51 protein-coding genes and 1 pseudogene are annotated in these 53,186 nt (G+C 69.9%); 17 read left to right on the top strand and 35 right to left on the bottom strand.

Features of this window, described 5'->3' with window-relative positions; translation table 11 throughout:
* Nucleotides 1–60: 60 nt before the first annotated feature.
* The 14 genes from metK to pyrR form a co-directional block, all read right to left on the bottom strand.
* Nucleotides 61–1,275 carry a methionine adenosyltransferase gene (gene metK, locus ACFV4K_RS09785; protein WP_379273563.1) on the bottom strand — a complete coding sequence of 405 codons (1,215 nt, stop codon included), beginning with the start codon at nucleotides 1,273–1,275 and terminating at the stop codon, nucleotides 61–63.
* Between the two features lie 198 nt (nucleotides 1,276–1,473).
* Nucleotides 1,474–2,694: a bifunctional phosphopantothenoylcysteine decarboxylase/phosphopantothenate--cysteine ligase CoaBC gene (gene coaBC, locus ACFV4K_RS09780; RefSeq protein WP_379273562.1), complete on the bottom strand. Its 1,221-nt coding sequence runs from the start codon at nucleotides 2,692–2,694 to the stop codon at nucleotides 1,474–1,476.
* Between the two features lie 7 nt (nucleotides 2,695–2,701).
* Nucleotides 2,702–2,980 carry a DNA-directed RNA polymerase subunit omega gene (gene rpoZ / locus ACFV4K_RS09775; protein WP_213556271.1) on the bottom strand — a complete coding sequence of 93 codons (279 nt, stop codon included), beginning with the start codon at nucleotides 2,978–2,980 and terminating at the stop codon, nucleotides 2,702–2,704.
* Between the two features lie 45 nt (nucleotides 2,981–3,025).
* On the bottom strand, nucleotides 3,026–3,610 hold the full coding sequence (gene gmk, locus ACFV4K_RS09770; protein WP_357083302.1) for a guanylate kinase: 585 nt from the start codon (nucleotides 3,608–3,610) through the stop codon (nucleotides 3,026–3,028).
* Nucleotides 3,611–3,617: 7 nt separating this feature from the next.
* On the bottom strand, nucleotides 3,618–3,941 hold the full coding sequence (mihF, locus tag ACFV4K_RS09765) for an integration host factor, actinobacterial type (RefSeq protein WP_033086940.1): 324 nt from the start codon (nucleotides 3,939–3,941) through the stop codon (nucleotides 3,618–3,620).
* Nucleotides 3,942–4,542: 601 nt separating this feature from the next.
* Nucleotides 4,543–4,971, bottom strand: a complete 429-nt coding sequence (locus ACFV4K_RS09760) for a VOC family protein (protein WP_379273560.1) — start codon at nucleotides 4,969–4,971, stop codon at nucleotides 4,543–4,545.
* A 33-nt stretch (nucleotides 4,972–5,004) separates the two neighbouring features.
* Nucleotides 5,005–5,853 (bottom strand): patatin-like phospholipase family protein, encoded by an 849-nt coding sequence (locus ACFV4K_RS09755; RefSeq protein ID WP_379273558.1) that lies wholly within the window; start codon nucleotides 5,851–5,853, stop codon nucleotides 5,005–5,007.
* A gap of 103 nt (nucleotides 5,854–5,956) precedes the next feature.
* The gene (pyrF, locus tag ACFV4K_RS09750) at nucleotides 5,957–6,781 is read right to left on the bottom strand and encodes an orotidine-5'-phosphate decarboxylase (protein WP_379273557.1); all 825 of its coding nucleotides are present in this window, start codon (nucleotides 6,779–6,781) and stop codon (nucleotides 5,957–5,959) included.
* Nucleotides 6,778–10,083, bottom strand: a complete 3,306-nt coding sequence (gene carB, locus ACFV4K_RS09745) for a carbamoyl-phosphate synthase large subunit (protein ID WP_379273555.1) — start codon at nucleotides 10,081–10,083, stop codon at nucleotides 6,778–6,780. The genes pyrF and carB overlap by 4 nt, the downstream gene beginning before the upstream one ends.
* Nucleotides 10,083–11,201 (bottom strand): glutamine-hydrolyzing carbamoyl-phosphate synthase small subunit, encoded by a 1,119-nt coding sequence (gene carA / locus ACFV4K_RS09740; protein ID WP_357083317.1) that lies wholly within the window; start codon nucleotides 11,199–11,201, stop codon nucleotides 10,083–10,085. Before carA ends, carB begins: the two co-directional genes overlap by 1 nt.
* A complete protein-coding gene (locus ACFV4K_RS09735) occupies nucleotides 11,198–11,695 on the bottom strand; it encodes a transporter (protein ID WP_357286134.1) in 498 nt (165 codons plus the stop codon). The genes carA and ACFV4K_RS09735 overlap by 4 nt, the downstream gene beginning before the upstream one ends.
* Nucleotides 11,696–11,817: 122 nt before the next feature.
* Nucleotides 11,818–13,110: a dihydroorotase gene (locus ACFV4K_RS09730; RefSeq protein ID WP_379273553.1), complete on the bottom strand. Its 1,293-nt coding sequence runs from the start codon at nucleotides 13,108–13,110 to the stop codon at nucleotides 11,818–11,820.
* 67 nt (nucleotides 13,111–13,177) lie between these two features.
* Complete coding sequence (locus ACFV4K_RS09725; protein ID WP_379273551.1) at nucleotides 13,178–14,143, bottom strand: aspartate carbamoyltransferase catalytic subunit; 966 nt, start codon at nucleotides 14,141–14,143, stop codon at nucleotides 13,178–13,180.
* The gene (gene pyrR, locus ACFV4K_RS09720) at nucleotides 14,140–14,778 is read right to left on the bottom strand and encodes a bifunctional pyr operon transcriptional regulator/uracil phosphoribosyltransferase PyrR (protein WP_357083329.1); all 639 of its coding nucleotides are present in this window, start codon (nucleotides 14,776–14,778) and stop codon (nucleotides 14,140–14,142) included. Before pyrR ends, ACFV4K_RS09725 begins: the two co-directional genes overlap by 4 nt.
* Before the next feature lie 297 nt (nucleotides 14,779–15,075).
* On the opposite strand from pyrR, the gene ACFV4K_RS09715 reads away from it, so the two are divergent.
* Nucleotides 15,076–15,966, top strand: coding sequence for an alpha/beta fold hydrolase (locus ACFV4K_RS09715; protein ID WP_379273549.1), 891 nt, complete (start codon nucleotides 15,076–15,078; stop codon nucleotides 15,964–15,966).
* A gap of 9 nt (nucleotides 15,967–15,975) precedes the next feature.
* On the opposite strand, the gene ACFV4K_RS09710 is transcribed toward ACFV4K_RS09715, so the two are convergent.
* Nucleotides 15,976–16,569, bottom strand: a complete 594-nt coding sequence (locus ACFV4K_RS09710; RefSeq protein WP_379273548.1) for a TetR/AcrR family transcriptional regulator — start codon at nucleotides 16,567–16,569, stop codon at nucleotides 15,976–15,978.
* Between the two features lie 30 nt (nucleotides 16,570–16,599).
* On the opposite strand from ACFV4K_RS09710, the gene ACFV4K_RS09705 reads away from it, so the two are divergent.
* The 3 genes from ACFV4K_RS09705 to ACFV4K_RS09695 all read left to right on the top strand — a co-directional run bounded on the left by ACFV4K_RS09705 (nucleotide 16,600) and on the right by ACFV4K_RS09695 (nucleotide 18,530).
* Nucleotides 16,600–17,559, top strand: coding sequence for an alpha/beta fold hydrolase (locus tag ACFV4K_RS09705; RefSeq protein ID WP_379273546.1), 960 nt, complete (start codon nucleotides 16,600–16,602; stop codon nucleotides 17,557–17,559).
* 69 nt (nucleotides 17,560–17,628) lie between these two features.
* Complete coding sequence (locus ACFV4K_RS09700) at nucleotides 17,629–18,255, top strand: alpha-ketoglutarate-dependent dioxygenase AlkB (RefSeq protein ID WP_379273544.1); 627 nt, start codon at nucleotides 17,629–17,631, stop codon at nucleotides 18,253–18,255.
* On the top strand, nucleotides 18,252–18,530 hold the full coding sequence (locus ACFV4K_RS09695) for an aldo/keto reductase (RefSeq protein ID WP_379273542.1): 279 nt from the start codon (nucleotides 18,252–18,254) through the stop codon (nucleotides 18,528–18,530). Before ACFV4K_RS09700 ends, ACFV4K_RS09695 begins: the two co-directional genes overlap by 4 nt.
* A gap of 4 nt (nucleotides 18,531–18,534) precedes the next feature.
* Here the strand turns inward: ACFV4K_RS09695 and ACFV4K_RS09690 are convergent, their stop codons facing one another.
* From ACFV4K_RS09690 to ACFV4K_RS09670, 5 genes are all read right to left on the bottom strand, one after another.
* Nucleotides 18,535–19,767, bottom strand: coding sequence for an FAD-dependent oxidoreductase (locus ACFV4K_RS09690; protein WP_379273540.1), 1,233 nt, complete (start codon nucleotides 19,765–19,767; stop codon nucleotides 18,535–18,537).
* Nucleotides 19,768–19,845: 78 nt separating this feature from the next.
* Nucleotides 19,846–20,409, bottom strand: a complete 564-nt coding sequence (locus tag ACFV4K_RS09685) for a DUF4334 domain-containing protein (RefSeq protein ID WP_379273538.1) — start codon at nucleotides 20,407–20,409, stop codon at nucleotides 19,846–19,848.
* A gap of 144 nt (nucleotides 20,410–20,553) precedes the next feature.
* Nucleotides 20,554–21,531: a TolB family protein gene (locus ACFV4K_RS09680; protein ID WP_379273536.1), complete on the bottom strand. Its 978-nt coding sequence runs from the start codon at nucleotides 21,529–21,531 to the stop codon at nucleotides 20,554–20,556.
* The gene (locus tag ACFV4K_RS09675) at nucleotides 21,528–22,814 is read right to left on the bottom strand and encodes an MFS transporter (protein ID WP_379273535.1); all 1,287 of its coding nucleotides are present in this window, start codon (nucleotides 22,812–22,814) and stop codon (nucleotides 21,528–21,530) included. Before ACFV4K_RS09675 ends, ACFV4K_RS09680 begins: the two co-directional genes overlap by 4 nt.
* 111 nt (nucleotides 22,815–22,925) lie before the next feature.
* Nucleotides 22,926–23,771 (bottom strand): alkaline phosphatase family protein, encoded by an 846-nt coding sequence (locus tag ACFV4K_RS09670; protein ID WP_379273533.1) that lies wholly within the window; start codon nucleotides 23,769–23,771, stop codon nucleotides 22,926–22,928.
* A gap of 277 nt (nucleotides 23,772–24,048) precedes the next feature.
* On the opposite strand from ACFV4K_RS09670, the gene ACFV4K_RS09665 reads away from it, so the two are divergent.
* From ACFV4K_RS09665 to ACFV4K_RS09650, 4 genes are read left to right on the top strand one after another with little or no spacing between them, the layout of a single operon-like run.
* On the top strand, nucleotides 24,049–25,068 hold the full coding sequence (locus ACFV4K_RS09665) for a hypothetical protein (protein ID WP_379273531.1): 1,020 nt from the start codon (nucleotides 24,049–24,051) through the stop codon (nucleotides 25,066–25,068).
* A gap of 5 nt (nucleotides 25,069–25,073) precedes the next feature.
* On the top strand, nucleotides 25,074–26,054 hold the full coding sequence (locus ACFV4K_RS09660; RefSeq protein ID WP_379273529.1) for a hypothetical protein: 981 nt from the start codon (nucleotides 25,074–25,076) through the stop codon (nucleotides 26,052–26,054).
* A gap of 24 nt (nucleotides 26,055–26,078) precedes the next feature.
* The gene (locus tag ACFV4K_RS09655) at nucleotides 26,079–27,332 is read left to right on the top strand and encodes an adenylosuccinate synthetase (RefSeq protein ID WP_379273528.1); all 1,254 of its coding nucleotides are present in this window, start codon (nucleotides 26,079–26,081) and stop codon (nucleotides 27,330–27,332) included.
* Nucleotides 27,333–27,342: 10 nt separating this feature from the next.
* Nucleotides 27,343–27,966, top strand: a complete 624-nt coding sequence (locus ACFV4K_RS09650) for an NUDIX hydrolase (protein ID WP_379273526.1) — start codon at nucleotides 27,343–27,345, stop codon at nucleotides 27,964–27,966.
* 21 nt (nucleotides 27,967–27,987) lie between these two features.
* On the opposite strand, the gene ACFV4K_RS09645 is transcribed toward ACFV4K_RS09650, so the two are convergent.
* Nucleotides 27,988–28,923, bottom strand: coding sequence for an NADP-dependent oxidoreductase (locus tag ACFV4K_RS09645; protein ID WP_379273525.1), 936 nt, complete (start codon nucleotides 28,921–28,923; stop codon nucleotides 27,988–27,990).
* Nucleotides 28,924–29,034: 111 nt separating this feature from the next.
* Between ACFV4K_RS09645 and ACFV4K_RS09640 the strand changes: the two genes are divergently transcribed.
* Nucleotides 29,035–29,433, top strand: coding sequence for a winged helix-turn-helix transcriptional regulator (locus tag ACFV4K_RS09640; RefSeq protein ID WP_379273523.1), 399 nt, complete (start codon nucleotides 29,035–29,037; stop codon nucleotides 29,431–29,433).
* Here the strand turns inward: ACFV4K_RS09640 and ACFV4K_RS09635 are convergent.
* Entirely contained in the window at nucleotides 29,415–29,993 is a 579-nt protein-coding gene (locus ACFV4K_RS09635; RefSeq protein ID WP_379273521.1) for a TetR/AcrR family transcriptional regulator, read from the bottom strand. The two genes, ACFV4K_RS09640 and ACFV4K_RS09635, sit on opposite strands and share 19 nt — an antisense overlap.
* 84 nt (nucleotides 29,994–30,077) lie before the next feature.
* Between ACFV4K_RS09635 and ACFV4K_RS09630 the strand changes: the two genes are divergently transcribed.
* Complete coding sequence (locus tag ACFV4K_RS09630; RefSeq protein WP_379273519.1) at nucleotides 30,078–31,049, top strand: zinc-binding alcohol dehydrogenase family protein; 972 nt, start codon at nucleotides 30,078–30,080, stop codon at nucleotides 31,047–31,049.
* Between the two features lie 25 nt (nucleotides 31,050–31,074).
* On the opposite strand, the gene ACFV4K_RS09625 is transcribed toward ACFV4K_RS09630, so the two are convergent.
* Entirely contained in the window at nucleotides 31,075–31,617 is a 543-nt protein-coding gene (locus ACFV4K_RS09625; protein WP_379273566.1) for a hypothetical protein, read from the bottom strand.
* Nucleotides 31,618–31,781: 164 nt separating this feature from the next.
* Here ACFV4K_RS09625 and ACFV4K_RS09620 point away from each other — a divergent pair, with 164 nt between their 5' ends.
* Complete coding sequence (locus ACFV4K_RS09620; protein WP_379273517.1) at nucleotides 31,782–34,679, top strand: AAA family ATPase; 2,898 nt, start codon at nucleotides 31,782–31,784, stop codon at nucleotides 34,677–34,679.
* A gap of 65 nt (nucleotides 34,680–34,744) precedes the next feature.
* Here ACFV4K_RS09620 and ACFV4K_RS09615 read toward each other — a convergent pair whose 3' ends face one another.
* The 4 genes from ACFV4K_RS09615 to ACFV4K_RS09600 are packed head-to-tail and all read right to left on the bottom strand — an operon-like array spanning nucleotide 34,745 to nucleotide 37,274.
* Nucleotides 34,745–35,002 (bottom strand): YciI family protein, encoded by a 258-nt coding sequence (locus ACFV4K_RS09615; RefSeq protein ID WP_379273516.1) that lies wholly within the window; start codon nucleotides 35,000–35,002, stop codon nucleotides 34,745–34,747.
* Nucleotides 35,003–35,021: 19 nt separating this feature from the next.
* A complete protein-coding gene (gene nusB, locus ACFV4K_RS09610; RefSeq protein ID WP_357083402.1) occupies nucleotides 35,022–35,528 on the bottom strand; it encodes a transcription antitermination factor NusB in 507 nt (168 codons plus the stop codon).
* 20 nt (nucleotides 35,529–35,548) lie between these two features.
* The gene (gene efp, locus ACFV4K_RS09605) at nucleotides 35,549–36,112 is read right to left on the bottom strand and encodes an elongation factor P (protein WP_379273514.1); all 564 of its coding nucleotides are present in this window, start codon (nucleotides 36,110–36,112) and stop codon (nucleotides 35,549–35,551) included.
* A gap of 37 nt (nucleotides 36,113–36,149) precedes the next feature.
* On the bottom strand, nucleotides 36,150–37,274 hold the full coding sequence (locus ACFV4K_RS09600; protein ID WP_379273512.1) for a M24 family metallopeptidase: 1,125 nt from the start codon (nucleotides 37,272–37,274) through the stop codon (nucleotides 36,150–36,152).
* A gap of 150 nt (nucleotides 37,275–37,424) precedes the next feature.
* Here ACFV4K_RS09600 and ACFV4K_RS09595 point away from each other — a divergent pair, with 150 nt between their 5' ends.
* From ACFV4K_RS09595 to aroB, 4 genes and pseudogenes are all read left to right on the top strand, one after another.
* Nucleotides 37,425–38,009: a prepilin peptidase gene (locus ACFV4K_RS09595; RefSeq protein ID WP_379273511.1), complete on the top strand. Its 585-nt coding sequence runs from the start codon at nucleotides 37,425–37,427 to the stop codon at nucleotides 38,007–38,009.
* A gap of 61 nt (nucleotides 38,010–38,070) precedes the next feature.
* The gene (aroC, locus tag ACFV4K_RS09590) at nucleotides 38,071–39,276 is read left to right on the top strand and encodes a chorismate synthase (RefSeq protein ID WP_379273565.1); all 1,206 of its coding nucleotides are present in this window, start codon (nucleotides 38,071–38,073) and stop codon (nucleotides 39,274–39,276) included.
* Nucleotides 39,273–39,812, top strand: a pseudogene (locus ACFV4K_RS09585) (shikimate kinase); the annotation flags it as partial. The gene aroC and the pseudogene ACFV4K_RS09585, both read left to right, overlap by 4 nt.
* A gap of 650 nt (nucleotides 39,813–40,462) precedes the next feature.
* Nucleotides 40,463–41,581 (top strand): 3-dehydroquinate synthase, encoded by a 1,119-nt coding sequence (gene aroB, locus ACFV4K_RS09580; protein ID WP_379273510.1) that lies wholly within the window; start codon nucleotides 40,463–40,465, stop codon nucleotides 41,579–41,581.
* Between the two features lie 87 nt (nucleotides 41,582–41,668).
* On the opposite strand, the gene ACFV4K_RS09575 is transcribed toward aroB, so the two are convergent.
* The 6 genes from ACFV4K_RS09575 to alaS form a co-directional block, all read right to left on the bottom strand.
* Nucleotides 41,669–41,902 (bottom strand): hypothetical protein, encoded by a 234-nt coding sequence (locus tag ACFV4K_RS09575; RefSeq protein WP_379273509.1) that lies wholly within the window; start codon nucleotides 41,900–41,902, stop codon nucleotides 41,669–41,671.
* Between the two features lie 142 nt (nucleotides 41,903–42,044).
* The gene (locus tag ACFV4K_RS09570) at nucleotides 42,045–42,515 is read right to left on the bottom strand and encodes a B-4DMT family transporter (protein WP_379273507.1); all 471 of its coding nucleotides are present in this window, start codon (nucleotides 42,513–42,515) and stop codon (nucleotides 42,045–42,047) included.
* A gap of 222 nt (nucleotides 42,516–42,737) precedes the next feature.
* Entirely contained in the window at nucleotides 42,738–43,562 is an 825-nt protein-coding gene (locus ACFV4K_RS09565; protein ID WP_379273505.1) for a shikimate dehydrogenase, read from the bottom strand.
* Complete coding sequence (gene mltG, locus ACFV4K_RS09560) at nucleotides 43,537–45,036, bottom strand: endolytic transglycosylase MltG (protein WP_379273504.1); 1,500 nt, start codon at nucleotides 45,034–45,036, stop codon at nucleotides 43,537–43,539. The genes ACFV4K_RS09565 and mltG overlap by 26 nt, the downstream gene beginning before the upstream one ends.
* Nucleotides 45,033–45,557: a Holliday junction resolvase RuvX gene (ruvX, locus tag ACFV4K_RS09555; protein ID WP_379273502.1), complete on the bottom strand. Its 525-nt coding sequence runs from the start codon at nucleotides 45,555–45,557 to the stop codon at nucleotides 45,033–45,035. Before ruvX ends, mltG begins: the two co-directional genes overlap by 4 nt.
* A 120-nt stretch (nucleotides 45,558–45,677) precedes the next feature.
* Nucleotides 45,678–48,344 carry an alanine--tRNA ligase gene (gene alaS, locus ACFV4K_RS09550; RefSeq protein ID WP_379273500.1) on the bottom strand — a complete coding sequence of 889 codons (2,667 nt, stop codon included), beginning with the start codon at nucleotides 48,342–48,344 and terminating at the stop codon, nucleotides 45,678–45,680.
* A gap of 71 nt (nucleotides 48,345–48,415) precedes the next feature.
* On the opposite strand from alaS, the gene ACFV4K_RS09545 reads away from it, so the two are divergent.
* A complete protein-coding gene (locus ACFV4K_RS09545) occupies nucleotides 48,416–49,075 on the top strand; it encodes a CatB-related O-acetyltransferase (protein WP_379273498.1) in 660 nt (219 codons plus the stop codon).
* 109 nt (nucleotides 49,076–49,184) lie between these two features.
* Here the strand turns inward: ACFV4K_RS09545 and ACFV4K_RS09540 are convergent, their stop codons facing one another.
* Nucleotides 49,185–50,543 carry a replication-associated recombination protein A gene (locus ACFV4K_RS09540; protein ID WP_379273496.1) on the bottom strand — a complete coding sequence of 453 codons (1,359 nt, stop codon included), beginning with the start codon at nucleotides 50,541–50,543 and terminating at the stop codon, nucleotides 49,185–49,187.
* A 179-nt stretch (nucleotides 50,544–50,722) separates the two neighbouring features.
* The gene (locus ACFV4K_RS09535) at nucleotides 50,723–51,892 is read right to left on the bottom strand and encodes a phosphotransferase family protein (RefSeq protein ID WP_379273495.1); all 1,170 of its coding nucleotides are present in this window, start codon (nucleotides 51,890–51,892) and stop codon (nucleotides 50,723–50,725) included.
* Between the two features lie 196 nt (nucleotides 51,893–52,088).
* Between ACFV4K_RS09535 and ACFV4K_RS09530 the strand changes: the two genes are divergently transcribed.
* The gene (locus tag ACFV4K_RS09530; protein ID WP_379273493.1) at nucleotides 52,089–53,144 is read left to right on the top strand and encodes a hypothetical protein; all 1,056 of its coding nucleotides are present in this window, start codon (nucleotides 52,089–52,091) and stop codon (nucleotides 53,142–53,144) included.
* Nucleotides 53,145–53,186: the final 42 nt, after the last annotated feature.

Here is a 53,186-nt window from a genome sequence, read left to right as displayed (position 1 = left end):
GGGCTCGGAGGGGGACTCCGCGCCCGACGCTCCCGTCGAGAACTGTTGGGTGCCGGTCAATTACAGCCCGGCGGCCGCGCGCAGCTTCTCCGCGCGGTCGGTGCGCTCCCACGGCAGATCCACATCCGTGCGGCCGAAGTGGCCGTAGGCGGCGGTCGGCGCGTAGATCGGGCGCAGCAGGTCCAGGTCGCGGATGATCGCGCCGGGACGCAGGTCGAAGACCTCACCGATGGCGTCGGAGATCTTGATCGGGTCGATCTGCTCGGTGCCGAAGGTCTCGACGAACAGGCCGACCGGGGCCGCCTTGCCGATGGCGTAGGCGACCTGGACCTCGACCCGCTCGGCCAGGCCGGCGGCGACGACGTTCTTGGCGACCCAGCGCATGGCGTACGCGGCCGAGCGGTCCACCTTCGACGGGTCCTTGCCGGAGAAGGCGCCGCCACCGTGGCGGGCCATGCCGCCATAGGTGTCGACGATGATCTTGCGGCCGGTCAGGCCCGCGTCACCCATCGGGCCACCGAGCACGAACTTGCCGGTCGGGTTGACCAGCAGACGCACGTCGGAGGTGTCGAGCGGGTTGGGCAGCTGCAGCTCGGACAGGACCGCGTCGACGACCTTCTCGCGGATGTCGGGGGCCAGCAGGTTGTCCAGGTCGATGTCGGCCGCGTGCTGGGTCGAGATGACGACGGTGTCGAGTCGCTTCGGGATGGCGCCGTCATACTCGATGGTGACCTGGGTCTTGCCGTCGGGCCGCAGGTACGGCAGCACGCCGGTCTTGCGGACCTCGGTCAGACGCCGGGACAGCTTGTGCGCCAGCGAGATCGGCAGCGGCATCAGCTCCGGGGTCTCGACAGTGGCGTACCCGAACATCAGGCCCTGGTCACCCGCGCCCTGACGGGCGATCTCGTCGTCCTCGCCGCCCACGCGGGCCTCGTGCGAGGTGTCCACACCCTGGGCGATATCGGGCGACTGCGCGCCGATCGCGACGTTCACGCCACAGGACGCGCCGTCGAAACCCTTTGCGGAGGAGTCGTATCCGATCTCCAGGACCTTCTCGCGGACGATGGTCGGGATATCGGCGTAGGCCGAGGTGGTGACCTCACCGGCCACGTGCACCTGACCGGTGGTCACCAGGGTCTCCACCGCGACCCGGCTGCGCGGATCGGCCGCGAGCAACGCGTCGAGGATGGAATCGCTGATGGCATCACAGATCTTGTCGGGATGACCTTCGGTCACCGACTCACTGGTGAATAGGCGGCTGCCAGACGTGCGCACAGTTGTTCCCTCTCCCTCAACGGGTTTCTCGTATCGGGTGGCGACAGTAGCGTCTCCGCGCCATCGCACAACCCTTTGTCTCAGGTTATTCCAATATGTTCGTCACAGGGGCGAACCACCACCGTGACGAGCACATTGCGACTCGGACACCCGCCGCGACCTGCGCGGCGAGCGTCCGAACCCTGCGGTGCCGAGGCTTCAGCGGAGCAAGGGACCGAGTGCGTCCAGCACTCGGCTAGCCAATAGGGCCTTGGACCCGTGGTCCAGGGCGATCTCGGTGCCGTCGGCGCCGAGCAACCAGCCGTCGTTGGTATCGACCTCGAAGGCCTTCCCTTCCCCGACGGCGTTCACGACCAGCAGGTCGCAGCCTTTGCGGGCCAGTTTGGCCCGGGCGTGGGTGAGCACGTCGGCGTGCTCGTCCCCGGTCTCGGCGGCGAAGCCGACGATCGCGGTGCCCGGTAGGTGCCCGTCGCGACGAGCCTGTACCAACCCGGCAAGGATATCGGGTGTCTTGGCCAGCTCGATCGAATTCGGTTCGCCCGCACCCTTTTTGATTTTGGACGCGGCGACGTTGACCGGCCGGAAGTCGGCGACCGCGGCCGCCATGATGACGGCGTCCGCGCCGAGCGCGTGCTTGTCGACGGCCACCTTCAACTGGTCGGCGGAGGTCACGTGCACCACCTCGACGGCGGCCGGGGCCTCCAGGCCGATGGTGTTGCCCGCGATCAGCGTCACCTGCGCGCCACGCTGGGCGGCCAGGCGGGCGATCGCGTAGCCCTGCTTGCCCGAACTCCGGTTGCCCAGGAAGCGGACCGGGTCGAGCGCCTCACGGGTGCCACCGGCGGAGACCACCACGCGGCGGCCCTCCAAGTCGCGCGGCAGCGCGTCGGCGCGCTCGAGCAGCAGCCGGGCCAGACCGAAGATCTCCTCCGGCTCGGGCAGCCGGCCCGGACCGGTGTCGGTGCCGGTCAGGCGGCCCGAGGCGGGTTCCATCACGGTCGCGCCGTGCGCGCGCAGCGTCGCCACATTCGCCCGGGTGGCCGGATGCTCCCACATCTCGGTGTGCATGGCCGGGGCGAACAGGACCGGACAGCGCGCGGTCAGCAGCGTCGCGGTGAGCAGGTCGTCGGCGCGGCCCTGCGCGGCGCGGGCCATGAGGTCCGCGGTGGCGGGGGCGATGACGACCAGGTCGGCCTCCTGGCCGAGGCGCACGTGCGGCACCTCGGGCACCTCGGCGAAAACACCGGTGTGCACGGGATGGCCGGACAGCGCCTCGAAGGTGGCCTTGCCGACGAATTGCAACGCCGACTCGGTGGGAATGACACGAACCTCGTGCCCGGTTTCGGTGAACCGGCGCACGAGGTTGCAGCTCTTGTAGGCGGCGATACCGCCGCCGACGCCGACGACGACTCGGGTCACCGCGGTTTTACTCCCCTTCGGAGTGCTCGAGCAGGTCGGCGTGGATCTCGCGCATGGCCACCGACAGCGGCTTCTCCTGCAGACCCGGCTCGACCAGCGGACCGACGTATTCGAGGATGCCGTCGCCGAGCTGGTTGTAGTAATCGTTGATCTGCCGCGCGCGCTTGGCCGCGTAGATGACCAGCGCGTACTTGGACGACGTCCGCTCCAGCAGTTCGTCGATCGGCGGGTTGGTGAGGCCGACCGGAGTGTCGTAGGCGGGAACGGTCTTGAGGTCCGTACTCACTAGGAAGGCTCCTGCGGGGTTGTTCGGAAGGATGGCGTTCGGGAGCTAGGACCCCGAATTTGTGCTAACGAACAACGATACCAACTGCTCGCAGGCGCTGGTGACGTGGTCGTTCACGATCACGATGTCGAACTCGTCACGCGCGGCCAATTCGGTGCGCGCGGTCTGGAGCCGACGCTCGATGACCTCGGGCGATTCGGTCCCGCGCGAGGTCAGGCGGGACACCAGCTCATCCCAGCTGGGCGGGGCCAGGAAGACCAGCAGGCCCTCCGGCATGGATTCGCGGATCGAGCGCGCGCCCTCGAGGTCGACCTCGATCAGGACGTGGTGTCCGGAGGCGAGCGCTTCCCGCACGGGTGCGGCCGGGGTGCCCGACCGCTGCAGTCCACCATGGATATCGGCCCATTCGAGCATTTCGCCGCCGTCGATCATGGCGTCGAATTTCTCGCGGGTGACGAAGTGGTAGTCCTGACCGTCGACCTCCCCGGGCCGCGGAGCCCGGGTGGTGGCCGACACACTGAATACCAATTCGGGCAGTCGTTCGCGCACGCAGCGCACGACGGTGGACTTGCCGACGGCCGAGGGGCCGACCAGTACTACCAGTCGACCCTTCCGAGTGTGTTCGACCACCCTCGGATTATTCGGCGCTGAAGTCGAACCGGGCCAGCAGCGCCTTACGCTGCCGGTCGCCCAGTCCGCGCAGGCGGCGGGTGGGAGCGATCTCGAGCTCGCTCATGATCTCGGCAGCCTTGACCTTGCCAACCTTCGGCAGGGCCTCGAGCAGGGCCGAAACCTTCATCTTGCCGAGGACTTCGTCCTTCTCGGCGTCCGCAAGGACCGTCTTCAGATCGGTGCCACCACGCTTCAAGCGCTCCTTGAGCTCCGCCCGAGCGCGGCGAGCGGCAGCCGCCTTCTCCAAAGCAGCGGCGCGCTGCTCGTCAGTCAGCTGGGGAAGGGCCACGGTTCCTCCGTCTCATCGTTCATTGCTTGATCTACCTCCGGTAACCCGGTGGTCTCAGCGACCGTACCCACGACGCTTGCCGATTGCGAACCCACCCCCCAGGTCAGCGCGTGATTCGGCGCGTGACCGGGCCGGATGCACATCGCCGCGGGCGCCGCCGCACCGGGCGCGCCCGACCGCCGCGCGGGGTCGCGAATAGCCTTGCGGCCAGGGCTTTTTCGGTTTCTCGACCGCGCGTTCGAGGGGTCGGACTGGCCTCGGATGAAACCGTGACCGAGCTGTAATCACGCGACCTGGATTTTTCTTGGATTTCTCGGCGTGTCGTTCGAATCCGTAGCGCGTGTCGCGCATCACCGGGGCCCGTTCCGAGACCTTGAAAACTCGCAAATCAGACACCCTCCGATGCAGGTCGGACCCGGTGCGACCACCTGCGACGACCCCCGAACGGCCCGTTTCCGGCCCTCACGCGGCCGCTGACGCGCGAAACCCGGCCGATACACGCGAGGACCCGCCCACCGCCCGGGCGGGCGGGAGCGGGTCGATCCGGACAAGCGTTCGATCGGGCCGCCGGATGGGTTCGCCGAGAGCGAACAGGATCGGATCAATCCTCGTACTGGCACAGCTCCACGAGCGTGCCCTCGGGAGCGCGCACGTGGCCCACGCGCATGCCCCACGCGGGCTGGTCGGCGGGCTCCCCGACGACGACCGCGCCGCGCTCGCGCAGCACGGCGATCGCCTTGTCGACATCGGCGACCCGCAAAACCACCACGGCCGTGTCGATTTCGCCGCGCGGCCGGTGCTCGGCGCCGATCGCCGCGTCCATGTAGGCGCGGGTGAACAGCGCGAGATCCTGCGTGCCGACGACGAAGCAGGCGTAGGGCCCGTCCTCGGACTCGGGCACGTCGCCCTCGACTTCGGCCTTCAGACGCAGTCCCAGCACGTCGCGATAGAACCGGAAGCTGGACGCGAAATCGTCGACCAGGATGCGGGTTTGGGCGTACGAGAGCAGGCCGAGGGCGGCGTCGGACATGAGAAATCCCACCTTTCTACCGAGCGGTCCGGTTCAGGCCAACCAGAAATCCCGCACCCCGGGCGCCGCCTGCGCGCCCTGCCGCGCCCCGGCCTCGTAGGCGGGCACCAGCGCGTCCGCGCTGAACAGGTCCCGTCCGAACGCGGCGATGGCATCGATGTCGGGGGCGATGAACATCGTTGCCGCGCCACCCAGGTCGCGGTCGGACGGGGCGTGCGGGAACAGGTGCGCCAGCGGCTCGATGACCAGCATCCGCTCGGCTCCGGCCGCCAGATCGGCGTTGATGGGCGAGCGCATGCCGCCGTCGAAGTAGTGCGCGCCGTCGATCGGAATCGGCGGGAAGACACCGGGAACCGAGGTGCTCGAGGCCAGCGCCTCGGGCAGGGTGGCCTTGCCGCCGGGGGTCCAGACCCGCAGTTCCCCGGTCTCGACGCTGATGGCGGTGATCAGCAGATCGCACTGCGGCCAGTCGCTGTGGCCGACGAACGCGCCGATGCGGGCGATGTGGGTGGCCGGATCGCCGAGATTCATCTCCAGGGCGCGAGCGCCCGCACGACGACGCGCCTCGGCCGGGTCCAGGCCGGGCGTGCTGAGCAGGCCGAGGATCTCGCCGAAGCTGTTCGGGTCGAACTTGATCGGTTCGAGTTCGGCGGTCCCGGTGGAGGGCCGCCGCAGCAGCAGGTTCAGGTCGACGTCCACGGCCAGGGCCGCGCCGACGACCGCTCCGGCGGAGGTGCCGACGATCCGGTCGGCCGAGGCCGGGTCGAATCCGGCCTCACGCAGGGCGATGACGACGCCCGCCATCCAGCTCAGGCCGACCGCACCACCTCCGCCCAGGACGAGCGCATGGCGAATTCCCTTGGGCGGCATCGCGGCAGACATGAGGCCACTGTATCCGCGGCGGGCAAGGAAACGGAGGATAACCCTCCGAAAAGACTCGCGGCACCGGATCGGACCCGGTGCCGCGAGTAACTCTGTCCCGGAATCAGCGCTGCAGGAAGGCGAATTCCTCCGACAGCTCGGCGACCTTCTCCTTCAGCGCGGCCACCGACGGACCAGCTTTGAGCACCTCACGCGAGACATTGGGCAGCACCGCGCCCAGGTCGCGCGCGGGCACCAGGGCGCGAATGGAGTCCGCTCCCCCGCCCTGCGCGCCCACACCCGGCATCAGGATGGGCCCGTTGAGGGCGCTCAGGTCCGGGGCCTCGGTCAGGGTCGCCCCGACAACCACACCGACGGAACCGAATTCGGCCCCGACATTGGCCGCGGCGGCGTCGTCGACCATGCGCTGGGCGATGCTGCGGCCGTCGGCGCCGGTGATGCGTTGCAGCTCCGCGCCTTCCGGATTGGAGGTGGCCGCCAGCACGAACACGCCGCGCCCGTTGGCCGCGGCCAGCTCCAGAGCCGGTGCGAGCGAACCGAATCCGAGATACGGCGACACGGTGAGCGCGTCGCTGCCCAGCGGGCCGTCACCGAGCCAGGCGTGCGCGTAGGCGTCCATGGTGGAGCCGATATCGCCGCGCTTGGCGTCGGCCAGCACCAGGGTGCCCGCCGCCCGCAGCGCCGCGATGGTCTCCTCCAGCACCATCATTCCGGCCGAACCGTAGGTTTCGAAGAACGCCACCTGCGGCTTGACCAGGGCGACCCGGCCCGCGAACGCCCGCACGCAGGCGTCGGCGAACTTGGCCACCCCGGCGGCGTCCTCGCTCAGGCCCCAGGCCCGCAGCAGCGGCGGATGCGGGTCGATGCCCACGCACAACGGTCCGTGCGCGCGCATCGCCTCCCGCAGCCGTAGCCCGAAGCTGGTCATCCGCGCAGCACCGCGTGCAGTTCCTGCAGGGAGCGAACGCCGATGCCGCCGCGAATGGTGGCCTCGATGCCCTGCACGGCCGCGGCCGCGCCCTGCACGGTGGTGATGCACGGGATGTTCGCGCCGACCGCGGCGGTGCGGATCTCGTAGCCGTCCACGCGCGGGCCGTTGTTGCCGTAGGGCGTGTTGAACACGATGTCGACGTCGCCGTCCTTGATCATGTCCACGATGCCGGCCTCGTCGGGCGCGTTGTCGGACTGCTTGCGCACCCGATCGCACGGAATGCCGTTACGGCGCAGCATCTCCGCGGTGCCCTCGGTGGCGAGGATGCGGAAGCCCAGGTCGTGGAGGCGCTTGACCGGGAACACCATGGCGCGCTTGTCGCGATTGGCGATGGACACGAACGCGGTGCCCTCGGTCGGCAGCGAACCGTAGGCCGCCGACTGCGACTTGGCGAAGGCGGTGCCGAAGTCGGCGTCGATGCCCATGACCTCACCGGTGGACTTCATCTCCGGCGAGAGCAGCGAGTCGATGCCGGAACCGTCCGGGCGGCGGAAGCGGTGGAACGGCAGAACCGCTTCCTTGACCGCGACCGGGGCCTCGATCGGCACGGTGCCGCCGTCGCCCGTGGCCGGGAGCAGGCCCTCCTTGCGGAGTTCGGCGATGGTGGCGCCCAGCGCGATCCGCGCCGCGGCCTTCGCCAGCGGCACCGCGGTGGCCTTGGAGACGAACGGCACGGTGCGGCTGGCGCGCGGATTGGCCTCGAGGACGTAGAGCACGTCGTCCTTGAGCGCGTACTGCACGTTCAGCAGGCCCTTGACGCCGATGCCCTTGGCGAGCGCGGCGGTGGAGCGGCGCACGGCCTCGATATCGCTGCGGCCCAGGGTGATCGGGGGCAGGGCGCACGCCGAGTCACCGGAGTGGATGCCGGCCTCCTCGATGTGCTCCATGACGCCGCCCAGGTAGACCTCGTCGCCGTCGCACAGGGCATCGACGTCGATCTCGATGGCGTCCTCCAGGAACCGGTCGACCAGCACCGGGTGGTCCGGGGTGATCTCGGTGGCGCGGGAGATGTAGTCGGCGAGGGTGGCCTCGTCGTAGACGATCTCCATGCCGCGGCCGCCCAGCACGTAGGACGGGCGCACCAGCACCGGGTAGCCGATCTCGGCCGCGATCTTCTTGGCCTGCGGGAAGGTGGTGGCGGTGCCGTACTTGGGGGCCGGAAGACCGGCCGCGACAAGCACATCGCCGAACTCGCCGCGGTCCTCGGCCAGGTCGATGGCCGCCGCCGAGGTGCCGACCACGGGCACGCCCGCGTCGGTGAGGCGCTGCGCCAGGCTCAGCGGGGTCTGCCCGCCCAGCTGGCAGATGACGCCCGCAACGGTGCCGGACTCGGTTTCGGCGTGGTACACCTCGAGTACGTCCTCGAAGGTGAGCGGCTCGAAGTAGAGGCGGTCGGCGGTGTCGTAGTCGGTCGACACCGTCTCGGGGTTGCAGTTGACCATGATGGTCTCGTAGCCCGCGGCCGACAACGTCTGCGCGGCGTGCACACACGAGTAGTCGAACTCGATGCCCTGGCCGATGCGGTTCGGACCCGAGCCCAGGATGATGACCTTCTCGCGCTCACGCTGCGGCGCGACCTCGGACTCCGCGGCGGGATCGAGCTCGTAGGCCGAGTAGTGGTACGGGGTCTTGGCCTCGAACTCGGCGGCGCAGGTGTCGACGGTCTTGAACACCGGGCGGATCTGCAGGCGGTGGCGCAGCTCGCGCACGCCGCCCTCACCGGCGAGTTCCGGTCGCAGCGCGGCGATCTGGCGATCGGAGAGGCCGTAGTGCTTGGCGGTGCGCAGCAGCGGCTCGTCCAGCACGGGGGCGTCGATGATCTCCTGACGCAGCTCCACCAGGGCGGCGACCTCGGCGACGAACCAGGGGTCGATGCCGGAGGCGGCGGCGGTGTCCTCGATGCTCGCGCCCAGGCGCAGCGCACGCTCCACCTGGTAGATGCGACCCTCGGTGGGCACCTTGAGGTCGTCGAGAATGGCCTGCACGTCGGTCCATTCACCGTCGGGCTGGGTCCAGAAGCCGGTGGCCTTGGTCTCGAGCGAGCGCAGCACCTTGCCCAGCGCCTCGGAGAAGTTGCGGCCCATGCTCATCGCCTCGCCGACCGACTTCATGGTCGTGGTCAGCGTGGTGTCGGCGCCCGGGAACTTCTCGAAGGCGAAGCGCGGAGCCTTCACGACCACGTAGTCGAGCGTGGGCTCGAAACAGGCCGGGGTCTCCTTGGTGATGTCGTTGACGATCTCGTCGAGGGTGTAGCCGATGGCCAGCTTGGCGGCGATCTTGGCGATCGGGAAGCCGGTGGCCTTGGACGCCAGCGCCGACGAGCGCGACACGCGCGGATTCATCTCGATGACGATCAGGCGGCCGTCGCGCGGGTCCACCGCGAACTGGATGTTGCAGCCGCCGGTGTCGACGCCGACCTCGCGCAGGATGGCGATGCCCAGATCGCGCATCTTCTGGTACTCGCGGTCGGTGAGGGTCATGGCCGGGGCGACGGTGACCGAGTCACCGGTGTGCACGCCCATCGGGTCCACGTTCTCGATCGAGCAGACGATGACCACATTGTCGTTGCGGTCGCGCATGAGCTCGAGCTCGAATTCCTTCCAGCCCAGGATGGATTCCTCGATGAGCACATTCGCGGTCGGCGAGGCGGCCAGGCCGCCGCCGGCGATGCGGTCGAGGTCCTCATGGTTGTAGGCCATGCCCGAGCCCAAGCCGCCCATGGTGAAGGAGGGGCGCACGACGACCGGGAAGCCGAGCTCGGCGACCGTCTCGCGGACCTCGTCCATGGTGTAGCAGACCTTGGAGCGCGCGGACTCGCCGCCGACCTTGGCGACGATGTCCTTGAACTTCTGGCGGTCCTCACCACGCTGGATGGCCTCGAAGTCAGCGCCGATCAGCTCGACGTTGTACTTCTCGAGGATGCCGTTCTCGTGCAGGGCGACAGCGCAGTTCAGCGCGGTCTGACCGCCCAGGGTCGCCAGGATCGCGTCGGGACGCTCCTTGGCGATGACCTTCTCGACGAATTCCCAGGTGATCGGCTCGACATAGGTCGAGTCGGCGAACTCCGGGTCGGTCATGATGGTCGCCGGGTTGGAGTTGACCAGCGACACGCGCAGGCCTTCGGACCGCAGGACGCGACACGCCTGGGTTCCCGAATAGTCGAACTCACAGGCCTGGCCGATGACGATCGGGCCCGAGCCGATCACCAGGATGTGCTCGAGGTCTGTACGGCGTGGCATCAGGCTCCTTCCATCAGCATGGCGAAACGGTCGAACAGGTAGGCGGCGTCGTGGGGTCCGGCCGCGGCCTCGGGGTGGTACTGCACGGAGAAGGCCTTGCCGTTCACCAGCTGAACGCCTTCGACGACACCGTCATTGGCGCAGACGTGGCTGACCTCGGCCTTGCCGAACGGGGTGTCGAAGACCTCGCCGCGCTCCCCCTCGAGGGCGAAGCCGTGGTTCTGCGCGGTGATCGAGATGCGGCCCGAATGATGTTCGATGACCGGCACATTGATGCCGCGGTGACCGAACTTCATCTTGTAGGTGTTGCGGCCCAGCGCCCGGCCCAGGATCTGGTTGCCGAAGCAGATGCCGAACAGCGGGATGCCCTCGCCCAGGACGCCCTGGGTCAGCGCGACCTGCGTGTCGGCGGTGGCCGGGTCGCCCGGACCGTTGGACAGGAACACGCCGTTGGGGTTCAGTTCCTTGATCTGGTCCAGGGTCACGTTGGAGGGGACCACGTGCACCCGCATGCCGCGCTGGGCGAACATGCGCGGGGTGTTGGACTTGATGCCCAGGTCGACCGCGACCACGGTGAAGCGGTGCTCGCCGATCGGGTCGATGGTGTACATCTCGTCGGTGGAGACCTCACCGGCCAGGTCCGCGCCCAGCATGGACTGCTGGCCGTTGACCCGCGCGACGAGCTCCTCGTAGTCGGCGAGCTGGTCGCCGGAGAAGATGCCCGCCTTCATCGAACCGCGGGTGCGCAGGTGGCGCACCACCGCGCGGGTGTCGATGCCCGCGATGCCGACCACGTTCTGGTTCTCCAGCTCGGCCTGCAGGGTGCGGTTGGCGCGCCAGTTGGAGGCGCGGCGCGCGGGGTCGCGCACGGCGTACCCGGCGACCCAGATCTTCGACGACTCGTCGTCCTCGTCGTTCCAGCCCGTGTTGCCGATCTGCGGCGCGGTGGCCACCACGATCTGGCGGTCGTAGCTGGGGTCGGTGAGGGTCTCCTGGTACCCCGTCATGGCGGTACAGAACACCGCCTCACCCAACGTCTGCCCGACGGCGCCGAAGGTCGTCCCGCGGAACACGCGGCCGTCCTCGAGCACCATCACGGCAGTATTTCCGCTGCTCATGCCTCGTCTCCCGTCTTCGTAGCTGCTGCGGTCCATGCCGGGTACACCGCTTTGTCGTCACCGCGGAAACCGGTATCCACCTCGGTCCCGGTCGGCAATGTCCAGCGAATCACCAGCACACCGTCTTCTGTCATCACTTTGCCCGCGTGCCCGCGCTCGGCGCGCACCGCGGTGATGGATTCCTGCGGAATCCAGATCGTCGCCGCGCCATCCCGCTCGAGCAGGATGCCGCGTTCGAATCGGGTCAGCTCCGCGGTGGCGCGGAAACCCAGGTCGCCCACCGTGATTCGCTGAATCCAGCTGGGGGCGAGGGTGCTGCCGAGGTAGAGCCCCGTGGTGGGCTCCAACAGCTGCGCGCCGCAGTCGGCGGGCACCGCGGGCAGGTCGCCGATCGCGCCCGCCTGCTTCTTGGCCCGGCCCGTCCACGCCCAGTACATGAGTCCCAGGCACAGCACGAACAAGGCCAGCAGAATCAGCACTTGCAGCAGTCGCATTTCGGTTCTCCGTGTCGTCTTGGGATGCGCGAGGGGGCCTGCGTGGTTACGCAAGCAAGCGCTGGGTGGTGGAGCGGCGCCTCCGGCCCCTGATCGCTCATCCCGTGGTTCCCCACCCGCCGCTATCCGGCGACGATCCTGCCGTCCCGGGCGGTGAGCCGGCCGCGCAGGAAGGTGGCGGTCACCTTCGCGGGCAGGGTCATCGCCTGGAAGGGCGTGTTGCGGGCGATCGAGGCGAGTTCGTTCGCCTCCACCGTCCATTCGGCGGCCGGGTCGATCAGCACCAGGTTGGCGGGTTCGCCGACCGCGAGCGGCCGGCCCTGATCGTCCAGGCCCACGATCCGCGCCGGGTTCTCGCTCATGACCCGCGCGACACCGCGCCAGTCGAGCAGTCCGGGGTTGACCATGGTCTCCACGATGATCGACAGCGCCGTCTCCAGGCCCAGCATGCCGGGACGCGCGGCCGCGAACTCACAGCACTTGTCCTGGTCGGCGTGCGGGGCGTGGTCGGTGGCGACACAGTCGATGACGCCGTCGGCCAGGGCCTGCCGCAGCGCGGCCACGTCGGAGGATTCGCGCAGCGGCGGGTTCACCCGGTTCACCGCGTCGTAGGTCTCCAGCCGCGAGTCGTCGAGCAGCAGGTGGTGCGGGGTCACCTCGGCGGTGATCGAAATGCCCTGGGACTTGGCCCATTTCAGCAGTTCGACGGTGCCGGCGGTGGAGGCGTGGCAGATGTGCACGCGGGCTCCGGCGTCGCGGGCCAGCAGGGCGTCGCGGGCCACGATGGACTCCTCGGCGGCGCGCGGCCAGCCAGCCAGGCCCAGGCGGGAGGCGGTCGGGCCCTCGTGGGCGACGGCGCCCTTGGTCAGGCGCGGCTCCTCCGCGTGCTGGGCGATGAGCACGCCCAGGGAGTTCGCGTATTCGAGGGCGCGGCGCATGATCAGCGGGTCGTAGACGCAGTGGCCGTCGTCGGAGAACATACGCACCGCGCCGACGCCGGCGGCCATGGTGCCCATCTCGGCGAGCTGCTTGCCCTCGAGTCCGACGGTGACCGCGCCGACCGGGTGCACATCGACCAGGCCGACCTCCTGGCCGCGCTTCCACACGTGGTCGGTGATGACCGAGGTGTCGGCGACCGGGCTGGTGTTGGCCATGGCGAACACCGCGGTGTAGCCGCCCAGAGCGGCCGCAGCGGAACCGGATTCGATGGTCTCGGTGTCCTCGCGGCCCGGCTCGCGCAGGTGGGTGTGCAGGTCGATGAAGCCGGGAAGCAGGTACTGGCCCTTGCCGTCGACGATCTCGGCGTCCGGCGCGGACAGTCCCGCGCCGATCTCGCGGATCTCGCCGTCGGCGAGCAGCACGTCGACCGCGTCGCCCTCACCGTAGAGACGGACGTTCTGGATCAGGATGCTCATGCTGTCTCCTCTCCGCGCGATCGGGGGCCCTGCGTGGTTACGCGGGCCGCCTCCGGGCCTGACCCGATCACGCGACCACCTCGTCGGTTCCGACCAGCAGGCGGAACAGCACCGCCATGCGCATATGGACTCCGTTGTTGACCTGTTGCAGCACAGCCGCTTTCGGGGAATCGGCGACGGAGAAGCCGATCTCCATGCCGCGCAGCATGGGGCCGGGGTGCAGGACCACCGCGTGGTCGTCGAGCATCTTCATGCGGCGCTCGTTGAGGCCGTAGCGGATCGAGTACTCGCGCGCCGACGGGAAGAAGCCGCCGTTCATGCGCTCGGCCTGCACGCGCAGCATCATGACCGCGTCGGCGCCGGGCAGTTCGGCGTCGAGGGAGTCCGAGACCCGCACGGGCCAGGCCTCCACGCCGATCGGCAGCAGGGTGCGCGGCGAGACCAGCACGACCTCCGCGCCCAGGGTGCTGAGCAGGAAGGCGTTCGAGCGGGCGACCCGGCTGTGCAGGATGTCGCCGACCAGCACGATGCGCTTGCCCTCCAGGTCGCCGAGGCGCTGACGCAGGGTCAGCGCGTCCAGCAGCGCCTGGGTGGGGTGCTCGTGGGTGCCGTCACCGGCATTGATGATGGCCGGGCCGGGACCGACGTAACCGCTGGCGGCCTCGTCCATCTCGGCGAACCAGCGCGCGATCTGGTGCGCCGCGCCCGAGGCGGGGTGGCGCACGATGAGGGCGTCCGCGCCGGCGGCGTGCAGCGTCAGGGCGGTGTCGCGCAGCGACTCACCCTTGGAGACCGAGGAACTCGACGCGCTGACATTGATGACATCGGCGCTCATCCACTTGCCCGCGACCTCGAAGGACACCCGGGTGCGGGTGGAGTTCTCGAAGAACACGGTCATGACGGTGCGGCCGCGCAGCGTCGGGAGCTTCTTGACCTCGCGGCCCAGCAGCGCCTGTTCGAACCGCTCGGCCTCGTCGAGCAGGCCGTTGGCGGTCTCGCGGTCCAGGTCGGTGACCGAGAGCAGGTGCTTCACTGGGCGTCACCCTCCTGGCGCAGATACACGCCGTCGCGGCCGTCGTGCTCGCGCAGCAGCACCGAGATGTCCTCGGTGCGCGCGGTCGGCACGTTCTTGCCGACGTAGTCGGCGCGGATGGGAAGTTCGCGGTGGCCGCGGTCGATGAGCACGGCGAGCTGCACCGCGCGGGGGCGGCCCAGGTCGCGCAGGCCGTCGAGCGCCGAGCGCACGGTGCGGCCGGAGAACAGCACGTCGTCGACGAGCACGACGAGGGCGTCCTCGATGCCGCCCTCGGGCACGGAGGTGCGCTCGAGCGGACGGTGCGGCTTGGAGCGCAGGTCGTCGCGGTAGAGGGTGATGTCGAGGGAGCCGATCGCGGGGCGGACGCCGGAGAATTCCTCGATCCGGCCGGCCAGGCGATGGGCCAGAGTGGTTCCGCGGGTGGGGATTCCGATCAGCACCACGCGGGCAACCTGCGGATCACCGGAGTCCAGGGCGGTCTTCTCGATGATCTGGTGCGCCATGCGGGCGATGGTCCGGCCGACGTCGGAATCGGAGAGCAGCTCGCGTCCGGTCTCGACCCGGTCCGGGTCGTGCCGCTGCGAGAACTCGGCAGCGCTCGACTTGGCCGCCCGGTCTTCGGGCACAGCCATGCCGACCTCCTTCCCCGCCTCACGGGACGGTCCGTTAAAGGATGTCTTTCGGGCAGTGACCCTACCAGCGCGCGCATGCGCCTCCGACCCCGCACCCCCCGCGCGTCCACGGTCGGCGCACCGCCGCCGCACCCGCCGCGACCTGCTGGTACCCGGGTTCGCCGGGGTCACCGGCAAGTCCGCAGCAATACGGTCGTCCGGCCAGTGTGGCCGGGTTCACGCCGTCGTATCGCTCCCCCGTCTTAGCTACCGGCCGGTTGTCATACACCGTATATCGACGTGTGCGATGCTCGGGGAGTGAGCAATGACGCTGAATTCACCGAACCCGCCCGGATCAACTTCCGCGGGTACGGCGGCATCACCATCGCCGGAGACAGCTGGGGACCCCAGGACGGCCCACTGGTGGTATTCCTGCACGGCGGCGGGCAGACCCGCGGGTCCTGGAAGGATTCCGGACTAGCGCTGGCGAAAGCCGGTATGCACGCGGTGCTCCTGGACGCGCGCGGGCACGGCGACAGCGACTGGGATCCCGACGGCAACTACCGCCGCGAGGCCATGGTCGAGGACCTGATGACCGTGCTCGAGCAGCTCGGCGAGCCCGCCTTCATCGTCGGCGCGTCCATGGGCGGTCTGACCGGACTGATGGCCACCACCCATCCGCAGCGCGAGCGCATCACCGGCCTGGTCCTCGTCGACGTGGTGCCCCGCCCCGAACGCAAGGGCGTCGAGCGCGTCATCAACTTCCTGTCCAGCAATCCCGAGGGCTTCGCCAGCCTCGAGGAGGCCGCCGACGCCGTCGCCGCCTACCTCCCCCACCGCCGCCGCCCGCGCAATCCCGAAGGGCTGCAACGCAATCTGCGCCAGCGCGCCGACGGCCGCTGGTACTGGCACTGGGATCCGGCCATGATGGGCGGCCCGCGCGACGGGCGCGGCGAGGAGATCGACGTACACACCGAGGCCCTGGAGAACGCTGCCCGGCAGTTGTCGATTCCGGTGCTGCTGGTGCGCGGCGCGCTGTCCGACGTGGTCAGCGAGGAGGGCGTCGCGGCGTTCCGCGCCCTCACCCCGCAGGCCGAGTACACCGAGATCGGCACCGCCGCCCACACCGCGGCCAGCGACGCCAATGACGAATTCACCGACGCCGTCGTCGATTTCGTCCGCGCACACATCGAGACCCCGGGGCGCTGAGACCCCGAGCTAAGGCAGCACCCGGTCGAGCAGGCGGTCGATCAATTCGACCGCCCGCTCCCGGGTGCATCCGCCCGCGAGCACGCCCTGGGTGATGCCGGTAATCCCCCCGACGATAAGTTCGGCATCCAATTCCGCCGTATGCGAGCCGGATTCATCGCCCCGCTCGCGAACCAGCTGCTCGGTGATCGTGGTGATCAGATAGCGCGGGGGCCCCATCATCTCCTCCGAGCTGACAGTGTTCCCGGTCAGATTCGCCGCATGGAAGGCCGCGAACACCAGATTGTCCTGCTGCCGCTGGTCATCGAGTGGCAGCAGGCCCTCCGCGAAGGTCCGGATGATCTCGCGCGGCGCGGCCTCGGGCCCGAGCGCCACGAATTGCGCGGTGAACCGCAGCCCGAAGTCCGCCACCACCGCGGTGTGCGTCGCGAGCATGAGGTCCCGCTTGGTGCCGAAGTAGTACTGGATCAGGCGCACCGAGATCCCGGCCTCGGCCGCCACCGCCTGGAAGGTGGCGGCATCCAGCCCACCGGTGGCAATGACAGTCCTTGCGGCGGAGGTGATTTCCCGCCGCCGCTGCTCGTGGTCGACCAAACGCGGCATCTGACCAGCTCTTTCGTGACGTCCTGAGGGGTGAAGGTTTTGATGGTACGCCCATACCATTTTTATGGTACGGTCATATCATCAACGATGATGAACGGGGAGGCACACATGGCCAAGATCGGGCGATTCAGAAACGCGCAGGCGAAGCGCGACTTCCTGCACGCCTACGACGAGGCGGCCGCGCGATGGGCGGTCCCGGCGACCGATATCGATGTCGAAACCCCTTTCGGCACAACACGAGTGCGCAAATCCGGCAGCGGCGAGGGAGCACCGATCGTGCTGCTGCCCGGCATCGGGGGCAACGGCATGGTGTGGCACCGGTTCATCGAAGATCTGTCACGGGACCACGTGGTGTACACGCCGGACGTCATGGGCTGGGCCGGTCGATGCGAACAGACCGCGCCGCTGCGCGACGCGGAGGACATCGCGAACTGGATGGTCGCGGTGCTCGACGGTCTCGGTGAGGATCGCGTGCATATCGCCGGAAATTCCTACGGCGCTTGGCTCGCGGGCGTGGTCGCGGTCTACCACTCCGATCGCCTCGCCAGTCTCACCATGTTCGAGCCCAGCGGAGCAACCTTCGCAAAGCCGAGTTGGGGACTGCTGTTCAAATTCCTGAAGGCGGGCCTGCGCCAGACCCCGGAAGGCCTGCGGAAGCTGAACAAGTGGCTGATGCCCGGATACGAGCTCGACGACAGAGAAATGGCCGTAGCCATGGCGATATTGAAGTTCCGATCGGGTGTGCCGTGGGACCGGCCGTTCACCGACGAACAACTGACCGCCATCACCGCGCCGAGCCTGATTCTCTTCGGCGCCGACACCGTCGTCAGCGACCCGGTGCACGGCACCGCCCGGGCACACGAGTTCATCCCGACCGTTGAGGTCGAGTCCTATCCGGGCATCGGCCACGATCTCCTCTGGACCAATCCGGACCAGGTGATCCCGCGCTTCCTCGGATTCGTGGAGCAGCACGATCAGGTGCGCGCCTGATCGATGCCGTGGCACGCGAAGTTCCGCGACACTCGAACGCCTGTTCGAGGTTGTGGTAACTTCGTGCGCATGTCGATGCCATGGCAGGGATCTCTCCTCGACGGGTTCGGGGAGGTCGGGCTCGGTGCGCTGACGGGGGTTCGGCGCACCGAGCTCGGGGACGGGGCGTGGGTGGATGTGCTGCCGGGGTGGTTGAGCGGGGCGGACGAGGTGTTCGAGCGGCTGGTGAGCGGGGTGCCGTGGCGGGCGGATCGGCGGGCCATGTACGACCGGATGGTGGACGTGCCTCGGCTGCTGTCGTTCTACGACGAAGCGCGCGAACTACCCGACCCCATCCTCACCGAGGCGCGAAACACGCTGAGCGCGTACTACTTCCGGGAACTCGGTGAACCGTTCACCACGGCGGGCCTGTGCTACTACCGCGACGGGGACGACAGCGTCGCCTGGCACGGGGACACCATCGGGCGCGGGGCCACCGACGACACCATGGTGGCGATCGTGTCGGTGGGTGCGGCGCGGTCGCTGCTGCTGCGCCCGCGCGGCGGCGGGGCCAGTGTGCGCTACGCGCTCGGGCACGGGGATCTCATCGTGATGGGCGGGTCCTGTCAACGCACCTGGGAGCACGCGGTGCCCAAGACGCGGCGGCCGGTGGGGCCGCGCATCAGCATTCAGTTCCGCCCACGCGGCGTCCGGTGACGAGGGTCCGGACGCCGCGCGGGAATGAATGCCCCACGACCCCGGTCGCCGGGGGCGCGCAGGCCGCGGCGGGCGGTGTCCTCGCCGAGGTCGGGGCCGCGACCGCGCAGGTATCGATCGCCTGGCTGCTGCACCGCTCCCGCACGGTGCTGCCGATCCCGGGCACCACCTCGGTCGCGCATCTCGAGGAGAATGTGGGCGCCGGGTCGGTGTCGCTGTCGGAGGATCAGTTCGCCCGGCTGTCGGCTATCGCGGAGACGGCCATGTCGGGCTGACGGATCACGCGCGGCGGGCGAAGTCCGGGACCGGTTCGGGGACGACGCCGCGGGCCACCAGGAAGACCGGGAGGCTGCGCAGGACCGGGATATGGCGGAAGATCCGCAGCGGCAAGGGTGTTCGCGGGAGGTCGGCGACAGTCAACCGGCCCGTCACCGCGGGCCGCACGACGCGGGCGTGGGCCAGGCGCTGCATGCCCTGGACGACGGCGGTCGGCAGCAGGCGGCGGCGTTGCACGTGGGCCAGGTCGGCGGTGGTGACGGTGTGCGACAGCAGTTTCGGGGCGAGGATGCGGGCGGCGGCCACGGCGTCCTGGACCGCCAGGTTGATGCCGACCCCGCCGACCGGCGACATGGCGTGGGCGGCGTCGCCGAGACAGAGCAGGCCGTCGGTGTACCAGCGGTCGAGCCGATCGAGTTTGACGTCGAGGAGTTTCACCTCGTCCCAGTCGCGGACGGCGTCGGCGCGGTCGGCCAGCCACGGCACGACTTCGGTGAGGCCGCGCATGATCTCGCCGACCGGCTTCTCGGCCCGCAGGTGGGCGTCACTGCCTTTCGCGATGAGGGTCGCGCTCTGCCAGTACTCGCCGCGATCGACCAGGACGGCCACCCGGTCGGCGCTGACCACCGGGATCAGGCCGGCGGGATCGGTGTCATGGCGCGGGATCCGGAACCACCAGGTGTCGAACGGCGTCGCCCACCGGCGCACGCCGAGACCGGCGGCCGCGCGCAGCACCGAGCCGCGGCCGTCGGCGGCCACGGTGAGGTCGGCGTGGATCTCGCCGGTCGCGCCGTCCGCGGTGCGGTAGCGGACGCCGGTCACCGTTCCGCCGGTGCGCAGCAGGTCGACGGCCTCGGTCCGCATGCGCAACCGGAAGGTCGGTTCGTTGTCGCCGACGCGGGCGAGCAGGTCGAGGAGATCCCACTGCGGCACCATGGCGATGTACTTGTGCCTGCCCGGGATGTGGTCCAGGCGCCCCAGCGGCACCATCCGCCCGCCGATCGGGGTCTGGATCGAGGTGAGTCGCCGCTGCGGCAGTTTCGCGAAATCCTCGCGCAGGCCGAGGGCGTCGATCAGGTCCAGGGTGGTGGGGTGCACGGTGTCGCCACGGAAGTCGCGCAGGAAATCGCCGTGTTTCTCCAGCACGGTGACCTCGACGCCCGCCCGGGCCAGCATCAGCCCCAGGAACATGCCCGCCGGTCCCCCACCGGCGATGAGACAGGTCGTGCGTTCCATCGGGACCTCCCGAACCGAAGACGCCGTCACCGTCGATGGTAGGGCGAGTCCGGCTCGAGCACAGCCGCTCCGCCGCGGCTAGCGGTCGCGGTACAGGACGAAGAAGTACGGTTCGTCGAGTCCGCGCATGTCCATGACACCGAGCAGGGTGTCCGCGTCGACGCGGCGGAAGACGTCGATGATCGGCAGGTGGTCGTAGATCATTGCGGCGCTGGACTTTCCGCGGAACTCGAGATTCCGCAGCCGGGCCTTCGGGGTCGCCGTCCGCAGCATCGGCCGCAGCACGCCGAGGGAGCGGCGCACCGGGGACAGGGCCGTCACCGACACCTTGCCCGCCAGGAACAGCGGCACCCGGCGCGGGTCGACCGGGAAGATCTCGCCGTCGGGCGCCCGGAACAGCAGCGGCTGGACGCTGTCGGCATTGTCGAACTGCTTTCCGTACCAGCCTGTTTCGACCAGCATGCCGTCCCACGGATGGCCGGTGCCCACTTCCGCGCCACGCCAGCGGCCGGTGGTGATCTCGTCGACGGCCACCGCCGGCAGGGTGTCGAACAGCTCCCAGGCCTGGGCCGCGGTGGCCGCGCCCGCCCTCAGGGTCTCCAGGCGCGCGGCACCGTCGGTCGCCGAGTCGGCGGTAGCCATCATGATCTCCTTGGTGAGAGTGGACGACAGGATTTCTCTCACCCTAACGGCGGCCCCGGTGGTGACCGGTAGAGCTCCAGTGACATTCTGACGACCGGATTGGCCGAATATGTCGATATCGGTTCCCGCGGGGCGGCCGGCCGTTCAGCCCAGGGCCGCCGGGGATTCGGCGTGCGGAACGAGCAGCCGTGGACTGCCCGAACCGTCGGCCGGGACCGCCCAGATATCGGCGTCGTCACCGCCGCGCGAGATCGCGTAGCCGATGGTATTCGGGTCCAGCCACGCCGCCTGGTCGTCCACGCTGCGGGTTTCGGCCAGCGGGGTGCGCACGCCCGAGGCCGGGTCCAGCACCGAGAGCCGCCAGCCCTTCGCGGGGTCGCCGTCGATCGCCGACTTGAACGCGATCCGCTTGCCGTCCGCCGACAGCGACGGGCATTCCACGTCCTGCGCGATGGTGCGGACGGTCTTCGCCGCCATATCGCCCCGCACGAGGTAGCGGCGGCCGTCGGTGGACATGGTGGCGTAGAAGGTGTTGTCGTCCGCGGCGAAGGTGATGCCCCAGAAGTTGAGATCGGCGGCGGTGTAGGGGCGGCCGTCGACCACGACCGACAGGAACTCCAGAGAATCGATCATGGCGCCGGTCGTCAGGTCGACCAGTCCGGCGCGGGTGGAGAAGCGGCCGTTGTTGTAGGAGTCGCCCGCCACGAACACCGTCCAGGCCGCCATCCGGCCGTCGCCCGACAGCCGGGTGCGATTGGGCACGCCGACCAGCGGGATCTCCCGCGTCACGGTCAGATCGGTGTCCAGGATGGCGGCCTGGAAGGTGGCCAGCGGGCCGTCGGGCCGCAGGCAGATCGCGGTCCCGGCCGCCGCGGCGACCCGCAGGCATTCGAGTTTCGACACCGAGCGCGCCGCGCCCGGATCGGCGGCGGACACCATCGCCACATGGCCCTTGCTCTCGGCCGCGGTGCTGCGGAACAAGATTCGGGGCCCGGGCGCGATGTTCAGCGCCTCGTAGGCGGTGGCGGGCTGCGCGCGCGTCCCGGTGACGACGCCGTAGCCGACGGCGACCGCGGCCAGGACGACCGCCCCGAGCAGGGCCAGCACCATGCGCCGGTTCACGCGTGCGCCTCCGCGGTCTCGGTGACGTCCTCGGCGGTCCCGGCGGCCTGGACGCCGCGCAGCAGCACGGCGATCACGACCACGGCGACCGCCACCAGGCCCGCGGCGACGCGGCTCGCGTTCTCTGGTCCCCACCAGCTCCAGGCCAGTCCGAACAGCACCGACGACACCAGGTACGACAGCGCCTGCCCGGTCTGGATCAGCGCGATCCCGGTGGTGCGCAAGGCTTTCGGCAGCACCGGACCGGCCAGCGCCATCAGCACGCCGTCGGTCGCGGCGTAGAACAGGCCGTAGAGCGCCAGCACCACCACCAGCAGCGCGGTCCCGCCGAACGGCCCGAACAGCAGCAGGTACATCAGCACCAGCGCGGTGTAGCCGCCGAGCACCACGGTCAGGCGGCCGATCCTGTCGGCGAGCATGCCCAGCGGGGTGGCCAGCACCAGATACGACAGGTTGGTACCGACCGCCAGTAGCGGAAACCAGCTGACGCTCAAGTGTTCCCGCTGCTGCAGCAGCAGGTAGACGAAGCCGTCACCGATGGTCACCAGTCCGGCCAGGCAGGCCGCGGCCACCAGCCGACGCACCGGGGCGAGCCGGATCAGCCCGCCCAGCGCGCGCGGCGACACCGCGCCCTCGGCGGGTTGCTCGTCGCGGTAGTCGCGGACGAACAGCACCAGGATCAGGACGCCGAACGCGGCGATGCAGAAGCTGGCGACGAAGACCGCGTCGTAGGCCTGCGCGGTGGCGGCGAGGATGCCGATCGCGACCAGGGGTCCGGCGAACGCGCCGATGGTGTCCATCATCCGGTGCACGCCGAACGCGCGGCCGTAGAGCCGCGGCGGGGTGGACAGCGTGATCAGGGCATCGCGGGGGGCGGTGCGCAGGCCCTTGCCGGTGCGGTCGACGGCGATGACCGCGCCGATCGCGCCGACGGCGCTGCCCGCGGCCAGCATGCCGAGTTTCGCGACCGCCGACAGGCCGTAGCCCAGGCCGGCGACGAACTTGCGGCGGCGGGTGAGGTCGGCGACGTAGCCGCCGACCAGTCGCAGCAACGCGGTCGCGCCGGTGTAGGTGCCGTCGACGACGCCGTACGCGGCGGGGCTCAGATGCAGTCCGACGACCAGGTACACCGGCAGCACGGCGGTCATCATCTCCGAGGAGATGTCGGTGACCAGGCTGACGGCGCCGAGCGCGAACACATTGCCGCTCAACAGGAAGAACGCCTTGCGGCGCGACGGTGTCGCGTCGTCGCCCCCGGAATGCGGGCGGTCGATCGTGGACATGTACATGGGAGTACTACCTCAGGGGTCGCGGGGAAGCCGCTCGGGACACATCGTCGGGTCCGCGAGCGGGGTCATTTCAGCTGCCGATCGGCCCGGTTGCCCGGTGAACGGTCAGTTCCACACGTTGGTGATCTCCGCCGCGGGGTTCAGGTGGGTCAGGCCGTAGGCGCTCTCGATGGTGCTGAGCACGTTGTAGTGGTTGATCTGGTTGGAGAAGCTGCCGACCTGGGTGTGCGCGCCCACGAAGGTGGTGAAGATGTGGTTGGACGAACCGCCGTTGTCCTCGTCGAAGGTGACGATGAGCAGGCTGTTGTGGGTCTTGGCCCACTGCGCGTAGGCGTCCATCTTGTTCTTCAGCCACGTGTCACCGGTGCCGATCGAGCAGTCGTGCATGTCGTTGCACATGTCGGGGGCGACGTAGGAGACCGTCGGCAGGGTGGAGAAGTCGGTCGGGAAGGTGCTGAACCGCGTGTTCGCGCTGGCCGGCACGTTGCTGAAGTTCGGGACCGCGTTGTGCTTGCGACGGTAGGTGCCGCTCGAGCAACCGGTGTAGCCGTCCGACGGCATGGCCTCGGAGTAGCTCTTGTAGCTCTTGCCGGCGGTGAGCAGCTGGTTGGCGATGTTGTTGCCACTGTAGGTGTGCGGGCAGCTGTCGTCGGTGACGCCCTGGGTGGAGCCGGAGAACATGGCGAGGTAGTTGGGCTCGCTCGGGTGGGTGACGCCGTAGGACTGGGTGAATTTCGCGCCCTGCCCGGCCAGGCTGTTGAAGTACGGCGCGCTGGAGCTGCCGTTGATCTGCGAGTACGAATGGTTCTCGAACATCACCAGCACGATGTGGTCGAACACCGGAACGCTGCCCGCCGCAGCGGCTTCCGACGAATTGACGACGGCGGACGTCGCCATACCGATGAACGCGGCGGCCGACATGACGGCGGCAGCGATGCGCTTCCTGAACACAGATCCTCCTGAAGGACTCGAGCGGGCCCCGGCAGCACCGCCAGGGCCGCGCAATATTAAGAACCGCCATGCGCCGGAACGACGAATGCTCTGCGGCCATCCGATGTGGGGAAAGTGAACAAATCGCATGGCCACTTTCCGCTGACTCGGACCGAGTCCCCCTGCCGCAGCACGAGTTTCGAAGCAGCAAACCCGCGACCACCAGCGTTTTTGTCGAATCTACAAAAAGTTGACGGAATCGCTGGCGCTCCACGTTTTAGTCATCTAGCCTAAAACCATGACGACAGCGCGAGAGACCGCGGAGACCATCCGGGCGGCTCGGCGGCCCGAAGACCTCTTCGGTTCCGCCGCAACGGATTCCACGAGCAGACAGGCGGCACGACGGCGATACCACCGGCTGGCCGCACTGGTCCACCCCGACCGGGTCGAGGCCGTCGACACGGCGGCCGCGGGCGCAGCCTTCGCCCGGCTGTCGGAGCTGTACCAGCGGTGGCTGGACCTGGACCAAGCCGCCTTCGAGGTGACCGGGGCGCGCGGGCGGCATCCCGTCGGGGCGCTGCACGCGGCCGGATCCATCGCCGACGTGTACCGCTCCGGCTCGGATCGGGTGGTGAAGATCCCGCGCCGCGCGGCCGCCAACCGGTTGCTGGCCGGTGAGCGAAACGCCTTGCGCGACATCGCGACCGTGGCCGCCGAACACGAATGGCTGCGACCGTACTTCCCCGAACTCGTCGACACCGTCGACCATCTCGACTCGGGTACCGGCGAACAGCGCACGGTCAATGTGCTGGCCGGCCTGACCGACGGGTTCGTGACGATGGAGGAGGTCCGCGCCGCCTATCCGGACGGGCTCGACCCGCGCGACTACGCGTGGATGCACCGGCGGCTGCTGCGCTGCCTCGCCGGGGCGCAGCTGGCGGGCTGGGTGCACACCGCGATCAGTCCCGCCAATGTGCTGGTGCATCCGCGACTGCACGGAATCGTGCTGGTGGGCTGGTCATTCGCGACCCGGCCGGGCAATCCCGCGGCGGCCACGCTGAAGTCGCTGGACTATCCGCCCGAGATCCGCGACGCGGTCTCCCCCGCCACCGACGTCCACCTCGCGCATCGCCTCATGCTCACCATGCTCGGCGACCGCGCACCCGCCCCGATGCGCGCGTACGCCACCGGGTGCCTGCAAGCCGATCCCGGACTGCGGCCCGACGCCGCGGACCTGCTCGGCGAATTCGACGATCTGCTCGACCGGCTCTACGGGAAGCGCCGCTTCCGGCCCTTCGAGCTCACGAAAGGTAAGTGATAGCAATGGGTTACGGAAGCTGGGACGACAGCGCCTACGACGCGGCGCGGACCTTCCGCGCGGCCGAGGGACTCGACGACTTCGGCTACACCGCCGACATGCGGTCCACGCCGTGGGAGCAGTGGAAGGCGCACCCCACCCTGGATCCGTTCGGCGTGGGCATGCGCGAATCGCGCGACTCCGACGACCACGGCAACTCGCTGCCCATCGCGGTGCTGTTCGACGTCACCGGGTCCATGGGCCGGGTGCCGCGGGTCATGCAGGAGAAGCTGGCCAAACTGCACGGACTGTTGCAGCGCAAGGGCTATGCCGACGATCCGCAGATCCTGTTCGGGGCCATCGGCGACGCCGACAGCGACCGGGTGCCGCTGCAGGTCGGGCAGTTCGAATCCGACAACCGCATGGACGAGCAGCTGCGGCTGATCCTCCTCGAAGGCGGCGGCGGTGGGCAGAAGTCCGAAAGCTACGAGCTGGCCGCGTATTTCATCGCCCGCCACACCGTCACCGACGCGTGGGAGAAGCGCGGACGCAAGGGCTACCTGTTCATCGTCGGCGACGAGCTGAACAAGAAGCGGCTGCCCGCACGGCACATCCAGGCCGTCATCGGCGACGACGTGCGCAGCGACATCGCGGTCGACTCCGTCTACCGGGAGCTGGCCGACCGGTGGAACGTGCACTACATCCTGCCCAATCAGTCCAGCTACTACCGGGATCCGGAGATCGCCGAGCACTGGCAGGGGCTGCTGGGCGAGCGGTTCCTGCGGCTCGAGGATCCGGCCGCGGTGTGCGAGCTCATCGCGCTGACCATCGGGATCGGCGAGGACCGCGTCGATCTGGGGGCCGGGCTGGCCGACCTGCGCGATATCGGGTCGACCAGTGAGGCCGATGCGGTCGGCAAGGCGCTCGCGCCGCTGGGCGGGGCCCGCCGGGGCCGCAGCGTGGGCGCGCTGCCCGCCGCCACCGGGACCGACGACGTCGATCTCTGATCACGAAAGAGAAAGGGACAGCTCATGTTCGGCGACCGTCACCTCATCGTGGTGGACCTCGGCTTCGGTGACGCCGGGAAAGGGGCCACCGTCGACTGGCTGTGCTCACCGCGGGCCGGGCTCGACGTGGCCGCGGTGGTGCGGTTCAACGGCGGGGCGCAGGCCGCCCACAATGTGGTCGCCGACGGCCGCCACCACACCTTCCGGCAGTTCGGGTCCGGCACCCTGTCCGGGGTGCCGACCCTGCTGTCGCGGCACATGCTCGTCGAGCCGCTGGCCCTGGCGGCCGAGGCCCGCGAACTCGCCGCGCTGGGGGTCGCCGATCCGCTGTCCCTGCTCTACGTCGACGAACGCGCCCTGCTCACCACGCCGATCCACGGGGCCGCCAACCGCTGCCGGGAGGATACGAGGGGTACCGCCCGGCACGGTTCGTGCGGCATCGGCATCGGGGAGACCGCGAGCTACGCCCTCGACCACGACGCGCCGCGGGTCGCCGACTGCGCGCGACCGGATGTGCTGCGGCGCAAGCTGATCGCACTCGAGGAGCACTACGCGCCGCTGCTCGCCGGGGGACGGCACCGCTACGACCCGATCGACGATCTGGTCGCGGCGTACACCGCCTTCGCCGACGCGGTGGCCGTCCTGCCCGGCGAACAGCTCGCGGGGTTCGCGCGCAGCGGGCGGCTGGTGTTCGAGGGGGCGCAGGGCGTGCTGCTCGACGAATGGCGCGGGACCCACCCGTACACGACCTGGTCGACCGTGGAACCCCGCAATGCGCGGGACATGCTGGCGCGCATCGGGACTCCGGGCTACGTGCTCGGCGTGACCCGGGCCTACATGACCCGGCACGGGACCGGGCCGTTCCCGACCGAGGACCCCGCGCTCTCGATTCCCGAGCCGCACAATGGAACCGGCGTCTACCAGGGCGCGTTCCGGCGCGGGCACCTCGATCCGCTGCTGCTGCGCTACGCGATCGACGCCTGCGGCGGGATCCACGGACTGGCCGTCAACCACCTCGACGCGGTCGGCGACATCCGCACCGCCACCGGATATCTCACCGCGGACGGGTGCGTCGACCGGCTCGACTGCGGGGTCTGGCAGGACCTGGACCACCAGCAGGGGCTCAGCGACCTGCTCAGCGCCGCCACTCCGGCCCTGGCCGACCTGCCCGGCGACGTCCCCGGCTACCTGGAGGCCGAACTCGGCGCGCCGGTGGTGCTCACCGCCCACGGCCCGGATCGAGCCGATCGCACGGTCCGGATCACCGCTCAGGCATGATTGTCCATTTGTGGAGCAACAATCCGCGGTATCCATCGACGTGATCGCCCTGCGCTACGGGCCCGACGACCCCACCGCCACGCTCGGCATCGCCGCGCGGCGCTGGGAACCGTTCGCCGGGGAACTCGCGCTGCCGGGCGTGCTGCTCGGCCTCGGCGAACGCCTCGCCGATGCCGCCCACCGCGCGGTGCACACCAAACTCGGGGTGCCCGAGGGCGCCATCCTCGCCGTCGGACAGGTCGCCACCTTCGACGAACCCCACCGCGACCCACGCGGACCGACCCTGTCCATCGCCATGTGGGCGGTCGTCGGCGCGCACGAATCCGACACCGCGACCTGGGTGCCTTTCGACGCGGTCCCGCCGCTGGCGTTCGACCACAACCAGATCGTCGCCGCCGCCCGGGAACGGCTGGCCGACATGCTGTGGAAGGACCTGACATTCACCCGCGCCCTCACCGGCGACCAGTTCACCGCCACCCGCGCGGTCGGCCTCACCACCGCCCTGCACGGCGCCAAACCCGACCCGGGCAACTTGAACCGGACCCTCGCCGCGCTGCCCGGGCTGTCCCGCACCGGCGAACGCGTCCGTGTGAAAGCCACCGGCCGCCCGGCCGCGGTGTGGTCCTTCGCCTGAACGCCGTGGGCGCGGCGAGCGTCAGGGGATCAGGACCGGGCGGCCGCGCAGTCGTCCCGCGGCCAGGAGGTCGTGGGCGTCGGCGACACGGTCGAGCGGGAAGGTCTCGGCGACTCGCGGGGTCAGGCGGCCCGCGTCGACCAGTGCGGCCAGCTCGGCCAGGCGGCGGCCGTCGGCTCGAATCCAGGTGTTGGCCACGCGGATTCCGCGCAGGGCCGCCGGTTCGGCACCGCCCACCAAGGCCGTGAACGCGCCGGACGAACGCACGGCGTCGAGGGCTTCGACGCCCAGTACCGCCGCGTCGAGGGCGCCGTCGACGCCACCGGGGACCAGGGCGCGCACCGCGTCACCGAGGCGTTCGCCGCGCGGGACGAAGAACTCCGCGCCCAGCTTGCGTACCGCGTCCGCGTCGGCGGACCCCGCCGTCGCTACCACCCGAAGGCCGTGGGCCACCGCCAGTTCCACCGCGTAGCCGCCCACGGCTCCGGCCGCGCCGGTGATCAGGACCGTCGCGCCGGTTGGCAGACCGAGCAGGTCCAGGGATTGCGCGGCGGTGAGGGCGTTCAGCGGGACGGTCGCCGCCTCGATCGCCGAGACCGTGCGCGGTGCGAGAGCGACGGCGGCCGCCTCCAGGATCACCTGGTCGGCGTGCGTGCCCAGGGCCACATCGAGCCGATCGGACAGGCCGAACACCGTGTCACCGATCGCGAATTCCGTGACACCGGAACCGATGTCGTCGATGGTCCCGGCGACGTCCCAGCCCAGGCCGATCACCTCGCGCGGCAACATCAGCCCCGCCTGGGCCAATCCGCCCGAGCGGGTGTGCAGGTCGGCCGGCTGCACGGCTGCCGCGGTGACGCGGATCCGCACCTGCCCGGGGCCGGGCGCGGGCAGCGGCACCTCGGCCACCTCCAGAACCTCGGATCCTCCGAACGATCGAACGATGACGGCGCGCATGTGAAAACTCCTCTGCTGTACGGTTTCCCACCCCGACGCCGAACCTAGGGAGTGTTACTCTCCATCGGGAAGTACGCACCTCGGAGTGCGTACCGAACGTCAGGGAGAGTCATGGCGACCAAGACCGCCGCCCAACGGCGCACCGAGGCCCGGCGCGACTACGACGCCTACATCCAGGAATGTCCCACCCGGCACCTGCTCGACCGGATCAGCGACAAGTGGGTCAGCCTGCTGCTCAACGCGCTCGCCGACGGTCCCCGCCGCTACAGCGATCTCAATCGCATCGTGGCCGGCGTCAGCCAGAAGATGCTCACCCAGACCCTGCGCGGCATGGAACGTGACGGGCTGGTGACCCGCACCGTCACGCCGTCGGTTCCGGTGCGGGTCGACTATCGGCTCACGGCACTCGGGCAGAGTTTGCTGCCGGTCATGCGGGCCATCAAGGACTGGGCCGAGACCCACATCGAGGACGTGCTCGCGGCCCGCGAAAGCTACGACGCCGCGGGCTGATCGATCACCGATCGGACCAGCTGCCGGACACCATCGAGGAGGCGGTCCCGCTGGCCCGAACGGACCAGGTGGGGCACCAGTTCGCCGCCGAGCGGCGCGAGCAGCAGACCGCCGACCACCTCGGCGTCGAGATCGGGGCGGATCTCGCGCAGCAGGGTGCTGATGTGGTTCGCCCAGAAGGCGTGGAATTCGTCGCGGCGCGGATGCGGCGGGAGCGCCTGGTAGGCGACGTTCAGTTCGAGGTCGTCGGCGATCAGCCGGGTCATGGCGTCGAAGTAGGCGAGCAGGCGCTCCCCCGCGGGCGCGCCCGGGCCCAGCGGCGGCGGACCGCTGGTCACCGCCTCCATCAAGCCGACCGCGCCTTCCGCGACGAGCTCGTACAGCAGGCCCGCGCGATTGCCGAACCGGTGGAACAGCGTGCCCTTGGCCACGCCGGCCGCGGCGGCGATGCGGTCCATGGTCGCCGCCTCCGCGCCTTCCTCGGCGAACAGCGTGCGGGCCGCCGCCAGGATTGCCTGGCGGTTGCGGGCCGCGTCGGCGCGTTCCTTGGGCGGGTTCATATCACCACTTCCATTGACAACTTGACCGACAGTCAATATCTTCGCAGACATATCTTGACCGTCAGTCAACTTATGAGGTTCTCAATGCAAGCAATCCTATTGACCGGCACCGGCGGGCCCGACGTCCTGGTGGCCGGAGAGGTTCCCGCACCCCGCCCACAGGCCGGGGAGATCCTGCTGCGGACCGAGGCGATTCCCGTGCTGTTCCCCGAGACCATGCTGCGGTCCGGCGCGTTTCCGCTGCCGGTGCAGTTCCCCCTCGTGTTCGGCACCCAGGCCGCGGGCGTCGTCACCGAAGTCGGCGCGGGCGTGGACGCCTCGCTCGTCGGGCAGCGAGTGGTGGTGAGCAGCAACAGTTTCGGCACCTACGCCGAACAGGTCTGCGTCCCCGCCCAGGCCGCCACCCCGATCCCGGACGGACTGAGCACCGACGCCGCCGCGGCCGTCGCCATGAGCGGATCGGTCGCCATTCCCCTGCTCGAGACCGCGCGGCTCACCGGCACCGAGACGATCCTCGTCGAGGCGGCGGCGACCGGCGTCGGGGCCTACCTCACCCAGCTGGCCAAGGAGTACGGCGCGGCCCGCGTCATCGCCACCGCGGGCGGGCCCGAGAAGGCCGCGCGGGCACGCGAATTCGGTGCCGACCTCGTCGTCGACCACCACACCCCCGGATGGACCCGGCAGCTGGCCGACCTGCTCGGCGGCGCGACGCTGGACGTGGTCTTCGACTCCGTCGGCGGCGAATCCGCGCTCGAGCTGCTGGATCTGATGACCCCGCTGCAGGGGCGCATGCTCAGCTACGGGTTCCTGTCCGGCGCGCCCGCGCAGGTCGGCGCCATGGATCTGATCATGCGCGGCCTGACGCTCACCGGGTGCTCCGGCCCGGCCTGGCTGGCCGGGGTCGCGGCCGCGACCGGGACCGCCCTGCATCGGGCCGCGACGGGGTCGCTCACCCCGCTGATCGACCGCGTGCTGCCGTTGCACCAAGCCGCACACGCCCACCGCGTGCTCGAGGATCGCGCCGCCAAGGGCACGATCATCCTGCGCGCGGGCTGAGCGGCGCTCAGAGGTCCCGTGACGCTCAGAGGTCCTTCAAGCAGAACGTCATCGGTTGTTCGGTCAGTGTGATGACCTTGTCGGCCTCGGAATCGCAGAGGTTCTCGTCCGATTGGCCGTCGAACCGGCTCAGCACCCGGAAACTCGCGTTGGTCGAACCGCATTCGGCGTACTGATAGCCGGTCATCATGCTCTCGTGATAGCAGGCGCCCGGCTGGAAATTCGGCGCCAGACACAGGTAGGCCATCGAGGCGCCGTTGAGCGTCTCCTCGTAGGAGGTGTAGTCGGCGGCACACTCGGCCTTGGCGCTGGAGTGCTTGGCCACCTTGTACACCGCCTTCGGGGAGGCGCAGTCCACCGGCTCGGTCTTGGAATTGATCATCGACCCCTCGATAACGTTGATGCAATCGCCGACCTTCGAACGTCCGGTATCGGACTTCCCCGCGTCCTTGAGGCTGTCCGCACCCTTCTGCACCGCCGAGCAACCCGCCAGCGCCAGCGCGAAAACCGCCACGGCCACCGGAATCAGCCGCCACCAGCGCCGCATTCCCGCCGAACTCACCTGCATCGTTGCCACGAACCTCTCTCACCGGTCATCAATTCGAACCCCGACAACCAAACCCGGTCCGCGATCGGCGAGCATCCGTGGAACCACGGGATCGGCCCGGAATTCGGACGACGCCGACATCGCGCTAGGCTCCGGCGGGGGGCCGTTCGCTCGGAAAGGAGTGCGTGATCGAGCCATTCGTCGGCCGCGTTCACGAACTCGCCGTGCTGGACGCGACCTACCACGCGCCCGCCCGCCGCCGCGTGTACCTCGTCGAAGGCCCGGCCGGCATCGGAAAGTCCAGGCTCCTGGCCGAATCCGCGCGGCGCGCCCGCGACGCGGGATTGCGTACTATCACCGTCACCGCCACCGAGTACGAGCAGTCGACGCCACGCCACGTCCTGCTCGAACTCGCCGACCAACTCGACGGCGACACCCACGCCGCCGACGATGACGGCCGCATCTCCGATGACACGATCGCCACCGCCGGTACCGGGGAATCGGCGCGCTGGCTGCGGAACCGGCTCTCACCCTCTCCCACCGTCCTGATCATCGACGACACGCACTGGGCGGACACGGCGTCACTCCAGGTGTTGGCCTTGCTGATCCGGCAGTCCCCCGATGCCGCGAACGTGGTCCTCGCCTTCCGAGCAGGACAATTCCCCACCGAACTCGGCGCCGCCCTGCGCACCCCGCGCGCCGAGGTGAAGCACTTGACCGTGCCGCCGCTCTCCGCCGACGAGGCCACCGCCCTGCTCCCCGACCTACCGCCCGCGCGCCGGGCCCGGCTCGTCGCGGCGGCGCAGGGCAATCCGCTGTACCTCCAGGTGCTCGCCGAACTCACACCCGCGGAACTCGACGAGACACTGCGCCCCGATGAGCCCGGCACGCCCGGTAACCCGCACTCTCACGGGCACGGAGCATTGGATCGCACCCTGCGAGCCGAACTAGCGCACCTGCCACTCCGCGAACAGCTCGTCGCCCAGTCCGCCGCCGTCTGCGGCACGACCGCGGACACCGAACTACTCAGCACCACCGCCGAAGTCACCCGCACCGACCTCGACGCCGCCGTCGACGACCTCGCCCGCCGCGGCTGGCTCACCGTCACCGCCGGCACTATCGACTTCCGCCACCCCCTCATCCGCACCGCCGCCTACCGCCTCGCCGGCCCCGCCTGGCGAGCCGCCGCCCACGCCCGCGCCGCCCGCTTCCTCCGCGCCGTCGACGCCCCACTCCTCGCCCGCGCCCGCCACCTCGAACATGCCTTCGGCGGCCGCGACGAATTGGCCGCCGCCGAACTGATCCGCGCCGCCGAACAAGCCCTCGCCACCGCCCCCGCGACCAGCGCCCGCTGGATCGAGACAGCCCTCCGTCTCGCCCCCGACCACCCCGCCCGCCCACACCGACTGTTGTGGGGGCGGGCGCTGCTGTTGTCCGGTTCCGTCGAACGGGCGCGGGAGGTGCTCGAACCTCTACTCCCGCACGAGCATTCGGACCGGACCGCGCCGACGGTGGGGGTGGGCGCGAATGCGGACGCGACATCCGCCGGATCGGCGGGTACCGGGCCGGGAGGCGAGCTGGACTCCGCCGCGGTCCAGACGGACTCGGCCGGGTGCGAACGGTCCGGAGGCAACGAGGCGGTATTGCTGTACGCGCGGTGTGAGCGGATTCTGGGCAGGATCGACAGCGCACGGCAGTTGCTGGCGCGGGCGGTCGGACGGCTGGATCCGGGTGAGAGTGGGTCCGTACAGCTGGAACTGGCGGTCCTGGAGTCGCAGGATGACCGCGAGCGGGAGGCGGAGATGCGGATCCGGGGGTTGTTCGCGTCGGGGGCCGTGCGGGATCCGGCGATCGGGGCGGCGGCTCGGACATTGCGCAGTATGGGGCAGCTCAACGGGCTGGACCTGAGCGCGGCGCGCGCGGACTATCGAGCCGCGGAACGAGAGTTCGCGCGGCTCACCGACACTCGGCTGCTCGACGTCGTGCACGCGGTCGCGGCGCTGGGCTGGATGGCGTACTTCCTCGACGATCAGCGCACCGGGCTGGCCCATATCGAACGCGCCATCGGGGTGAGCCGGCGGCGCGGCCGCAGCTTCATGCTGCCGGAGTTGCACACGGTCCACGCCTACTCGCTGGCCAAGCTCGGCCGTTACGACGATGCGCTCGCCGCCGCCGAAGACGCGCTGGAAACCGCTCGGCTGTACGGATATCCGGGCATCGCGCCGCTGGCGGGCGCGGCCAAACTCCGTATTCTCCAGGACACCGCGCCGCCGGCCGAGGTGCTGAGCTGGTGGCGCGCCCTCGACGCCCTCCCCCGCCCCGCCATGCGCTGGTGGCGCGCCACCGTCGACGCCGCGCTCGCCGAAATCGCTGCCCGCCTGCAACATCCGACCGGGGCCGGCGAGCCGATCGCCGGTGCGGGCGGGCCGCCGGATTCCGCGGACTCGCCGGCGCGCGACCATCCGATGCGGGCCGCGGAGCTCGCGGTCGGCGCGCTCGCCTGCCTGGCCCGCGGCGATCAGGAGGCGGCCGGAACGCTCGTGACGCGGGCCGACCAGGTCGCCGAGCGGCTCGACCTGCCCGGGCAGCGGGCCGCCGCCGCGCGGGCGCGCGCCGGATATCTCTGCGCCCGAGGCGAACTCGACGCCGCCGCACACGCCGCCGAGGCGGCCATCGCCTATTACGGGCAGGCGGGCATGCCCGTGTTCCGCGCCCAGGCCATGCTGGTCGCCGCCGAAATCGACGGCAAACAGGGCGATTTCGCCGCGGCGACCGCGCGGATCGCCACCGCGCGTGAGGAATTCGTGGCCGCCGGAGCACACGAGTTACTCGCCGCCGCCACCACCGCGCAGCGCAAACTGGCCGGCCATCGCAGCGTGAGCGGTGCGACCACCTTGAGCGGACGCGAACGCGAGGTCGCCGAGCTGGCGGCGCGCGGGCTCACCAACAAGGAGATCGCCGAGCAGCTCTTCCTGAGCCCGCGCACCGTGGAGGACCACCTGGGACGCATCCTGCGCAAACTCGGACTCAGCGGCCGCGCGGGCATCGCGCACCGGCTCGCGGAACTGGATCGATCGGAGTGAAAGTGGATCCGCGACCCACCTGACCGGGCGGCGGGGCTAGCACCCGGGCGTGCGGCGACGCGAGGTCAGCCGGTGATTTCCCACTCGTGGACGGTGAGCTCCGACGCGCCAGTGGTGTGGATCGGGTCGGTGTGGATCAATTCCCGTGCGGCGGTCAGGCTCTCGGCGGTGATGACGTAGGCGCCGCCGGTGCCGTCGGTGAATTTTCCGGTCTCGACCAGCTGGCCGCGGTCGCGGACCTGCGCCAGCCATTCCTTGTGCGGAACGACGACGGAGTCGTCGAAGCGCGGGGTGCGCATGGCCATGACCAGATATTTGCGCACCCTGCGCCTCTCCTTCGAACTACTTGTCGTCGTCGGCGACGGTCGAGCGGGTGGCCGCGGCGGCGGCCCGCACCTGCGGAGCCACCTGGACCACCTGGCCGAGCACGCCATTGATGAACGACGGGGAATCGTCGGTGGACAGCTCCTTGGCCAGCTCCACCGCCTCGTCCACGGCCACCACCGGTGGAACGTCGTTGGCGTGGAACAACTCCCACACCGCCACCCGCAGGATGGCGCGGTCCACGGCGGGCAGCCGCGGCAGCGTCCAGTCCTGCGACAGGTACGACTCGATGGTGCCGTCCACCCGGTCCAGATCGTCGGCGACACCTTCGACCAGGACTCGGGTGTAGGGGTTGATCGGCGCGATGGACTCCTCACGCACCGCCAGGGAGACCCGCTCGGAGAGCAGGTCGGCCGGGTCGATGTCGCGGGCCTCCGCCTCGAACAGCAGATCCACCGCACGCCGACGCGCCTTGTGCCGTGCGCCGAGCTTCTTGAAAGACTTCTTGTCCGATTGATCGGCCACGGAAGACATTATCCGTCGCGTCAGTTGTTGACGCGGCTGATGTAGCTGCCGTCACGGGTGTCGATGCGCAGCTTGTCGCCCTGGTTGATGAACAGCGGCACCTGCACCTCGGCGCCGGTCTCCACGGTGGCGGGCTTGGTGCCGGCCGAGGAGCGGTCGCCCTGCAGGCCCGGCTCGGTGTGGGTGACGATGACGTCGATGGCGACGGGGAGCTCGACGAACAGCGCCTCACCCTCGTGCATGGCGATCTGGACGGCCATGTTCTCCAGCAGGAAGCCCGCGTTGCGGCCCAGCAGCGCCTCGCTCAGGTGGATCTGGTCGTAGGTGTCGCCGTCCATGAAGATGTAGTCCTCACCATCGTGGTAGAGGTACGTCATGTCGCGACGGTCGACGGTCGCGGTCTCCACCTTGACGCCGGCGTTGAAGGTCTTGTCGACGACCTTGCCCGAGACCACGTTCTTCAGCTTGGTGCGCACGAAGGCGGGACCCTTACCCGGCTTCACATGCTGGAACTCGACGATCTGCTGCAGCTGATTGTCGATCTTCAGCACGAGGCCGTTCTTGAAGTCGCTGGTGTCCGCCACTGTCCTCGGATCTCCTACTAGTCGTTACAACCGCGCGTCAGTCGACGACGGTCAGGTCTTTGCTGGTGCGGGTGAGCAGCTCCGGGCCCCCCTGGCGAACCACGAGCGTGTCCTCGATCCGGACGCCACCGCGGCCGGGGAAGTACACACCTGGCTCGACGGTCACCGCCACGCCATCCAGCAGTGTACCCGTGCCGGTTTTGGCGATTCCGGGCGCTTCGTGAATCTGCAGGCCGACGCCGTGTCCGAGACCGTGCACGAACAGGTCGCCGTGACCGGCCGACTCGATCACCCCGCGGGACGCGGCATCGACCGCTGTGGTGGAGACGCCGGGGGCCAATGCCTCACGGCCCGCCTTCTGCGCGGCGCTGACCAGGTCGTACACCTCGCGCTGCCAGTCGGTGGGCGCGCCCAGGACGAAGGTGCGGGTCATGTCGGAGTGGTAGCCGCGCGACACCGCACCGAAGTCGAGCTTCACGAAATCGCCGGTGGCCAGTACCGCCTCGGTCGGGCGGTGATGCGGGACAGCCGAATTCGCGCCCGCCGCCACGATGGTCTCGAAGGACACCGCCTCCGCGCCGTGCTCGAACATGAGCCATTCCAGGTCGCGGGCCACCTGCCGCTCGGTGCGGCCCGGACGCAGACCACCACGTTCGAGCAGGGCGGCCAGGGCCGCGTCGGCGGCGTCGCAGGCCGCGCGCAGGCAGTCCACCTCGTAGTCGTCCTTGACCATGCGCAGCTGCTCGACCAGGCCCGGTACCGGGACCAGGTCCAGGCCGGTGCCCAGGGCGGCCAGGCCGCGATGCTGTTCGACGGTGACCACGTGGCTCTCGAAACCGACCCGTCCGGTCTGCCACTCCCCCGCGATCTCCATCACCCGGCGCGCGCTCGACCGGTTGATCTCGGCGCGCAGATCCGGCACCTGCACGCCGACCTGGGTGAGATAGCGGCCGTCGGTGCTGATGATGGTGCGGTCCTCGCTGGAATCCCACGCGTAGACCAGCAGCGCGGCGTTCGACCCGGTGAAACCGGTCAGGTACCGGATATTGATCAGGTCCGTGACCAGCAGCGCGTCGACACGGTTCTCCACCAGCAGATTCCGCAGGTTGGCCCGGCGCAGCGCGTAGTCGGGTCGCCGGGCCGGATCGTGATCAGCAGACATGCGTCAAAGCTACCGCCGACACGCCGCGACACGGGCCCGCAACACGTGAATGGGGTGGTTAGGGAAACCCCGGTATTCACAACCGAAGCAGTTGTCCACATTTCGCGACGGCACGGCCCACGCGGGCCGCGGACGCGAGAACCTCGAAGCATGAATTGGACGGCGATGCTGGTGCTCACGGTGTGGTGCGCGGCCCTGAGCGCCTTCGATGTACGGGAGCGCCGGCTGCCCGATGCCCTCACCCTGCCCGGGGCGGTGGTGATCCTCGGCTACGGATTCGCCGTGGGCACACCCGAATTGGCGGTGGCGGGCGGGCTCATGCTCGCGCTCCCCTACCTGGTCGTGCACCTGTGCTGCCCGCCCGCGCTCGGCGCGGGGGACGTGAAGCTCGCGCTGGGCCTGGGCGCGGCGACCGCCCTGGGCGACACCTGGAGCTGGTCGTGGGCCGCGCTGGCCGCACCGATGCTGACAGCTTGCGCCGCGGCGGGAACACTCATGACGCCCACCCTCGGGACCCGAATCCCGCTCGTGCCGACTCCACCGTGGTGGCCGGGCGGGCGCGGCAGCGCGCGGCCGGTGCATCGCGCGGTGATCCGTATGTGGCGCGAACCACCGCACACCGTGGCATCGGCGGCTTCCGGGCGAGGTGGCGGCGTGGCGGGCGAGGTGGCGACGCTCGCGCACGGGCCCGCCATGTGTGCGGCGAGTGTGGTGGCGTTGCTGGCCGGGCGCTGACATCGGGCTTCGCGCGGGCCGTGTGTCCGGGCACCTCGGTATTCATGAAAGGATGTCACTCGTGTTGCGCTGGATAACTGCCGGAGAATCCCATGGTCCTGCTCTCGTCACCATCCTCGAGGGGATGGTGGCCGGTGTCGAGGTGACCTCCGCCGAGATCGGCGCGCAGCTGGCCCGGCGTCGACTCGGGTACGGGCGTGGCGCGCGGATGAAGTTCGAGGCCGACGTGGTGACCATGGTCGGCGGCGTGCGGCACGGCCGCACCATGGGCGGACCGGTCGCCATCGAGGTGGCGAACTCGGAGTGGCCCAAGTGGACCCAGGTCATGGCCTCGGACCCCGTCGATCAGGCCGAGCTGGCCGAGCTGGCGCGCAACGCGCCGCTGACCCGTCCGCGTCCCGGCCACGCCGACTACTCGGGCATGCTCAAGTACGGCTTCGACGACGCTCGCAATGTGCTGGAGCGCGCCAGCGCCCGGGAGACCGCGGCCCGTGTCGCGGCGGGCACGGTCGCCAAGAACTTCCTCCGTCAGGCGCTCGGCGTCGAGGTCATCTCGCACGTGGTGTCGATCGGCGCGGCCGCCGACACCACCGGTGTGGTGCCGACCGCCGCGGATCTGGACGCCATCGACGAGTCGCCGGTGCGCGCGTTCGACAAGGACGCCGAGGCGGCCATGATCGCCGAGATCGAGGCGGCCAAGAAGGACGGCGACACCCTCGGCGGCGTGGTCGAGGTCGTCATCGAGGGCCTGCCGGTCGGCCTGGGCTCGTTCACCTCCGGTGAGGCGCGCCTGGACTCGCGCCTCGCGGCCGCGCTCATGGGCATTCAGGCCATCAAGGGCGTCGAGGTCGGCGACGGTTTCGAGACCGCCCGCCGGCGCGGCAGCCAGGCCCACGACGAGATGCGCCCGGGCCCCGACGGCGTGCTGCGCTCCACCAACCGGGCCGGCGGCCTCGAGGGCGGCATGACCAATGGCGAGGCGCTGCGGGTGCGCGCGGCCATGAAGCCGATCTCGACGGTGCCGCGCGCGCTGTCGACGGTGGACATGACCTCCGGCGAGGAGGCGGTGGCCATTCACCAGCGCTCCGACGTATGCGCGGTTCCGGCCGCCGGTGTGGTCGCCGAGGCCATGGTCGCGCTCGTCGTTGCGCAGGCGGTGCTGGAGAAGTTCGGCGGCGACTCGCTGCCCGAGACCATCGACAACATCCACGCCTATCTCGAGCGGATCAACGCCCGCCCGCACATTCCGGGCAACGCCGGGCAGTGACCACCGAGGACAGTGCGGCGCCGGGCGAAACCGACCGGCCCGCACCGAATGTCGTCTTGGTCGGCCCGCCGGGCGCGGGCAAATCGACCATCGGGCGCAAGCTGGCCCGTGAGCTCGGCGTGGAGCTGTACGACACCGACGCCGGAATCGAGGAGCGCACCGGGCGCACGATTCCGGAGATCTTCGCGACCGACGGCGAGCCGGAGTTCCGGCGCATCGAGGAAGAGGTCGTCCGCGACGCCGTGCTCGCCGGACATGGCGTGGTGTCGCTGGGCGGCGGCTCGGTGCTCTCGGCGGCGACCCGCGAACTGCTGCGCGACCGCACGGTCATCTATCTGGAGATCAGTGTCGGCGAGGGCCTGCGCCGCACCGGCGCGAGCACCAATCGCCCGCTGCTCAACGGCGACGACCCGGCCAAGAAGTACCGCGAACTGATGAAGACCCGCCGCCCCCTCTACCGCGAGGTGGCGACCGTGCGGGTCCGCACCGACGGCCGCAGCCCCGGCCGCGTCGTCCGCATGATCCTGGCCAAACTCGGTATCGAGCCGGTCGAGCGCCCCGAAGACCCGGCCACCGACACCACGCCCGCCGAGTCGGCCGCGTCCTCCCGCTCCCGCGCGCGCCGCAAACGCCGCCGGGGCGGCAAGGTCCGCGGCGAGAACACCGCGACCGGAACCGAAACGACCACCGCCACGGCCGATTCCAGCGCTCCCGAGCGCAACGGCCGCGGTCCCGGCGGCCGGTCCGAGGACACCGCCGACGGAGCCGAGACCACGAAACGCGGTCGCCGCAACCGCCGTTCGCGCCGCCGGGGCGGCCGGGCCGCCGAATCCGGCACGCCCGCCGCGGTTTCCACGACCGCACCGGCCACCGACTCCGGGTCCACTGCCTCGGAGCGTCCGGTCGGCGGACGGCGTCGCCGCGCCGCGCGCGCGGCCGGTGCACCCTCGAACCCCGCCGCCGGTGCCCAGAGTTCACCCCAGGCGGCATCGGCGTCGGAGACCACCACGGCCGCCGCGCGCCCGGATACTCCCGCCGCGCAAACAGGTTCGGATCGGGCCTCCGGCACCGTGGCGGCGCCCGGTAGCGGCCGGTCCCGTCGTGCCCGCGCCAGACGGGCACGCGCGCGGGCGCGCGCCGAGCACAGCGCAGATCAATCCGCACAAGCAGAATCGGAGCAGCAAGCATGAGCGAGCCGACTCGCATCGAGGTTCGTACCGCGGACCCGTACCCGGTGATCATCGGGCGGGGCCTGCTCGGGGATCTGGTCGACGAGGTGACCGGACGGTCCGCGGTGCGGACCGTCGCGATCTTCTATCAGCCGCCGCTGGCCGAGACCGCCGAGGTGGTGCGCAAGGCCCTCGTGGACAAGGGGATCGACGCGCACCGGGTGGAGATCCCGGACGCCGAGGCCGGTAAGGATCTGCAGGTCGCCGGGTTCTGCTGGGAGGTGCTCGGGCGGATCGGGCTGACCCGCAAGGACCTGATCGTGAGCCTCGGCGGCGGCGCGGCCACCGACCTCGCCGGATTCGTGGCCGCCACCTGGATGCGCGGTGTCGACATCGTGCATGTCCCGACCACGCTGCTGGCCATGGTGGACGCCGCGGTCGGCGGCAAGACCGGCATCAACACCGAGGCCGGCAAGAACCTGGTCGGCTGCTTCCACGAACCCGCCGCGGTCATGGTGGACCTGGCGACCCTGGAGACGGTGCCGCGCAACGAGATCGTGGCGGGCATGGCCGAGATCATCAAGGCCGGTTTCATCGCCGACCCGGTGATCCTGGAGCTGGTCGAACGCGACCCGCAGGCCGCCCTGGACCCGACCGGCGACGTGCTGCCCGAGCTGGTGCGCCGCGCCATCCAGGTCAAGGCGAATGTGGTGGCCGCCGACCTGAAGGAATCGGATCTGCGCGAGATCCTCAACTACGGCCACACCCTGGGCCACGCCATCGAGCGCCGCGAGCGCTACCGGTGGCGGCACGGCGCGGCCGTCTCGGTCGGCCTGGTCTTCGCCGCCGAGCTGGGCCGCCTGGCCGGACGTCTCGACGACGAGACCGCCGACCGGCACAAGGCGATCCTGGAGAGCATCGGCCTGCCCACTACCTACGACGCCGACGCGCTGTCGCAGCTGATGGACGCCATGCAGACCGACAAGAAGACCCGCTCGGGCGTGCTGCGTTTCGTGGTGCTCGACGGCCTGGCCAAGCCGGGCCGCCTGGAGGGCCCGGACCCGAGCCTGCTGGCCGCGGCCTACTCGGCCATCGCCCGCGAGGACGGCCCGACCGGCGGAGCCATCCTGCTGTAGGACACGGCCCGCTCGTAGGACACAGCGGTAGTCACGACAACGCCCGTCGCCGGGGATCGGCGACGGGCTTCGTCGTATCCGGGCGGGTCAGCCGCCCTGCATCCGGATCTCGGAGTCCAGCAGCGCCGCGTACTCGACCAGCGCCAGTTCCTGCGGATCCGAGCCCAGCCGAGCCAGCACCTGGGACCGGTCGATCAGCCTCAGGCCCGGTACGTCGGCGCCTGTGGCTACCTGCGTGCGGCCTTCGGCCAGCACCAGACATGCTTCGGGGTCGTCTGCGGCCAACAGTCTCCGCAGATCAAGAGCGGTGACAGTATCCATAGCCACATTCTGCCCCCACGATGTCACCGCCGATCCGGCAACTCGTCGGCCCAGCGGAATCGGGACGCTCCGGGCCGCGGCCACGCGAACGAAAAACCCCGCGCCACAAGGAATGTGGCGCGGGGTCGAGTCAGCGGGAGTGTCAGGCGTTGACCGGCTCCTGGGTCGGGGCGGCGGGCGCCGACTTGTTGCCCTCGCGGCCGACCAGCCACCGGCCGAGCACCACGCCGAGCATGGCCGGGATGAAGATCAGCAGCACGATGAACGCGGCGGCCGAGGTGACATTGAAGACCAGGCCCTGGTCGCCGAGATCGAATCCGGGGATGAAGTCGAGGATCCAGGCCACCAGCTGGGAGCCCACGCCCGCGGCCAGCGCCGCCTTCAGCCAACGCATGGTGAGATCGGTCCCGTGCTCGGGATCCGGGTTGGCCTGCCGGTCGGAGCGGCCGTCCAGCAGGCCCCACATCACGACGGCGCCGACCAGGACGATCAGGCTCAGGATGCGCATCCACACACCCGCGGTCGGCCAGTACCGCATGCCCACCCCGAGCAGGGTCTCCAGCACAACGGTCAGCGCCCCCAAGCCCACGGCGCGCAACACCCACGCATTCATGTGATCACCTTAACCCTGCGCGGCCGCCCGGCCGAACCAAATGAACTGAAACTTGTTACAGAACCTTAGCCGACCGGGGCGCCAGGCCCCATCCGGGGCCGACACGCTTCGGCCGAGCAGGCCCGCGCCACCGCCCACGTGCCGTAGCGCCGGGCCGCCACGAACAGAAGTCGATGGTCCGATCCGCGCCGACCCGATCCGGAGGCACTCCGACCACCGCGATCACTCCCGCAGCGCGGCCGCCATCTCCGCGCGCGGAGCGGGCTTCCCGGTGAACTGCTCGACCTGGCCGTAGGCCTGGTTCAGCAGCATCTCGAGGCCGCTCACCACGGTGTGGCCCGCCCGTTCCACCGCGGCGGCGAGCGGGGTGGGCCACGGGTTGTAAATGGCGTCGAGCACCACCGGCGCCGCGGCCACCGAATCCGCCACGGCCGCGGCCGCTTCCGCGGGCACGGTGCTGACGACGGCGTCGACGTCGGAGCACACGAACAACAGACCCTCGGGGTCGAAGCCGAGGATCTCGGCCGACATGCCCAATTGCTCGGCCAGTTCCAGGGTTTCGGCGGCGCGGCCGCGGTCGCGGGCCACGATGGAGACCGTGTGCGCGCCCAGATCGGCCAGGGCCAGCAGTGCGGGCCGGGCGGTGCCGCCCGCGCCGAGCACCAGGGCACGCGAGATCTCCTGCACGCCCACGCCTTCCAGCGCGCCGCGCACGCCGTCCACGTCGGTGCAGTCGGCACGCCAGCCGGAGTCGGTGCGCACCAGCGTGTTCGCCGATCCGACCAGTTGCGCGCGCTCGGTGCGCTCGTCGGCGTACGCGAGCGCGGCGACCTTGCCGGGCATGGTCACCGACAGGCCCACCCATTCGGGGCCGAGTCCGTCGACCAGCCCGGGCAATTGCTCGCCGGTGCACTCGATGCGCTCGTAGCTCCAGTCCAGGCCCAGTGCCCGGTACGCGGCCAGATGCAGTTGCGGCGAACGGGAGTGGGCGATCGGGCTGCCGAGCACGGCGGCCCTGCGCTTACCGCCCACTGTCGAGAATTCCACTCTGCCTGGCCTTTTCGATATTGCGCAGGTGCTCGTTGTAGTTCTCGGTGAACAACGTGGTGCCCTGCTTGTCGATGGTGACGAAGTACAGCCACGGGCCGGTCGCGGGATTCTCCATGGCACGCATGGCCCCCAGCGACGGCGCCGAGATCGGCGTCGCGGGCAAGCCGGGCATGGCGTAGGTGTTCCACGGGGTCTTGTGCGCGCGGTCGGAGTCGGTGGTGGCGACCTCGGTCTTGTCGAGCGCGTAGTTGACCGTGGAGTCGAACTGCAGCGGCTGCTGCACGGCGAGCCGGTTCACGATGACCCGCGCCACCTTCGACATGTCCTGCGGCAGCGCCTCACGCTCCACCAGCGACGCCGCGATGAGCGTGTCGTAGGCGCTCAGGCCGTTGGCCGCGCCGGACTGCATGAGCCCGGACGCCTCGTAACTGCTCGCGCTCGCGGTCACCAGTTGCTTGAGAATGTCCTGCGGGCCCGCGGTCGGATCGAAATCCAGGGTGCCGCCGGCGATCAGGCCCTCGAGCTGACGTGAGCGGTCCGGCACGGTCTTGACCCGTTCCAGCGCCCACGTCGGAACCCCCAGCGCCATCGGATCACTCGTGGACCCGGCCTGGTCGAGCTGCTCGTAGGTGACGCACTTGGCGGCGCTGCCGGCGCCGACGCAGCTGGCCTCGGCGATCTTGCGGTAGATGCCGTCCTTGCGGGCGCCGGTGTTGACGTCGCTGGAGTCGTGCAGCTGGCGGCCCTCGGAGATGACCACATTGCCGACCCGGGCGTCCTTGCCGAACAGCGCGGTCACCGCTTCGGCGCCCTTGCTGTGGCTGGGAATGGCGTAGTACCCGGGCTGGATCGAGTTCATGTTGGTATTGCGCACGGCCGCTTCGTAGAACGCGCCACTGCTGGCCACCACGCCCTTGTCGGCCATGGTGTCCGCGATCTGGGTGGCGGTGTCGCCGGGCTTGATCTGGATGATCGCCAGCGGGCCCTGCGGTCCGGAGAAGTCCTCGGGACCGCCCAGCTTGCCCAGGAACTTCCAGCCCGCGAAGCCGACCGCGCCGACGAACAGGACCGCGAACACGCCCGCGATGACGAACAGGTTGCGGCGACGGCGCTTGCGCTCGGCGGCTTTCCGCGACGCCATCCGGGAACGCTTGGGCCGCTGGCCCCGGCCACCGCCCGCCTTCGCACCCGCGCGGCCGGGCCGCTCGGTGCGGCGGCCGCGGTCGGCCCGTCCGCGCTCGATGCGCTGGGGAGCGCTGCGGCGCGGGGGTTCCGGGTCGAGCGGGGGGTTGTCGTCGAACTCCTCGCCCGCGTAGGGCTCACCCTCGTAGAGCTCGTCCTCGTAGCGTGGAATGACGGTGGTGTCGTCCTCGTAATCGTCCGCCTCGGACCAATCGAGATCGTCGCGGCGATAACGCCGTTCGGCGTTCTGCCGGTAGCGTTCCTCGGCCCGCGTCCAGCGGTCGGTCATGCGTCCTCACCACGCGGCTTCAATAGGGCACTCCGTTCGTCCAACCATCCTTGCAGGATCGACACGGCGGCGGCCTGATCGATGACCTGCCGCTGCCCGCGTGCGCGAACTCCACTGTCTCGCAACGCACGTGCAGCAGACACCGTAGTCAACCGTTCGTCGGAAAGTCGCACCGGCACGGGTGCGATGAGGTTCCGCAAACGTCCCGCGAAGGTGGCCGCCAGCTTAGCCGACGCGCCGCTCTCCCCGCGTAAGGTGCGCGGCAAACCGACGATCACTTCGACCGCCTCGTACTCCCGCACAATCTCGGCAATTCTGGACAGATCGGGCGCGAGTGTTCCGGGCGCGACCTTCTTGGCCTTCGGCACGGTTTCGACCGGGGTGGCGAGCAGACCGTCGGGATCGCTGGAGGCGACACCGATCCGGACCGAACCCACATCGATGCCGATGCGGCGGCCACGCCCCGGATCGGCCTCGACGCTGGGCCGCTCGGACGCGAAGCCGCGCCCGTTCGCGGACACCCCGGACGCCTCGGTGGGCGTCCGGGCAAATCCGGAGGAATCTCCCGAATCAGTCCGCGATGTGGCCGGCTCCGGCCGTGATGTCCCCGGCTCCGGCCGCGATGTGTCGGAGTCGTCCATCTACCCGGCGAGCTCGGCGACCCGCGACCGCAGGGCGGCCAGACCCGCCTCGATGCCCGACGGATCGGAGCCGGCGCCCTGCGCCATCTCCGGCTTGCCGCCACCACGGCCCGAGATCGCGGGACCGAACGCGGACACCAGGTCCCCGGCCTTGATGCCGAGATCCTGGGCGGCCTTGGTGACCGCGGCCACGAACGGCACCTTGCCGTCGGCATTGCCGAGCAGCACCACGATGGCGGGCTCGGAACCGAAGCGGCCCTTGATGTCCTGAACCAGGGTGCGCAGATCGCCCGCGCCCACCCCGGCCGGGGCCGCGGCCGCGACCAGCAGCACCTTGCCGACCCGCTGCGCCTGCTCCACGAAGGTGCCGGCGCTGGACAGCACCGCGGCCATCTTGGTGCGCTCGAGCTCCTTCTCGGCGACCTTGAGCCGCTCGACCAGCTGCTCGACGCGGCCCGGCACCTCGTCCGAGGGCACCTTCAGCGAGGAGGCGAGACCGGCCAGCAGCGCGCGCTCCTTGGCCAGGTACTTGTACGAGTCCAGGCCGACGAAGGCCTCGACGCGGCGGACACCGGAACCGACCGACGACTCACCGAGCACGGTGATCGGGCCGATCTGCGAGGAGTGCGCCACGTGGGTGCCACCGCACAGCTCCATGGAGAACGGTCCGCCGATCTCCACCACGCGCACCTCGTCGCCGTAGTTCTCGCCGAACAGCGCCATGGCGCCCATCTTCTTGGCGGAGGTCAGGTCGGTGACGAAGGTGTTGACCGGGAAGTCGTCGCCGACCGCGCTGTTGGAGACCGCCTCGATGTCGGCCTTCTGCTGCTCGGTCAGCGCGCCCTGCCAGTTGAAGTCGAAGCGCAGGTAGCCGGGCTTGTTGAGTGAGCCGGCCTGAACGGCGTTGGGGCCCAGCACCTGTCGCAGCGCGGCGTGCACCATGTGGGTGCCGGAGTGGCCCTGGGTGGCGCCGTGCCGCCAGGTCGGGTCGACCTGCGCCAGCACGGTGTCGCCCTCGGTGAGCTGACCGGCCTCGATGGTGGACTTGTGCACCCACACCTTCTTGGCGATCTTCTGCACGTCGTTGACGGTCACCTGGAGCCCGTGCGAGGAGCTCAGCGAGCCGCGGTCGGCGATCTGGCCGCCGGACTCGGCGTAGAGCGGGCTGCGGTCCAGGATCACCTCGACGTCCTGACCGGCCTCGGCGACCGGCACCCGGACGCCGTCCTTGATCAGGGCGAGCACGGTGGCCTCGGTGGCCAGTTCGTCGAAGCCGGTGAACTCGGTCGCGCCGCGGTCCACGAACTCCTTGTAGACGGTGAGGTCGGCGTGCGCGTGCTTGCGCGAGAGCGCGTCCTCCTTGGCTCGCTTGCGCTGCTCGGCCATGAGCGAGCGGAAGCCCTCCTCGTCGACTTGCAGGCCGGCCTCGGCGGCCATCTCCAGCGTCAGGTCGATCGGGAAGCCGTAGGTGTCGTGCAGGGTGAAGGCGTCGGTGCCGCTGATCTTCTTGCTGCCGTGCGACTTCACCTCGTCGACGGTCTCGTCGAAGAGCTTGGTGCCGGTGCTCAGGGTCTTGAGGAACGCGGCCTCCTCACCGACGGCGACATTCTCGATGCGCTTGAAGTCGGTGAGCAGCTCCGGGTAGGACGGCGACATGAGGTCGGCGACGACCTTGATGAACTCGCCCATCACCGGCTTGTCGGCGCCCAGCAGGCGGGCCGAGCGCACGATGCGGCGCAGCAGGCGGCGCAGCACGTAGCCGCGGCCGTCGTTACCGGGGTTGACGCCGTCGCCGATCAGCATGGCGGCGGTGCGGGCGTGGTCGGCGATGACGCGGAAGCGGACGTCGTCGGCGTGCTCGACGCCGTAGGAGCGGCCGGTCAGCTCCTCGGCCTGGTCGATGATCGGGCGCAGCAGGTCGGTCTCGTAGACGTTGTCGACGCCCTGCAGCAGGAACGCGACACGCTCGACGCCCATGCCGGTGTCGATGTTCTTCTTGGGCAGCGGGCCCAGGATCTCGAAGTCGTCCTTGCCGCGTCCCTCGCCACGCTCGTTCTGCATGAACACGAGGTTCCAGATCTCGAGGTAGCGGTCCTCGTCGGCCTCGGGGCCGCCCTCGACGCCGTACTCGGGGCCGCGGTCGAAGTAGATCTCCGAGCACGGGCCGCACGGGCCGGGGATGCCCATGGACCAGTAGTTGTCGGCCATGCCGCGGCGCTGGATGCGCTCGTCCGGGACGCCCAGCTCACGCCAGATCTGCTCGGCCTCGTCGTCGTCGAGATAGACGGTGACCCACAGCTTTTCGGGGTCGAAACCGTAACCGCCGTCCTCGACCGGGCCGGTCAGCAGCGACCAGGCCAGTTCCATGGCGCCGCGCTTGAAGTAGGCGCCGAAGGAGAAGTTGCCCGCCATCTGAAAGAAGGTGTTGTGGCGGGTGGTGACGCCGACGTTCTCGATGTCGCCGGTGCGCACGCACTTCTGCACGCTGGTCGCGGTGTCGAAGGGCGGGGTCTGCTGACCGAGGAAGTACGGCACGAACTGGACCATGCCCGCGTTCACGAACAGCAGGTTGGGGTCGGCCAGGATCAGCGAGGCACTCGGTACCTCGGTGTGTCCGGCCTTTACGAAATGCTCCAGGAAGCGCCGTCGAATCTCGTGGGTCTGCACAGGTATCCAGCCTACCGGTCCTAGTCCAGGGAGTTTCCACCCACCACCGGGCGATAGCTACCATCGCCTGGGTGACTGTGATCCCCGACCCATCCCAGCGCTTCCCGCTCCCCCACGCACACCGGACCGTCTTCCTGAAACCGCACGTCACCTCGCCGAACATCGAGGTCGGCGACTACAGCTACTTCGACGATCCGGTAGCGGCGACGGCCTTCGAGACCGACAACGTGCTGTACGCGTTCGGGCCCGAGAAGCTGATCATCGGCAAATACTGCGCCATCGCGAGCAACACCCGGTTCATCATGGCCGGGGCCAACCACCCCACCGCGGGCGTGTCCACCTTCCCGTTCACGATCTTCGGCGGCACCTGGGCCGAGGAGACCATGGACATCATCACCTCGATCCCGTCCCGGGGCGACACCGTGGTCGGCAACGACGTGTGGTTCGGCTACAACAGCCTGATCATGCCGGGGGTGCGGATCGGCGACGGCGCGATCATCGCCACCGGCGCGGTCGTCACCGCCGACGTGCCGCCGTACACGATCGTCGGCGGCAATCCGGCGCAGGTGGTGAAGCAGCGCTTCAGCGACGCGGAGGTGGCGATGCTGGTGCGGGCGGCCTGGTGGAACTGGCCCATCGATCTGATCACCGAGCATGTGCGGGACATCATGGGCGGCGGCCCCGCCGAGATCGAGCGGATCGCCCGCCACCACGATCTGCTCATGGACTGAGACGACCCGCTCATGGACTGACCTGCGGCGCAGACGTATTCGGGAGCGTCGCACGACCGTTTGTGGCATCCACTGCAATTCGGCGCGCGACGCATACTCGCCCTGGGCGCTATTTGCCCCGGACGATGCGGCGGAGTTTGGTCACGCGCGGGCCGACTTCGCGTTCGTAGCCGTGGTCGGTCGGGTGGTAGTAGTCGGTGCCGACCAGTTCGTCCGGCGGATACTGCTGGCCGAGAACACCATCCGGATGATCGTGCGGGTACTTGTACCCCTGGGCGTTGCCGAGCGCGGCCGCGCCCGCGTAGTGGCCGTCGCGCAGGTGCGGGGGCACCGCGCCCGCCTTGCCCGCGCGCACGTCGGCCATGGCCGCGCCGATGCCCTTGACCACCGACCCCGATTTCGGGGCGGTGGCGATGTGAATCGTGGCCTGGGTCAAGGCCAATTGCGCCTCGGGCATACCGACCAGCTGGACCACCTGGGCGGCGGCGACCGCGGTCTGCAGGGCGGTGGGGTCGGCCATGCCGACCTCCTCGCTGGCCTGGATCATCAAGCGGCGGGCGATGAATCGCGGATCCTCACCGGCGCTGATCATGCGCGCCAGGTAGTGCAGCGCGGCGTCCACGTCCGAACCGCGCAGCGATTTGATGAAGGCGCTGATCACGTCGTAGTGCTGGTCACCGGAGCGGTCGTAGCGGACCGCGGCCTTGTCGACGCTGGCCTCCACCAGTTCCACGCCCACCGTGCCGTCCAGGGAGGATTCGGCCGAGGCCTCCAGTGCGGTCAGCGAGCGCCGCGCGTCACCGCCCGCGATCCGCACGATGTGGTCGAGGGCCTCGTCGGTGACCGTGTACTCCCCCGCCAGCCCGCGCGGATCGGCGATGGCGCGGGTCAGCACCTGGCGAATCTCGGCCTCGGTCAACGACTGCAGTTGCAGCACCAGCGACCGCGACAGCAGCGGCGACACCACGGAGAACGACGGATTCTCGGTGGTGGCCGCGACCAGCAGCACGATCCGGTTCTCCACCGCCGCCAGCAACGCGTCCTGCTGGGTCTTGGAGAAGCGGTGCACTTCGTCGATGAACAGCACGGTCTGTTCGCCGACGGTGAGCCGCCGCCGCGCCAGATCGATGACCGCGCGCACTTCCTTCACGCCCGCCGACAACGCCGACAACGCCTCGAACCGGCGCCCGGTGGCCTGCGAGAGCAGCGAGGCGAGCGTGGTCTTGCCGGTGCCGGGCGGACCGTACAGCAGCACCGAGGCCGCGCCCGATCCCTCGATCAACCGGCGCAGCGGGGAGCCGGGGCCGAGCAGATGCTGCTGGCCCACCACCTCGTCGAGGGTGCGCGGACGCATGCGCACGGCCAGCGGCGCGAACCGATCGTCGGCAGCGGGTAAGCGCACCGCGCTCGCCGCGAAGTCGTCGGCGACGGCCTGCGTGCCCGGTGCGTCGAAGAGCCCATCACTCACGCCCCGAACCCTACCGATCGGCTCCGACACCCTCGCTGACGGCGACACCGAGCGATCGATGGTTCGGACGAAGCAGACACGGCGACCGGCGGCCGCGGGTATCGCGGTGTGGTCGCACACAGCGATACGGGCCGGAATCTCACCCTTGAATTCCGGCCCGCACCAGCGGTGGAGGAGGGCTACTCCTCCCAGCGCTCCTCGAGGGTGGCCGAGACGTGCTCGGCGAAGTCGCCGAGGGTGTCGTCGCCGGTGCAGCGGGCGTCCTCGGCGAGGGCGGCCCAGCGGTTGATCAGCGCGGCCGACCGCGGAATCGACAGGCCGTGCTCGCGGGCGGCGGCGATGCGGGCGTGGTCGGCGGGCAGGAACCAGTAGGTGGACAGCCACACCCAGATGAGCCGAGCCTCGAGAATGCGTTCGGCGAGCACGGCGTCGTCGGCCAGCGCGGGCCAGACCGCCACCACTTCCGACCGCCACGCCTCGACCATCTGCCGGGCGCGTTCGCGGGAGAGCTCGAAATCGCACAGGCAGCCCGGGAACGAGACCAGCGCGTAGGCGATGTCGAGGGTGGCGTCGCGGAAGCCGCCCCACTCGTAGTCGAGGAAGCGGGCGCCCTCGTCATTGAGAATGACATTGTCCGGGCACAGGTCCGAAGGGCTGAAGGCGCGGTAGCGGCCGGCCGAGAACAGGCGGTTGCCGCGCACGATGCGTTCGGCGATCTCGCCGGGCACCTCGATGCCGAGTTCGCGCTGCAGCATGATCGGCACCTCGGCGACCGCGGACTCGGCCTGCTGGGCGATGCCGTCCACCCGGTGCACCACGTCGACGCGGCGGAGCAGGGCGACGAAGTCGGCTTCGCGGCCGACAGTCGCGGCGTGCATGCGGCCCAGCGCCTGGGCGAACGCCATGAGCGCGTTGCGCTTGTTGGGCTCGACGCCGGACTGCAGGACCGCGGTGAGCGAAAGGTTCTCGCCGAGATCGCTGAGAATGAGCAGGCGGCCGGGCAGGCTGTAGCCCAATAAGTAGGCGCCGGGGCGATGGTCGCGCCCCAGGGCGGTGGTGAATTGGTACGAGACCGCCTCGCGTAGGAATGCGGAATCGATGCTGGCGACCCCCGGCGCCATGCCGCCGGTACGTCGCTCCGTCGCCGGACCCGCCACCTGCTTCACAATGAGTGTGCGAGGGAGCGAGAAGGCGTTCTCCGCAACGCGGACACGTAGGACCGTTGTCCTACCACTGCCGCTGAGCTCCATGGGGTCACTCAGCTTTACCGCAGCACCCATTCGCTTTGTGAGCAACTGTTGTGCCGCGGACACGACTTCGGCGGCGCGTTCGGCCAATAGTGCGGTCATCGGAACCCAAGGTACTCCCGCCAGGTCACTTTCAGCGAGCGGTTGCACAACCTTTCGCGCGTCGGACGGCGTGTCTTTGTGAAGGGTTTGCCCACGCGGCGCTGGTTGCTTGACACAACCAGCGGGGTCTAGTTGTCTCTTGGATCAACTGCTGTGCGCCACACCGTAAACCGGGAGATGTGAAAGGCTTGCGACCATGACTGGCACGCCGCCCTCAGCACCGTACGACCCCTCCGGCGACCGTCCCGCCGCCCGGGGCGGCGAACAGTACCCACCGCAATCCGGACATCACCAAAACCCCGAGCCCGCACCGGTTTCCGGTGCCGCCGACCCCGGCCCCGGGCCCGCCCGCCACCAGCTGCCCGGCCTCGCCGGGTACCCGCAGTTCGACGGACCGGGCGCGGCGCACTACGGCAGCGAGCCCGTGGAGCCCCCGCCGGCCCTGGCCCCGCAGCCGGGCGCGCCCCAAGGGCCTCCCGGCGTCGGCGGCGGCGCGCCGCAGCAGTTGCCGCCCGGCGCGATGGCGCCGGGCAATCCGCCTCCCCCGGGCGGCTTCCCGCCGGGCTCGACACCGCCGCCCGCCGCGGGCCCTGACACCGAGCCCGTGCCGCAGCAGTCCTACAGTCCGCCGCGCGAGCGCCTCGATGTGGGTGGCGCCCTCACCTACGGGTGGGATCGGTTCCGGCTCAATGCCGTTCCGTGGGTGGGCATGGTGCTGATCGGCCTGATCGCCTGGCTGCTGGTCACCCTGCTGGTGAGAATCATTGACGTCCAGTCGCTGTCGGCGGTGGTGCTGCTGTTCGCGGTGGCGTCGCTGGTGGTGTGGCTGTTGCAGGCGGCCATGATCCGCGGCGCGCTCTACGAGACCGACGGCACCCCACCCGATTTCCCGGCCTTCTTCGGATTCGTGAACGCCGGCAATGTGCTCATCACCGCCCTCATCGTGTTCGCGGCGTGCTTCCTGGCCTCGATCCTGTGCCTGTTCCCAGCGGTGATCGTCGGGGTGCTGTGCATGTTCGCGCTGCATTTCGTGATCGATCAGGACCAGAATCCGATCGCCGCGATCCAGTCCAGTGCGCGGCTGGTGATCGCGAACGCCCTGCAGGTGTCGCTGCTGGCGCTGGCGGTACTGCTGATGACGGTGGTCGGCACCCTGTTCTGCGGGCTGGGCCTGCTGATCGCCGGGCCGGTGACCGCGATCGCCACCACCTACGCCTACCGGACCCTCACCGGGCGGCTGGTCGTGTACTGACCGGCGCCCGACCGAGTCGAAAAGCGACGACGCCGCGCTGCC

It is taken from the genome of Nocardia sp. NPDC059764 (assembly GCF_042732555.1).
Lineage (GTDB): Bacteria > Actinomycetota > Actinomycetes > Mycobacteriales > Mycobacteriaceae > Nocardia.
Note: the sequence above shows the minus strand (reverse complement) of the source record. Positions and strands in the feature narration are given on the sequence as shown.

Excerpts from the sequence above, each read along its gene's own strand:
- ACFV4K_RS09760 (WP_379273560.1), bottom strand. The coding sequence starts at position 4,971 with ATGTCCGACGCCGCCCTCGGCCTGCTCTCGTACGCCCAAACCCGCATC.
- ACFV4K_RS09755 (WP_379273558.1), bottom strand. The coding sequence starts at position 5,853 with ATGTCTGCCGCGATGCCGCCCAAGGGAATTCGCCATGCGCTCGTCCTG.
- pyrF (WP_379273557.1), bottom strand. The coding sequence starts at position 6,781 with ATGACCAGCTTCGGGCTACGGCTGCGGGAGGCGATGCGCGCGCACGGA.
- carB (WP_379273555.1), bottom strand. The coding sequence starts at position 10,083 with ATGCCACGCCGTACAGACCTCGAGCACATCCTGGTGATCGGCTCGGGC.
- carA (WP_357083317.1), bottom strand. The coding sequence starts at position 11,201 with ATGAGCAGCGGAAATACTGCCGTGATGGTGCTCGAGGACGGCCGCGTG.
- ACFV4K_RS09735 (WP_357286134.1), bottom strand. The coding sequence starts at position 11,695 with ATGCGACTGCTGCAAGTGCTGATTCTGCTGGCCTTGTTCGTGCTGTGC.
- ACFV4K_RS09730 (WP_379273553.1), bottom strand. The coding sequence starts at position 13,110 with ATGAGCATCCTGATCCAGAACGTCCGTCTCTACGGTGAGGGCGACGCG.
- pyrR (WP_357083329.1), bottom strand. The coding sequence starts at position 14,778 with ATGGCTGTGCCCGAAGACCGGGCGGCCAAGTCGAGCGCTGCCGAGTTC.
- ACFV4K_RS09710 (WP_379273548.1), bottom strand. The coding sequence starts at position 16,569 with ATGCCGCGTTTGGTCGACCACGAGCAGCGGCGGCGGGAAATCACCTCC.
- ACFV4K_RS09700 (WP_379273544.1), top strand. The coding sequence starts at position 17,629 with ATGTCGATGCCATGGCAGGGATCTCTCCTCGACGGGTTCGGGGAGGTC.
- ACFV4K_RS09690 (WP_379273540.1), bottom strand. The coding sequence starts at position 19,767 with ATGGAACGCACGACCTGTCTCATCGCCGGTGGGGGACCGGCGGGCATG.
- ACFV4K_RS09685 (WP_379273538.1), bottom strand. The coding sequence starts at position 20,409 with ATGGCTACCGCCGACTCGGCGACCGACGGTGCCGCGCGCCTGGAGACC.
- ACFV4K_RS09675 (WP_379273535.1), bottom strand. The coding sequence starts at position 22,814 with ATGTCCACGATCGACCGCCCGCATTCCGGGGGCGACGACGCGACACCG.
- ACFV4K_RS09665 (WP_379273531.1), top strand. The coding sequence starts at position 24,049 with ATGACGACAGCGCGAGAGACCGCGGAGACCATCCGGGCGGCTCGGCGG.
- ACFV4K_RS09660 (WP_379273529.1), top strand. The coding sequence starts at position 25,074 with ATGGGTTACGGAAGCTGGGACGACAGCGCCTACGACGCGGCGCGGACC.
- ACFV4K_RS09655 (WP_379273528.1), top strand. The coding sequence starts at position 26,079 with ATGTTCGGCGACCGTCACCTCATCGTGGTGGACCTCGGCTTCGGTGAC.
- ACFV4K_RS09645 (WP_379273525.1), bottom strand. The coding sequence starts at position 28,923 with ATGCGCGCCGTCATCGTTCGATCGTTCGGAGGATCCGAGGTTCTGGAG.
- ACFV4K_RS09640 (WP_379273523.1), top strand. The coding sequence starts at position 29,035 with ATGGCGACCAAGACCGCCGCCCAACGGCGCACCGAGGCCCGGCGCGAC.
- ACFV4K_RS09635 (WP_379273521.1), bottom strand. The coding sequence starts at position 29,993 with ATGAACCCGCCCAAGGAACGCGCCGACGCGGCCCGCAACCGCCAGGCA.
- ACFV4K_RS09630 (WP_379273519.1), top strand. The coding sequence starts at position 30,078 with ATGCAAGCAATCCTATTGACCGGCACCGGCGGGCCCGACGTCCTGGTG.
- ACFV4K_RS09625 (WP_379273566.1), bottom strand. The coding sequence starts at position 31,617 with ATGCAGGTGAGTTCGGCGGGAATGCGGCGCTGGTGGCGGCTGATTCCG.
- ACFV4K_RS09600 (WP_379273512.1), bottom strand. The coding sequence starts at position 37,274 with ATGTCTGCTGATCACGATCCGGCCCGGCGACCCGACTACGCGCTGCGC.
- ACFV4K_RS09595 (WP_379273511.1), top strand. The coding sequence starts at position 37,425 with ATGAATTGGACGGCGATGCTGGTGCTCACGGTGTGGTGCGCGGCCCTG.
- aroB (WP_379273510.1), top strand. The coding sequence starts at position 40,463 with ATGAGCGAGCCGACTCGCATCGAGGTTCGTACCGCGGACCCGTACCCG.
- ACFV4K_RS09575 (WP_379273509.1), bottom strand. The coding sequence starts at position 41,902 with ATGGATACTGTCACCGCTCTTGATCTGCGGAGACTGTTGGCCGCAGAC.
- ACFV4K_RS09570 (WP_379273507.1), bottom strand. The coding sequence starts at position 42,515 with ATGAATGCGTGGGTGTTGCGCGCCGTGGGCTTGGGGGCGCTGACCGTT.
- mltG (WP_379273504.1), bottom strand. The coding sequence starts at position 45,036 with ATGACCGACCGCTGGACGCGGGCCGAGGAACGCTACCGGCAGAACGCC.
- ACFV4K_RS09535 (WP_379273495.1), bottom strand. The coding sequence starts at position 51,892 with ATGACCGCACTATTGGCCGAACGCGCCGCCGAAGTCGTGTCCGCGGCA.
- ACFV4K_RS09530 (WP_379273493.1), top strand. The coding sequence starts at position 52,089 with ATGACTGGCACGCCGCCCTCAGCACCGTACGACCCCTCCGGCGACCGT.